This is a genomic window from Streptomyces sp. NPDC088387, assembly GCF_044753385.1.
Lineage (GTDB): Bacteria > Actinomycetota > Actinomycetes > Streptomycetales > Streptomycetaceae > Streptomyces.
This window is the reverse complement of sequence record NZ_JBIVNC010000001.1, coordinates 970,671-1,028,341: the sequence shown is the minus strand read 5'-3', so window position 1 is coordinate 1,028,341 and position 57,671 is coordinate 970,671. Positions and strand designations below refer to the sequence as shown.

38 protein-coding genes and 2 tRNA genes (2 of these 40 cut by a window edge) are annotated in these 57,671 nt (G+C 70.7%); 34 read left to right on the top strand and 6 right to left on the bottom strand.

The window, feature by feature from the left end; all coding sequences use genetic code 11:
• On the top strand, positions 1 to 6,013 hold the 3' portion of the coding sequence (locus tag ACIQAC_RS04610; RefSeq protein WP_402186888.1) for a hypothetical protein. Its footprint begins 959 nt before the window's first position; only the last 6,013 of its 6,972 coding nucleotides appear in the window; the start codon falls outside the window, past its left edge; its stop codon occupies positions 6,011 to 6,013.
• A gap of 3 nt (positions 6,014 to 6,016) precedes the next feature.
• Here ACIQAC_RS04610 and ACIQAC_RS04605 read toward each other — a convergent pair whose 3' ends face one another.
• Positions 6,017 to 7,165 carry an acyltransferase family protein gene (locus tag ACIQAC_RS04605; protein ID WP_402186886.1) on the bottom strand — a complete coding sequence of 383 codons (1,149 nt, stop codon included), beginning with the start codon at positions 7,163 to 7,165 and terminating at the stop codon, positions 6,017 to 6,019.
• Positions 7,166 to 7,582: 417 nt separating this feature from the next.
• On the opposite strand from ACIQAC_RS04605, the gene ACIQAC_RS04600 reads away from it, so the two are divergent.
• On the top strand, positions 7,583 to 7,777 hold the full coding sequence (locus ACIQAC_RS04600) for a hypothetical protein (RefSeq protein WP_307620587.1): 195 nt from the start codon (positions 7,583 to 7,585) through the stop codon (positions 7,775 to 7,777).
• A gap of 44 nt (positions 7,778 to 7,821) precedes the next feature.
• Positions 7,822 to 10,158 carry a protein kinase gene (locus ACIQAC_RS04595; RefSeq protein WP_402186885.1) on the top strand — a complete coding sequence of 779 codons (2,337 nt, stop codon included), beginning with the start codon at positions 7,822 to 7,824 and terminating at the stop codon, positions 10,156 to 10,158.
• 67 nt (positions 10,159 to 10,225) lie between these two features.
• On the opposite strand, the gene ACIQAC_RS04590 is transcribed toward ACIQAC_RS04595, so the two are convergent.
• Positions 10,226 to 10,299: transfer RNA gene (locus tag ACIQAC_RS04590), tRNA-Gly, on the bottom strand.
• A 164-nt stretch (positions 10,300 to 10,463) separates the two neighbouring features.
• Here ACIQAC_RS04590 and ACIQAC_RS04585 point away from each other — a divergent pair.
• The 5 genes from ACIQAC_RS04585 to clpX all read left to right on the top strand — a co-directional run bounded on the left by ACIQAC_RS04585 (position 10,464) and on the right by clpX (position 15,207).
• Positions 10,464 to 10,540, top strand: a tRNA-Pro gene (locus ACIQAC_RS04585).
• A gap of 170 nt (positions 10,541 to 10,710) precedes the next feature.
• Positions 10,711 to 12,117, top strand: coding sequence for a trigger factor (gene tig / locus ACIQAC_RS04580; protein WP_402186883.1), 1,407 nt, complete (start codon positions 10,711 to 10,713; stop codon positions 12,115 to 12,117).
• Between the two features lie 241 nt (positions 12,118 to 12,358).
• A complete protein-coding gene (locus tag ACIQAC_RS04575; protein ID WP_402186976.1) occupies positions 12,359 to 12,964 on the top strand; it encodes an ATP-dependent Clp protease proteolytic subunit in 606 nt (201 codons plus the stop codon).
• Positions 12,965 to 13,015: 51 nt separating this feature from the next.
• Positions 13,016 to 13,696 carry an ATP-dependent Clp protease proteolytic subunit gene (locus ACIQAC_RS04570; RefSeq protein WP_402186881.1) on the top strand — a complete coding sequence of 227 codons (681 nt, stop codon included), beginning with the start codon at positions 13,016 to 13,018 and terminating at the stop codon, positions 13,694 to 13,696.
• 224 nt (positions 13,697 to 13,920) lie between these two features.
• The gene (clpX, locus tag ACIQAC_RS04565) at positions 13,921 to 15,207 is read left to right on the top strand and encodes an ATP-dependent Clp protease ATP-binding subunit ClpX (RefSeq protein WP_402186879.1); all 1,287 of its coding nucleotides are present in this window, start codon (positions 13,921 to 13,923) and stop codon (positions 15,205 to 15,207) included.
• 91 nt (positions 15,208 to 15,298) lie between these two features.
• Here clpX and ACIQAC_RS04560 read toward each other — a convergent pair whose 3' ends face one another.
• Entirely contained in the window at positions 15,299 to 16,279 is a 981-nt protein-coding gene (locus ACIQAC_RS04560; protein WP_402186878.1) for a hypothetical protein, read from the bottom strand.
• 135 nt (positions 16,280 to 16,414) lie between these two features.
• On the opposite strand from ACIQAC_RS04560, the gene ACIQAC_RS04555 reads away from it, so the two are divergent.
• From ACIQAC_RS04555 to ACIQAC_RS04500, 12 genes are all read left to right on the top strand, one after another.
• Positions 16,415 to 19,066 carry a valine--tRNA ligase gene (locus tag ACIQAC_RS04555; protein WP_402186877.1) on the top strand — a complete coding sequence of 884 codons (2,652 nt, stop codon included), beginning with the start codon at positions 16,415 to 16,417 and terminating at the stop codon, positions 19,064 to 19,066.
• Positions 19,067 to 19,366: 300 nt separating this feature from the next.
• Positions 19,367 to 20,851 carry a bifunctional folylpolyglutamate synthase/dihydrofolate synthase gene (locus ACIQAC_RS04550; protein WP_402186876.1) on the top strand — a complete coding sequence of 495 codons (1,485 nt, stop codon included), beginning with the start codon at positions 19,367 to 19,369 and terminating at the stop codon, positions 20,849 to 20,851.
• A gap of 8 nt (positions 20,852 to 20,859) precedes the next feature.
• Complete coding sequence (locus ACIQAC_RS04545) at positions 20,860 to 21,225, top strand: DUF4233 domain-containing protein (protein WP_402186874.1); 366 nt, start codon at positions 20,860 to 20,862, stop codon at positions 21,223 to 21,225.
• A 66-nt stretch (positions 21,226 to 21,291) separates the two neighbouring features.
• Positions 21,292 to 21,705: a nucleoside-diphosphate kinase gene (ndk, locus tag ACIQAC_RS04540; protein ID WP_402186873.1), complete on the top strand. Its 414-nt coding sequence runs from the start codon at positions 21,292 to 21,294 to the stop codon at positions 21,703 to 21,705.
• A gap of 449 nt (positions 21,706 to 22,154) precedes the next feature.
• Positions 22,155 to 23,174, top strand: coding sequence for a rod shape-determining protein (locus ACIQAC_RS04535; RefSeq protein ID WP_004931372.1), 1,020 nt, complete (start codon positions 22,155 to 22,157; stop codon positions 23,172 to 23,174).
• A gap of 195 nt (positions 23,175 to 23,369) precedes the next feature.
• Positions 23,370 to 24,332: a rod shape-determining protein MreC gene (mreC, locus tag ACIQAC_RS04530; RefSeq protein WP_402186871.1), complete on the top strand. Its 963-nt coding sequence runs from the start codon at positions 23,370 to 23,372 to the stop codon at positions 24,330 to 24,332.
• 13 nt (positions 24,333 to 24,345) lie between these two features.
• The gene (gene mreD, locus ACIQAC_RS04525) at positions 24,346 to 25,029 is read left to right on the top strand and encodes a rod shape-determining protein MreD (RefSeq protein WP_402186870.1); all 684 of its coding nucleotides are present in this window, start codon (positions 24,346 to 24,348) and stop codon (positions 25,027 to 25,029) included.
• Between the two features lie 193 nt (positions 25,030 to 25,222).
• Positions 25,223 to 27,481 (top strand): penicillin-binding protein 2, encoded by a 2,259-nt coding sequence (gene mrdA / locus ACIQAC_RS04520; RefSeq protein WP_402186868.1) that lies wholly within the window; start codon positions 25,223 to 25,225, stop codon positions 27,479 to 27,481.
• Positions 27,478 to 28,677 (top strand): rod shape-determining protein RodA, encoded by a 1,200-nt coding sequence (gene rodA / locus ACIQAC_RS04515; protein ID WP_402186866.1) that lies wholly within the window; start codon positions 27,478 to 27,480, stop codon positions 28,675 to 28,677. Before mrdA ends, rodA begins: the two co-directional genes overlap by 4 nt.
• A gap of 140 nt (positions 28,678 to 28,817) precedes the next feature.
• Positions 28,818 to 30,323 carry a CHAD domain-containing protein gene (locus ACIQAC_RS04510; protein WP_402186865.1) on the top strand — a complete coding sequence of 502 codons (1,506 nt, stop codon included), beginning with the start codon at positions 28,818 to 28,820 and terminating at the stop codon, positions 30,321 to 30,323.
• Positions 30,324 to 30,450: 127 nt separating this feature from the next.
• Positions 30,451 to 32,391 carry a TIGR03960 family B12-binding radical SAM protein gene (locus ACIQAC_RS04505; protein WP_402186864.1) on the top strand — a complete coding sequence of 647 codons (1,941 nt, stop codon included), beginning with the start codon at positions 30,451 to 30,453 and terminating at the stop codon, positions 32,389 to 32,391.
• Positions 32,392 to 32,401: 10 nt separating this feature from the next.
• Entirely contained in the window at positions 32,402 to 32,800 is a 399-nt protein-coding gene (locus tag ACIQAC_RS04500; protein ID WP_402186862.1) for a S1 RNA-binding domain-containing protein, read from the top strand.
• Positions 32,801 to 32,831: 31 nt separating this feature from the next.
• On the opposite strand, the gene ACIQAC_RS04495 is transcribed toward ACIQAC_RS04500, so the two are convergent.
• Complete coding sequence (locus ACIQAC_RS04495; protein WP_402186861.1) at positions 32,832 to 33,587, bottom strand: TetR/AcrR family transcriptional regulator C-terminal domain-containing protein; 756 nt, start codon at positions 33,585 to 33,587, stop codon at positions 32,832 to 32,834.
• Between the two features lie 126 nt (positions 33,588 to 33,713).
• Here ACIQAC_RS04495 and ACIQAC_RS04490 point away from each other — a divergent pair, with 126 nt between their 5' ends.
• Entirely contained in the window at positions 33,714 to 34,721 is a 1,008-nt protein-coding gene (locus ACIQAC_RS04490) for an ATP-binding cassette domain-containing protein (RefSeq protein WP_402186859.1), read from the top strand.
• On the top strand, positions 34,714 to 35,460 hold the full coding sequence (locus tag ACIQAC_RS04485) for an ABC transporter permease (protein WP_402186857.1): 747 nt from the start codon (positions 34,714 to 34,716) through the stop codon (positions 35,458 to 35,460). The genes ACIQAC_RS04490 and ACIQAC_RS04485 overlap by 8 nt, the downstream gene beginning before the upstream one ends.
• 49 nt (positions 35,461 to 35,509) lie before the next feature.
• Here ACIQAC_RS04485 and ACIQAC_RS04480 read toward each other — a convergent pair whose 3' ends face one another.
• Positions 35,510 to 37,522, bottom strand: coding sequence for a sigma-70 family RNA polymerase sigma factor (locus tag ACIQAC_RS04480; protein ID WP_402186856.1), 2,013 nt, complete (start codon positions 37,520 to 37,522; stop codon positions 35,510 to 35,512).
• Between the two features lie 270 nt (positions 37,523 to 37,792).
• Between ACIQAC_RS04480 and ACIQAC_RS04475 the strand changes: the two genes are divergently transcribed.
• The 11 genes from ACIQAC_RS04475 (at position 37,793) to ACIQAC_RS04425 (ending at position 55,317) form a co-directional block, all read left to right on the top strand.
• The gene (locus tag ACIQAC_RS04475; protein ID WP_402186975.1) at positions 37,793 to 39,052 is read left to right on the top strand and encodes a hypothetical protein; all 1,260 of its coding nucleotides are present in this window, start codon (positions 37,793 to 37,795) and stop codon (positions 39,050 to 39,052) included.
• 48 nt (positions 39,053 to 39,100) lie between these two features.
• Entirely contained in the window at positions 39,101 to 39,883 is a 783-nt protein-coding gene (locus tag ACIQAC_RS04470; RefSeq protein ID WP_402186854.1) for a TIGR03936 family radical SAM-associated protein, read from the top strand.
• Between the two features lie 264 nt (positions 39,884 to 40,147).
• The gene (locus ACIQAC_RS04465) at positions 40,148 to 44,269 is read left to right on the top strand and encodes an Rne/Rng family ribonuclease (RefSeq protein WP_402186853.1); all 4,122 of its coding nucleotides are present in this window, start codon (positions 40,148 to 40,150) and stop codon (positions 44,267 to 44,269) included.
• 300 nt (positions 44,270 to 44,569) lie between these two features.
• A complete protein-coding gene (rplU, locus tag ACIQAC_RS04460; protein ID WP_149513635.1) occupies positions 44,570 to 44,890 on the top strand; it encodes a 50S ribosomal protein L21 in 321 nt (106 codons plus the stop codon).
• Positions 44,891 to 44,904: 14 nt separating this feature from the next.
• Entirely contained in the window at positions 44,905 to 45,159 is a 255-nt protein-coding gene (gene rpmA, locus ACIQAC_RS04455) for a 50S ribosomal protein L27 (protein ID WP_402186852.1), read from the top strand.
• 132 nt (positions 45,160 to 45,291) lie between these two features.
• On the top strand, positions 45,292 to 46,728 hold the full coding sequence (gene obgE, locus ACIQAC_RS04450) for a GTPase ObgE (protein WP_402186851.1): 1,437 nt from the start codon (positions 45,292 to 45,294) through the stop codon (positions 46,726 to 46,728).
• A 381-nt stretch (positions 46,729 to 47,109) separates the two neighbouring features.
• The gene (locus tag ACIQAC_RS04445; RefSeq protein WP_402186849.1) at positions 47,110 to 48,669 is read left to right on the top strand and encodes an alkaline phosphatase D family protein; all 1,560 of its coding nucleotides are present in this window, start codon (positions 47,110 to 47,112) and stop codon (positions 48,667 to 48,669) included.
• Between the two features lie 91 nt (positions 48,670 to 48,760).
• Positions 48,761 to 49,993, top strand: coding sequence for a hypothetical protein (locus tag ACIQAC_RS04440; RefSeq protein ID WP_402186848.1), 1,233 nt, complete (start codon positions 48,761 to 48,763; stop codon positions 49,991 to 49,993).
• Positions 49,994 to 50,216: 223 nt separating this feature from the next.
• Positions 50,217 to 51,716: a D-ribitol-5-phosphate cytidylyltransferase gene (locus tag ACIQAC_RS04435; RefSeq protein ID WP_402186846.1), complete on the top strand. Its 1,500-nt coding sequence runs from the start codon at positions 50,217 to 50,219 to the stop codon at positions 51,714 to 51,716.
• Between the two features lie 134 nt (positions 51,717 to 51,850).
• Positions 51,851 to 53,914, top strand: a complete 2,064-nt coding sequence (locus ACIQAC_RS04430) for a hypothetical protein (protein ID WP_402186844.1) — start codon at positions 51,851 to 51,853, stop codon at positions 53,912 to 53,914.
• Positions 53,915 to 54,111: 197 nt separating this feature from the next.
• Positions 54,112 to 55,317, top strand: coding sequence for a glycosyltransferase family 2 protein (locus ACIQAC_RS04425; protein ID WP_402186843.1), 1,206 nt, complete (start codon positions 54,112 to 54,114; stop codon positions 55,315 to 55,317).
• A gap of 82 nt (positions 55,318 to 55,399) precedes the next feature.
• On the opposite strand, the gene ACIQAC_RS04420 is transcribed toward ACIQAC_RS04425, so the two are convergent.
• Positions 55,400 to 56,803, bottom strand: coding sequence for a polysaccharide pyruvyl transferase family protein (locus tag ACIQAC_RS04420; protein WP_402186974.1), 1,404 nt, complete (start codon positions 56,801 to 56,803; stop codon positions 55,400 to 55,402).
• 278 nt (positions 56,804 to 57,081) lie between these two features.
• On the opposite strand from ACIQAC_RS04420, the gene proB reads away from it, so the two are divergent.
• Positions 57,082 to 57,671, top strand: the 5' portion of a protein-coding gene (proB, locus tag ACIQAC_RS04415; RefSeq protein WP_402186973.1) for a glutamate 5-kinase. Its footprint extends 517 nt past the window's final position; 590 of the gene's 1,107 nt are visible here — the first part of the coding sequence; it begins with the start codon at positions 57,082 to 57,084; its stop codon lies off the right edge, out of view.

Below are 57,671 nucleotides of genomic sequence, written 5' to 3'. Positions count from 1 at the left end.
CCTGACCGCGAAGAACCTCCCCGACCTGCTGAACACGGTGCTGCGGGGGCTGCCGTCCGATGTCGGCGACCACATCCGTACCGCGTTGTCGACGGGTGTGGGGCGGGTGCTGCGGCCGGACTGGGGCCACAAGTTCGCGATGTTCACCGGCCTGGGGCTCGCGGAGGGCATTCACCAGACAGTTTCGGAGGTGGCCTACAACCTGTTCACCACGAAGAAGTTCCAGACCACGTCCGGCACCTTCGTCTCCGGCATCGTCGGCGGCCGGCTCAGTGGCGGACTGGAAAGCTTCGGCCACTGGAACGGCGACCTCGTCAAAGGCCTGATGGCCGACACCAGCAAACTCTTCGCCAACCCCCTACCTCTTGAGGTCACCACACCCACACCCACACCCACGGTCATGGACCCCGGCACGGAGTCCGAGCTGGCCCACGCCGTGAACACGGAGCTTGTCCGGTTCGGCCGACCGGATCTGCGTATCGAGCGAGACGAAGTGCCTTGGCACTACGACCAGTTGCTGCCGCACCAGTCCCAAGCCCCGCTCAGGCAGCAGGCGTTCCATATCGCCGGGCGCGTGGCCGGTCTCGGCGACCGGCTGGTGATGCGCGGCGGCACGCTCCAGCCACCGCCCGGCACGGCGGAATCGGAGGCCGGCCCGTCCGAGCCCCGTCGGACGGTCGGCCCCTCCCGCTCGTCCGGCCCCCCGTCGAGTTCATCCGACCTTCCACGCACCACGGTGTCCGATCGCGTCCTCGCCGAACTCACCGGTCACGACCCCCTCGCGGACAACACCACCCCCGACACGCCCCCGGCAGAGCCGCCGCCCCCCACCGCCCCCTACGACCCCCCGACCGCGCCGATCCAGCGCGACCCCGCCGAACTCAGCACCTCCGTGCGGCAGTTCGGCGGGCAGCGCGGTATGCCGCTGGACCTGGTGCACATCGACCCCGTGCCGCAGCGGACCGTGGAGTGGCTGCACGAGCGCGTGATCGGCGTGGTGGAGGGGGCAGGGCGCCGGGACGACGCGTTCCGCGCCGAGGTGCGCAGGGTCCTGACGGGCCGCCTGCTGAGCGCGGAGTGGGCCCGGCTGCTCAGCGAGTCCGGGCTGCCCCTGCGGGTGCCGCACGGGAACGTGTCGTATCCGGTGTCGCTGCGGCTGGCCCTCTCCGATCCGGGCAGGGCCGACAGCGGGATGGAGCCCCTGTCCGACGGCGGCCCGCCGGTGGCGGTGCAGCGCTGGGCGTTCGGCATCGCGGAGACCAACGACACGGTCGGCGAGGGCGGACTGCGTCCGGGATCGGTGGCGTACTCGCACACCTTCGACGTCGACCGCGGCGCCCTGCGGCAACTGGCCCTCGGCCCGCAGCTCAATATGGTCCACAACCAGGCGAACAGCGTGGTCACCATGGGCCGGCTCGTCCAGCCGATCGTGGTGGTGCGCAGCGGCGAACGTACCTTCCCCTTCTCCTACACGATGGACTGGGAGGTGCGGCCCGGCGACCCGACCGCGGGACTCGCCACCGGGCGGCTGCCGACGGGTGGCTGGCAGGGTCTGGCCCGGCCCACGCCGGACAGGCTGGTGGCGTGGTTCCCGCAGCACCTGGCGGACGCCGAGGCGCCGACTCCCGTCGTGGACCCCGCCGACCCCACCACCCGGCCCACTCCGGTCGCCCGGCTGCTGGACGAGGTACCGCTCTACGGCCCGCTGGGCCTCGCCGACCACGACAAGATGTTCGCCGACGTCATGGCGTCGTTCCGCACCCCCCTGCGTGGGCTGTCCGCCGATTCGCTGCACGAGCTGCGGGAGTTCTTCTCCGAGGGCAACCTGCGTGCCAACCTGCCCCTGATGTGGGGCGGTTCACTGCCCTCGCCGACCCTGTACACGTCCTCCGGCGCCGAGATCGGCTACCTCAGGGTCGGTATGGACCTGCACGGCGGCGACGTGAGCACCGGACCGGTCTCCCAGGACGTCGCGGTGTCGAACTACGTCCTGCGATCCCTGCGCGTGCAGGGCACGTCGTCCGTGACCAACTCCCTCGGCGTCAATCTGCCCGTCCCCGGGCTCGCGTTCGGCTTCGGCGGCACCCCGGACGAGCGGACCGGTCTGCCCGGCCGGGGCGGCGCGCTCACCGTCCAGGCAGGCGCACAGCACACGTTCGTCCACACCCTGAGCGCGGGCGGCAGCGCCCGCATGATGCACTCGCTGCGTACCTCGAAACCGCTGCTCCAGGTCACACCGGAGACCACGCTCCGGGTCGCCCTGGTCCGCCCGTCCGGCCCCCCGGTGGCCCCCGCGGACCGGACACCCCTGGCCGGGGCGGGCCGGCGCTACCGGGTGACCATGAAGGTCCCCTCGGAGGACGTACTCGGCGAGACGCCGACACGGGCCCGCTATCTCCCGCCCCATCTGCTGGACCTCACCTCGCTGGGGATGTCCACCACGCCGTTGCAGGCGGAAGGCGCCCTTCCGCTGTTCGACCGGGCCGAGACCGAGCTGCGTGGCCGCGGCTTCCTGCCGTCCACGACCGAAGGCAGCCGGCTGTCGGACACCGCCGCGCGCACATCGATACGCAGCGCCCGGCTGGACAACATACGGAAACTGGACCAGGCCCGGCTGCGGCTGGGGCTGCGCTCGGAACTCGACGAGATGGTCGAGGGCGGGGCCAACGTCACCTTCGACCTGCCCACCACCACGGGTATGCGGCGGGCCACACTCACCCTGGTCGCCGAGCGCCACTACCCCGGCGGCGACGACGATCCGCACGAGGGCGTCGAGCACGAACGGTCCCTGCCCGACGTGCACACACTGAACATCTACGGCTCGGTCCACAGCGGCGAGGAACAGTTCAGCTCGACCCCCCTCGCCTGGAACGCCGGTGTGAACGGCGCGGTCACCAACCCCTTCGACAGCACGGACGGCAGCCGGCTCAACCGGGCAGGCGCCGAGTACACCTACAGCCGGGGCACCGCCAAGGTGCGGGGGTACGGGTCCGGCACCGGGCAGGAGTACTACGCGCAGAGCCCGACCGCCGAGGGTGTGCAGATCTTCGGTGTCCCGGTCACGTACCGGATGACCCTCGCCTTCAGCCACCGCACGTCCCCGGACCCGGCGCCCTGGACGGAGCGGGGCCGGATCCGGCTGGCCGTACCGACCCACCGCACGCTCACCGACAGGGCGGAGGCCACACGCCCCGCGCCCGTGGTGGTCCGCGACCACCAGCAGCTCGACGACACGCGGCTGGCCCTGCCGGGCGCCGGACACACCTTCCACGACGACGTGCTGCTGCTGCCGGAGACGGCGTGGCTGGACCGGGTCGAGGGCAGCAGTGAGCTCAAGAGGACGGTCCACAACATCCTCGAAGGGCTGGAGCGGGAGACCGCGGCCCTGGAGGAGGCCGCCGAACAGGCACCCCCGATGCCGGGCGGCCTGGACGTCCCCCGAACCCCTCTCGCTGAGGAACCCGCGCCCACCACTACCGCGCCCACCACTACCGCGCCCGTCACTCCCGCCCCCACCACCCCCTCCCGTACCGCCGCCTTCGGCACCGCGGTCACCGTCGCCGGATGGGCGGCCACGACGGCCGTGCGCTGGGTGGCCGAGTCGACCGGTGTGGCCGGCACCTGGCGGTTCGTGAAGCGGATCGCCGTGGGGGAGCCCGACGCCCAGGCCGACTCGGCGACGGAACAGGTGCACCGTATGGCCCTGTCGCCCCACCACCTGTCGGTCGAGGGCGTGCGCATCTTCCGCGACGGCTATGTGATCGAGGGCGGCGGCACGTCCGGCGCGCTGGCGGGCAGTGACGTGACCGTGGAGATACGCGGCTATGTGACCGACGTACAACTCCTGCCCCAGCCGCCGAAGATGGACATCGAACGCTGGCTCCAGGCCACGGACTTCTCGACGACCGACGAGACCACGACGGCCGGCCACCGGATCGCGGGGGTGCTGGCCGGCCAGGCCGGGGACACGGCCCGTTCCTTCGACCCGGCGGGCACGTACCGCTACACCAACACAACGGCGAGGAGCACCAGGGTCAACGACGACACCCGGGCGTTCCGGGCCACGGTCGACGAGGGCGGGACCGTCCACCGGCTGGTCGCGAAGGCCGTCTACGTCGTCACCGTACGCAAGGGCCTGAACAACATCCTGGCAGGCACCTTCCACCCCGGCCTCCACCTGGAACGCACCCGGGTCGTCGAGGTGCCCGACGGTCTGGAGTTCCTGCTCGTCGACAACGACCTGCGCAACCACCCCGACCTGCGGGAGATCGGCGACTTCCCCGAGCCCGTGCCGGCGACGCCGGCCGACCGGATGCTGCCGTCCTGGTACGTCGACAGCGGCGGTGTGCTGTCCTCGGGGACGGTCACCGAGGTCCGTCTGCGCAACGGGCGCAACGCCTTCCACAACACGGTCCGCGCGGCGGTCGAGACCCACGCCCCCGGATCGACGTTCCCCGGACACGCCACCTATCTGCGCAACGTGCTCACGCGGATCAACGAGCACACCTCCACCGTGGGCCTGCGCAGCCTGCCCGACGCCGGGCCGGGCGGCCACACCGCCTTCCACTTCGTCCACCGCTCCTGGCTCGGCCCCCGCCTCGTCGAGGTCACGCTCGGCGCCCGGCCGGTACCCGACGCCGACGAACTGCGCGGGCTGCGCGGCCGGAGCGCGGAGTCCAACTCCGCCGTGTACAACCTGTTCGCCCGTTCCCACGGCGACGGCGGCGCCCTCTCCGTGCCCGGCGCCACCCGGGTCGGCACCACCCGTACCACCGGACACGGCCTGGAGTTCGAACCGTTGGGGCAGGTACGCGGCAACCAGGGCCGCCCCCGGCTGGGCCTGTCCGGCAGCTGGTCCACCACCCGCGCCCAGACCTCCGCCCGCGAACTCCGGCACTGGAAGCGGACCTTCCAGAGCGTCGACTTCAAGGACGTGTCGTACGAGTTCACCGTGACCGTGACGTCCCGGCCGCTGAACGAGTCGCTGCTGGTGCGGCTCGTCGGAGCCGGCCTGCAAGGGCTGGTGTGGGCGGGAGAGGCGACACACCTGCTCGCCCTGGCCGGCCCGGCGCTCACCCATCTGCCGCGTCCGGTCGGCCGGACGGTGCGTACCGAGGCGGCCGTGGTGAGCCTGCGCTTCGAGGGCGCCGAGGCACCCCTCGAAGGGTCGGCACCCGACCCCGCCGGGCAGCCGGCGCCGGTCGAACCGACCGCACCGGCGGTCTACGACTTCGACCCGGCCGTACGTCCCGAGGCGCCGCGGGACGCGGTGGTGGTCCAGGTGGAACCCGACCCCGTACCCGCGACCACCCGCACCCTGCTCGACGGACCACCCTGGCTGCCCACCCGGCCGATCCAGCTCTACTCCTTCGGCGCGCTGCCCCAACTGGCCCAGGCACTGCGCGCGGTGGACCCCGGGTCGGCCGGGCGCCAACCGGAGACGACCCGCCCGAGGGACGGAGTCCTGCTGCGGCTCCGGGAACTCGTCGCCTCCGACCGGCCGACCCTCCTGAAGCCCGCGCAGCTCGCCGCGTTCCTGGGCCACGAGGGCGGCAGCGGCACCTCGGTGCGGGTCACCCTGCGCTCACCCCGGCCGGAGGCCACCAGCCGGGACGTCGCCCTCGACCGTATGGAGATCTCGACGGACGGGTTCATCAGCCAGAGCGACATGACGACGACCCTCTCGACGGCCTTCGGCGGCTCCGGGCTGGACGCCGACGCGGAGAACCGGGGCGGCCCCTCCGTCCCGGTGCTGGGCGGCACCACGTCGGTGGGTCAGGGCTCGCTCGTCACCAACCAGCGCCGGGAGGTGGTGCGTTTCGGCACCACCAGCGAGGGCGCCGACGGCACGGGGCTGATCGGCCACCGTGTCACCGCGATCGCCGTGATCGAGGTACGCGGTCCGAAGGGCGTCCGCTGGGTCGTGGGCGACCTCGTCTTCCGCACCACGGAGACGCCGCCGACGCCACCTGCACCCGCACCCGCACCCGCACCCGCCGCCCACACGCCCTAGAGGTCAGGCGTCGACCTTGGCGCGTTCGGTGGCCGTGGCCGACGGGTGTTCGCCGTTCTTCGCCCGCTCACGGGCGACTTGGGCGGTGTCCGGCCGGAACGCCCAGTTCATCTTCGGCTCCATGGCGAAACGGAACAGCCGCTGGACGGGCCGTGTGCACAACAGGGTGACCGCGGCCGCCGCCACCACTGTGACGAAGATCTCGCCGAGCGGTGTGTACAGCCAGTCGTGCTCGAACCAGCCCCGGTAGTCGCCGGCCTTGACCAGGAACCCGTGCAGCAGATAGCCGTACAGCGTGCCCGCGCCCAGTGCCGTGAACCAGAAGGTCCGGCCCGGCACCCACGCGAAGAAACAGGCGGTCAGCAGCAGGGAGCAGCCGAACAGGGCCAGCACCATGACGGGCCCGGTCCAGGAGGGCGCGCCCAGTTCCACGGCGGCGTCACGGTGGTAGAACCAGCCGGTGTTCATCCGCGGCACGGCCCACCAGCCGACGACGAGGGCCGCCGCGAACACCGGAACGGACAGGATCCGTACGGACTTCCGGCGCACCAGCCGGAAGTGCTCGGGCTTCATGCACAGGCCGAGGACGAAGTACGGCAGGAACTGCAACACGCGCTGGAGGTCCAGGTCGTCGCCGATCTCGGGGGAGAGGGAGGCGACCATGGCGATCACGAGCGCGACGGGCAGCGGCCACCGAATGAGCTTCCAGATGGGCGTGGTCATCCGCCACAGGAACAACGCGCAGAGGAACCAGGTGAGATACCAGGGGTCCAGCAGACTGATCTCCTGGCCGGGATCGTGGTCGACGACTCGCTTGAAGAGCGGATATGCGGTCTCGAACAGGATGTACGGCACCGCGACCCCGGTGACGAGTCGCTTGAGCCGGTCCGGCCGCATGTCGAAACTGCGGGAGAAGTAGCCGGAGATGATGATGAACGCCGGCATGTGGAAGGCGTACACGACCGTGTACACACCCTCCAGGATGCGGCTCTCGCCCTTCAGGGGTTCCCAGGCGTGTCCCATGGCGACCAGCACGATGGCCAGGTACTTGGCGTTGTCGAAGAACGCGTCGCGTTGTTTGCCCTGGGTGCCCGAGGGGGCGGTCTGTGTGCCGGACGGGGCGCTCGCGGGGGACGTGGCGGCGTGGAACATCTGAGGCACCCTAGCGTTGTGTACGGGATTCCGTAAAACCCTCGACGTCATTCGTTCTTTTGCACTTCGCCTGCCCGTCATTTCACCGCGTGTGCACCGCCGTCAACGTGACGGTGAGCACAGTCGAAATGTCCCTTCTAAACACCCTTGAATTACTGTGAACACAGTGTGTGGACACAGAAACGATTTGGTTCAATTCCCAGCTCGGGTGGGTGTGGGAATGGCAATCCGGGCCGGTGGCGGGCCAGTTCGGCCGCTCGCGCGTGCGAGCCGGCGCGGGGCGTGATCGCATGTCCTTGGCCAACGATGCGTCACGGTTCGCATAGTGGGGCCCGGTTGGTGGCACCATGGTTCTGGCGGGGGTGCGGTGGTCGCAGCCCGGCCGGGAGAGCGGACCGACCGAGGGTGTGATCAGTTGTGGCCATTTCGCTGTCAGTGGTGCTGCTGTTGGCGATCATCCTGGTGGTGTTGATCCGAGGCGGTTCGATCAAGGCGGGCCCGGCGATCGTGGCCGTCCTCTTTGGCTTCTTCCTGGCCTCGACGGGCATGGCCCCATCGATCAACAGGTTTATGAACTCGATAGCCGAGACGATCAACTCGATCAGCTTCTGACGTAACCGGTCCCTGCGGTTACGCTCGTCCGAGACCTGTGGACGATGCGAACGGGGGACGGCACGGGGATGGCGCTGCGCGACTCTGATCCGGCGGAGGTCGGGGGCTACCGGATCGAGGACCGGCTGGGCTCCGGTGGCATGGGCGTGGTCTATCTCGCACGCTCCGCCTCCGGGCGCCGCCTCGCCGTGAAGGTCGTACACGACCAGTACGCGGGCGACGACGAGTTCCGGGCGCGGTTCCGCCGTGAGCTGGCCGCCGCGCGCCGGGTCAGCGGCGCGTTCACCGCGCCGGTGGTCGACGCCGACGCCGACGCCTCCCGCCCCTGGATGGCCACCCTCTACATCCCCGGCGAGACGCTCGGCTCCCACGTCCGCCGCCACGGCCCGCTCGCCCTCCCCGAACTGCGCGAACTGGCCGCCGGCCTCGCCGAGGCGCTGCGCGACATCCACCGCGCGGGAGTGGTCCACCGCGACCTCAAGCCCGCCAACGTGATGCTCGCCGACGACGGCCCCCGCGTCATCGACTTCGGCATCTCCCGCGCGGCCGAGTCCGCCGCCGACGCCCTCACGCAAACCGGCCGCGTCCTCGGCACCCCGCCCTTCATGTCCCCGGAACAGTTCTCGGCCCCCCTGGAGGTGGGCCCGGCCTCGGACGTCTTCTCGCTGGGCGCGGTCGTCACCTTCGCGGCAACGGGAAGGGGCCCCTTCGACAGCCCCAGCCCCTACGAGACGGCGGTACGGGTCGTCCAGGGCACCCCCGACCTCCTCGGGGTGCCGCAGGAGCTGCTCCACTTCATCCGCGAGTGCCTGCAACAGGACGTGAAGTCCCGCCCCACGGCCGCGGACCTGGTAGCCCTCCTGGACAGCGACGAACTCCTCCGAGCCATCACCACACCCCCACGCGCACCGACCCCCGACCGCCCCGCGACGGACCCCCGCTCCACCCGCTCCTCGGACACGGAGTGGGCGGGCGCCGGCTGGCCCGCCCGCGAAACCCCGGAGGCCGAAGCCCCACCGGCGGTAGTCCTCTCCGGCCCGCTCTCCCCCACCCCGGACGAGCCGCCCCCCACCCCCCGCCGGGGCCGCCGTCGCCGAGTCCTCCTGTCTGCCGCGGCGGTCACCGCCGTACTGGCGGCGATCGCCACCACGACCTTCGTCCTGAACCGCGACGACGGAGACAGCACCGACCGCACCACCACCACCACCGCCGCCCGGAGCGACCTGCCCAGCGGCTGGCGCCCGTGGTCGGCCACGGTGAAGGCACCCTCCGGCTCCGACGGGCCCGGCAACGGCTTCGAGAGCTGCGTCCGCGCCGCATCGTCCGTGGTCTGCGCCGGCGACGGCCTCATGGCGGCCGGGTTCGCCCTCGCCGACGGCAACCGGGAGTGGAGCCTGCCCACGGACCCGACCCCGATCAAGGACTACGACTCCGCCGACGGCGCGATCATCGGTGTCCATGGCAGCCAGGTGTACGCCGTCGGGTCCGACGCGCGCGGTACGGCGGACATCAACACCCACCACTTCACAGTCCAGGCGCTGGCGGCCGACTCCGGCAAGGTGATCTGGCGGACCGAGACCGGCGCCGGCGGCTACGCCACCCCGCCGAACGCGTCGCAGGGCGGTGCCGCCGCCGTGGCCGAGGGCGTGATCGTCTTCCGCGGCGACCAGAGTGAGTCCTACGCGCTGCTCGACGCGGAGGACGGAAAGGTCCGCTGGACCCGTCCCGTACCGCAGGGCGGGGGCGGCTGCGAGATCCGGGGGAGGGCCGGACACGCGTATCTCAGCTGTACGACCGGCCGGCAGGCCGACGGAAGCGCCCGCACCAGCGTGTCCCAGCTCGACCCGGCCACGGGAAAACCACGCTGGACCACCGACGAGGTGGACGGGTTCCTGGAGGTCGTGGGCGAGTCGAACGGACAGTTGGTGGTGACCGATCGTGTGGACGGGACCCATGTGCTCCGCAGGATCGACACCCGCACCGGCGCGGTCAGGACCCTGAACCTGTCCCAGCCCCAGTCGGCCTCGACCAACGTCCATCTGGTGCGGGGAACCCTCTACTTCACCCTGCGCAGCGGAATGGTCCGAGCCTTTTCGCCGACGACCGGCCAACTGCGCTGGGAGCGGAACTCCACCATCGAACAGCAGGGCCCGCCGGCCGCCTCGGCCACGCACGTCTACGTGGCGTCCCCCGGCGGCCGCGTCGCCGCCCTCAACGCCCGCACCGGCGCCGTCGAGGCCGCGCTTCCCGGCCGAGACGACTCGACCGACGAATACGGACTCCTCTCGGCCTCCGGCCGCCCCCTCCTCCTCGTAGGCGACGCCCTCTACATCCCCTACGGCATCCGCTCCGTCTTCACGGTGGACGTCACCAAGCTGTGAATCCGGCCTCCGTACCCACGCACAGGGGCCGGTCACACCAGCACGGTGTGACCGGCCCCTGGCCGATTGGAGCGGGCGACGGGAATCGAACCCGCGTAGCTAGTTTGGAAGACTAGTGCTCTACCATTGAGCTACGCCCGCACACGCGCACCGCAGGTCCGAGGACCGCGGCACCGGAAGCATCGTAGCGGTTCGCGGCCCCTCACCGCACACCACATTCCCGCCCCCGGACCCCACCGGCACCGCGCGCGGTAAATGCGGCGATGCGACTGCCTGCGGCCATGTACCCTACGTGTCGCACCTGACGGGGTGTGGCGCAGCTTGGTAGCGCGTCCGCTTTGGGAGCGGAAGGCCGTGGGTTCAAATCCCGCCACCCCGACCACTTACCCGATCACCTGTCGTGATCGCCTTTTGGGGCGTTCCGCGGCTGCGGTTACTATGCAAGCTGCGCGCCCGTGTGTCTCGTTCACTGAAGTCCTCGGGGCGACGAATTTGCCGGACCTGTCTGGGCCCCGGCAGAAACCAAGCAGTCAGCCACAAGGAGACCGAACCGTGAAGAGCGCCGTTGAGAACCTGAACCCGACTCGGGTTCGGCTCACTGTCGAGGTGCCCTTCGAGGAGCTCAAGGACAGCCTCGACGCGGCGTACAAGAAGATCAACCAGCAGGTCACGGTGAAGGGTTTCCGCAAGGGCAAGATCCCCGCCCGGGTCATCGACCAGCGCTTCGGCCGCGGTGCCGTGCTGGAGGAGGCCGTCAACGACGCGCTGCCGAAGTTCTACACGGAGGCCGTCAACGAGGCCGAGCTCAACGTCCTGGGCCAGCCGGACGTCGACATCACCGAGCTGAAGGACGGCGAGACGCTGAACTTCACCGCGGAGGTCGACATCCGCCCGACCATCGAGATCCCGGACTACTCCGGCATCGAGGTCGAGGTCGACGCCGTCGCGGTCAGCGACGAGGACATCGCGGAGTCCGTGGAGCAGCTCCGCGAGCGCTTCGCGTCCACGTCCCCCGTCGAGCGCGCCGCCGAGGAGGGTGACGTCGTCACCCTGGACCTGGAGGCCAAGGTCGAGGGCGAGGTGCTGGAGGACGGCATCGCCAACGGCGTCTCCTACACCATCGGCTCCGGCGAGCTCCTCGAAGGCATCGACGACGCCGTGAAGGGCCTGGAGGCCGGTGGCGAGGCCACCTTCACCTCCGAGCTCAAGGGCGGCTCGGCGGCCGGCAAGGAGGCCGAGGTGACCGTCAAGGTCAGCCAGGTCGCCGCGCGTGAACTGCCCGAGCTGGACGACGAGTTCGCACAGCTCGCCTCCGAGTTCGACACGCTGGAGGAACTGCGTGCCGACAGCCGCAAGCGGCTGGAGAACATGAAGCAGTTCGACCAGGCCACGCAGGCCCAGGAGCGCGTCCTGGAGAAGCTCCTGGAGCTGGTCGAGGTCCCCGTCCCCGAGAAGCTCCTCGACGACGAGATCAACACCCGCAAGCACAACCTGGAGCACCACCAGCTCGGTCAGATGGGCCTCACCCTCGACAAGTACCTGGAGCTCCAGGGCAAGACCGCCGAGGAGTTCGAGACCGAGACCCGCGAGGCCGCGGTCAAGGGCATCAAGACCCAGTTCGTCCTCGACGAGCTGGTCAAGCAGGAGAAGCTCAACGTCAACCAGGACGAGCTGACCGAGCACCTGATGCGCCGTGCCGCCTCCTCCGGCATGTCCCCCGACCAGTTCGCCCAGGCCGTCGTCGAGCAGGGCCAGGTGCCGCTGCTCGTCGGTGAGGTCGCCCGCGGCAAGGCCCTGGCCGTGGTGGTCGAGGCCGCGTCCGTCAAGGACACCAACGGCGAGGTCGTCGACCTGGACGACGAGGAGGAGACCGCGGCGGAGCCGGCCACGGAGGCCGCCGCCGAGGTCACCGAGGGTGACAAGACGGACGAGCCCGCCGAGGCCAAGCCCGAGGCGTAAGCCGTACGAGAGGGCCCTGGGCGCGCGAAGCGCCCGGGGCCCTCTGTCGTACGGTCCGACATCGCCCCCGCCCACCCCGCGGAGTGAACCGCCCGCCCGGCGGAGCGACTACGCCCCCGGCGAACACCCCCCTTACCGGGATTCCTCAGCAGGGCTGCCGCGTTAGGGTCCATGACATACGGCGAACGTAAGACGGCCCAACACCGTCGCAAGACGAGCAGGTGGATACGTGACGAATCTGATGCCCTCCGCCGCCGGCGAGCCTTCCATCGGTGGTGGCCTCGGCGACCAGGTCTACAACCGACTGCTCGGCGAGCGAATCATCTTCCTCGGCCAGCAGGTCGACGATGACATCGCCAACAAGATCACCGCACAGCTGCTGCTCCTTGCCGCGGACCCGGACAAGGACATCTACCTCTACATCAACAGCCCGGGCGGCTCGATCACGGCCGGCATGGCGATCTACGACACCATGCAGTTCATCAAGAACGACGTGGTGACGATCGCGATGGGCCTCGCCGCCTCGATGGGCCAGTTCCTGCTGAGCGCGGGCACCCCCGGCAAGCGCTTCGCGCTGCCGAACGCCGAGATCCTGATCCACCAGCCCTCCGCGGGTCTGGCCGGCTCGGCCTCCGACATCAAGATCCACGCCGAGCGGCTGCTGCACACCAAGCGCCGTATGGCCGAGCTCACGTCCCAGCACACGGGCCAGTCGATCGAGCAGATCACTCGCGACTCGGACCGCGACCGCTGGTTCGACGCCCTTGAGGCCAAGGAGTACGGCCTCATCGACGACGTGATCCCCACGGCCGCCGGTATGCCGGGCGGCGGCGGTACGGGTGCCTGACGGCACCCTGCGAAGCCCCAGCCGACCGCGACAGCTCCTAGGAGACAGAAAGTGAACGATTTCCCCGGCAGCGGCCCGTACGGCCGTGCGCAGGCCGAGTACACCAGCCCGCGGGCAGAGTCCCGGTACGTTCTTCCGCAGTTCGAGGAGCGCACCTCCCAGGGCTTCAAGCGCTACGACCCGTACTCGAAGCTGTTCGAGGAGCGGGTGATCTTCCTCGGCGTGCAGATCGACGACGCGTCGGCCAACGACGTGATGTCGCAGCTGCTCTGCCTGGAGTCGATGGACCCCGACCGGGACATCTCGCTCTACATCAACAGCCCCGGCGGCTCCTTCACGGCGCTCACGGCGATCTACGACACGATGCAGTTCGTCAAGCCGGACGTCCAGACGGTCTGCATGGGCCAGGCGGCCTCCGCCGCGGCCGTGCTGCTCGCCGCCGGTACGCCGGGCAAGCGCATGGCCCTGCCGAACGCGCGCGTCCTGATCCACCAGCCGTACAGCGAGACGGGCCGCGGCCAGGTCTCCGACCTGGAGATCGCGGCGAACGAGATCCTGCGGATGCGGGCCCAGCTGGAGGACATGCTGGCCAAGCACTCCACCACGGACATCGACAAGATCCGTGAGGACATCGAGCGCGACAAGATCCTCACGGCCGAGGACGCGCTGTCGTACGGGCTGATCGACCAGATCATCTCGACCCGGAAGATGAACAACGCCTCCGTCCGCTAGCACGGCCGGACCACGGCCCGAGCGAACGTGAGGGCCCACCGAGTATCGTCTGCCGCCCCTTGGCATGGTTTGCCCCGGTGCACGACAAGGTGCACGTCAAAGTGAACCGCGCCAAGGGGGGCCCGAACGGGGGGCCCGGCAAGGTACCGTCGGACATAAGGCAGCACCAGGAGCGGTTGGACCCGCAAGGGTCCATGCGCTCCCAGGCGAAGGGGAAGCACACCGTGGCACGCATCGGTGACGGCGGCGATCTGCTCAAGTGCTCGTTCTGTGGCAAGAGCCAGAAGCAGGTCAAGAAGCTCATCGCAGGCCCCGGTGTGTACATCTGCGACGAGTGCATCGATCTCTGCAACGAGATCATCGAGGAAGAACTCGCGGAGACCAGCGAGGTGCGCTGGGAGGAACTCCCCAAGCCCCGCGAGATCTACGAGTTCCTCGAGGGGTACGTCGTGGGCCAGGAGCCGGCCAAGAAGGCGCTCTCGGTCGCGGTGTACAACCACTACAAGCGCGTCCAGGCCGGGGAGAACGGCGGCGCCCAAGGCCGCGACGACGCCATCGAGTTGGCGAAGTCCAACATCCTCCTGCTGGGCCCCACGGGCTCCGGCAAGACCCTCCTCGCCCAGACCCTCGCGCGCATGCTGAACGTGCCGTTCGCCATCGCCGACGCGACCGCGCTGACGGAGGCCGGCTATGTCGGCGAGGACGTCGAGAACATCCTGCTGAAGCTGATCCAGGCGGCCGACTACGACGTCAAGAAGGCCGAGACCGGGATCATCTACATCGATGAGATCGACAAGGTCGCGCGGAAGAGTGAAAACCCCTCCATCACCCGGGACGTGAGCGGTGAGGGTGTCCAGCAGGCCCTGCTGAAGATCCTCGAGGGCACCACGGCCTCGGTTCCGCCGCAGGGCGGCCGCAAGCACCCGCACCAGGAGTTCATCCAGATCGACACGACGAACGTGCTGTTCATCGTGGGCGGCGCCTTCGCGGGCCTGGAGAAGATCATCGAGTCCCGGGCCGGCGCGAAGGGCATCGGCTTCGGCGCGACGATCCGCTCCAAGCGCGAGATGCAGTCCAAGGACCAGTTCGAGGACATCATGCCCGAGGACCTGGTCAAGTTCGGGATGATCCCGGAGTTCATCGGCCGGCTCCCCGTCATCACCTCGGTCCACAACCTGGACCGCGAGGCCCTGCTCAAGATCCTCATCGAGCCGCGCAACGCGCTCGTGAAGCAGTACGAGCGGCTCTTCGAACTCGACGGTGTGGAGCTGGACTTCGAGCGCGAGGCCCTTGAGGCCATCGCCGACCAGGCCATCCTCCGCCAGACCGGCGCGCGCGGCCTGCGCGCCATCATGGAGGAAGTCCTCCAGGCCGTCATGTACGAGGTCCCGTCCCGCAAGGACGTCGCCCGCGTCGTCATCACAGCCGACGTGGTCCTCTCGAACGTCAACCCGACCCTGATTCCCCGCGATTCACGGGGCCGCGGTTCCGGCGAGGCCAAGTCGGCCTGAGCGCCGCGCACTTGCGGGCCACGTCCGCAGTCGAACCTACGAAGGGCCCCGGTCGAGTCGACCGGGGCCCTTCGGCATGGTGCTTACGGCGTCAGGCCTTGACGCGGATCTCCGGGCGGAGCTTCGTCGTGAGGTCCACGGCGACGTCCTTCGTCACACCCTTGGTGGTGTCACCGGGGGAGACCATCGCCAGCGTGCTGTGGTCGGCCCAGGCGCAGAACCAGTCCGTCTTCGCCTTGGCGCCGGTCGTCGCGTCCGCCGGCGTGGAGGCCGCCTGACACTTCATCACGGCCCCGTCGATGTCGACGTCCACGGCGTCGCCCTCGAGCTTCGCCGAGTCGTCCTTCGCCGACTCCTTCTTGAAGTCCGCGAAGAACTTGTCCAGAACGGCCTCGGGGTCGGAGATCTCCCCGTACGCGCCGAAGAACGTGAGGCCCTTGGCCGTGGCCATTTCCTGCGGGTCGGGCATGGTGCTGGGGTCGTTCGGGTCGTAACCGCTCAGGTCCGCGGTCGAGTAGACACCGACGACACTCGTGCCGTCCTTGACGCCGCTCTTCTCCAGGTCCTTCTGGACGTCCTCCTCGCTGCCCTCGGAGAGCTCCCCGGAGGCGCGCGTGTACTCGCCCAGCACCTTCGCCGGCGTCGTCAGCTTGTGGGCGCCGTCGTCCTCCAGGCCGGCCGCGCCGCCGCCTCCGCCGATGACGAAGTACGCGCCGACGCCGATGGCCGCGACGACCGCGACCGCGCCGATGATCAGGCCCGTCTTCTTCTTGCCGCCGGCCGGGGCCGGGGGCTGGGGCATGCCGTACTGCGGCTGGCCGTACTGGGGCTGGCCGTAGGGCGGCTGCTGGCCGTACGGGGGCTGCTGCGGCGGGACGCCCGGCTGCTGCGGTGCGCCACCGGGCTGCTGCGGGTAGCCGTAACCCGGCTGCTGCTGCGGGGGCGCCGGCTGCTGGGGGTAGCCGTAGCCGGGCTGCGGAGCCTGCGGCGGCTGGCCGTAAGGACCCGGCTGGCCGTACGGACCGGGCTGCTGGGGCTGCCCGCCGTACGGGCCCGGCTGGTTGTGGCTCATTCTGGATTCCCCCTCGGAAGCTTATGTGTTCCTGACATCCTGGCTCAGGCGTCCGGAACGCAGGGCATCGGGGTCCCAGGTGTTACAGAACAAACGCGTTTCGGGACACGCCCGCGACACCTCTAAACTGAGCGGGTGACCGAGAACGCTCAGCAGCAGCCACCAGCGCCCGACACCGAACTGCCGACCCAGTACGCGCCGGCCGATGTAGAGGGCCCGCTGTACGAGCGCTGGGTGGAGCGGGGTTACTTCGAGGCGGACGCGAAGAGCGACAAGCCGCCGTACACGATCGTCATCCCGCCGCCGAACGTCACGGGCTCGCTCCACCTCGGGCACGCCTTCGAGCACACCCTCATCGACGCGTTGACGCGCCGCAAGCGTATGCAGGGCTTCGAGACGCTGTGGCAGCCCGGCATGGACCACGCCGGCATCGCCACGCAGAACGTCGTCGAGCGCGAGCTGGGCAAGGAGGGCAAGTCCCGGCACGACCTGGGCCGCGAGGCGTTCGTCGAGCGCGTCTGGCAGTGGAAGGGCGAGTCCGGCGGCCAGATCTCCGGCCAGATGCGCCGCCTCGGCGACGGCGTCGCCTGGCAGCGCGAGCGCTTCACCATGGACGAGGGCCTCTCCCAGGCCGTCCAGACCATCTTCAAGCGGCTCTACGACGACGAGCTGATCTACCGCGCCGAGCGCATCATCAACTGGTGCCCCCGCTGTCTGACCGCGATCTCGGACATCGAGGTCGAGTACCAGGACGACGACGGCGAACTGGTCTCCATGAAGTACGGCGACGGAGACGAGACCATCGTCGTCGCCACCACCCGCGCCGAGACCATGCTCGGTGACACCGCCGTCGCCGTGCACCCCGACGACGAGCGGTACAAGCACCTCGTCGGCAAGCTCATCAAGCTGCCCCTGACCGACCGTTCCATCCCGGTCGTCGCCGACGAGCACGTCGACCCCGAGTTCGGCACGGGAGCCGTCAAGGTCACCCCGGCCCACGACCCGAACGACTTCGAGATCGGCCAGCGGCACGACCTGCCGGCCATCACGATCATGGACGAGCACGCGGCCATCACCGCCCACGGCCCCTTCCAGGGCCTGGACCGCCTGGAGGCCCGCTCGGCCATCGTCGCCGCGCTGCGTGCCGAGGGCCGGATCGTCGCCGAGAAGCGGCCCTACGTTCACTCCGTCGGCCACTGCTCGCGCTGCAAGACCACGATCGAACCGCGCCTGTCCATGCAGTGGTGGGTCAAGGTCGGCCCGCTCGCGAAGGCCGCCGGTGACGCGGTCCGCGACGGCCGGGTCAGGATCCACCCGCAGGAGATGGAGAAGCGGTACTTCGACTGGGTCGACAACCTCCACGACTGGTGCATCTCACGCCAGTTGTGGTGGGGCCACCGCATCCCCGTCTGGTACGGGCCGGACGGCGAGGTCGTCTGCGTCGGCCCCGACGAGGAGGCGCCGAGCGGCGAGGGCTGGCACCAGGACACCGACGTCCTCGACACCTGGTTCTCGTCGGGCCTGTGGCCGTTCTCGACCCTCGGCTGGCCCGAACAGACCGAGTCGCTCGCGAAGTTCTACCCGAACTCCGTCCTGGTCACCGGCTACGACATCCTCTTCTTCTGGGTCGCCCGGATGATGATGTTCGGGCTGTACGCGATGGACGGCACCCCGCCGTTCCACACCATCGCGCTGCACGGCATGGTCCGTGACCAGAACGGCAAGAAGATGTCGAAGTCCTTCGGCAACGCGGTCAACCCGCTGGACTGGATGGACAAGTACGGCTCCGACGCCCTGCGCTTCACGCTGGCCCGCGGCGCCAACCCGGGCGTCGACGTCCCGATCGGCGAGGACTGGGTCCAGGGGTCCCGCAACTTCGCCAACAAGATCTGGAACGCGACGCGCTTCGCGATGATGAACGGCGCCACGATCGAGGGCCCGCTGCCGGACCGGGAGCGGATGTCGGCGACGGACCGCTGGATCCTGTCCCGCCTGAACTCCGTCGTCGCCGAGGTCGACGCGTTCTACGAGGACTTCCAGTTCGCCAAGTTGTCGGACTCCCTCTTCCACTTCGCGTGGGACGAGGTCTTCGACTGGTACGTCGAGCTGTCCAAGACCACGTTCCAGGCGGGCGGCGAGCCGGCCGAGGTCTCCAAGCGGGTCCTCGGCGAGGTCCTCGACGTCACGCTGCGGCTGCTGCACCCGGTCGTCCCGTTCGTCACGGAGACGCTGTGGACGACGCTGACCGGCGGCGAGTCGGTCGTCATCGCCGAGTGGCCGTCGGCAGTGTCCGTTCCTGGGGCTGCCGCCCCGGGCGGGTTCCGGGACGCGGTCGCCGAGCGGGAGATCGAGACGCTCCAGTCCGTGATCACCGAGGTCCGGCGCTTCCGGGCCGACCAGGGGTTGCAGCCCGGCCAGCGGGTCCCGGCCCGGTTGTCCCTGGACGGCACCGCGCTCGCGCCGCACGAGACGGCGATCCGGCAGTTGCTGCGGCTCCAGCCGGAGGGGGACGACTTCTCGGCGACGGCGACGCTGCCGGTCGGGGGGGCGACGGTGGCGCTGGACCTCTCGGGCACGATCGACGTGGCCGCCGAGCGGAAGCGGCTCGCCAAGGATCTCGCCGCCGCGGAGAAGGAGAAGGCGCAGGCGCAGGCGAAGCTGGGGAACGAGGCGTTCTTGGCCAAGGCCCCGGACAACGTGGTCGAGAAGATCCGCGGCCGCCTGTCGAAGGCGGACGAGGACATCGACCGGATCGCCGCACAGCTGGACCGCCTGCCCGCGTCATAGCCGTCCGTACGTTCCCTGCGAGCGCCCGGGGCCTCTGGTTCCCGGGCGTTTGCGCTGAGCAGGGGGCGTGGCGGCAACCCGGCGCGACGGGGTTGCCGCCGCGCCCACCCGTGCCGCCCTGCGGCACGCCTGCCCGCGGCTGGGTGGGCAGCGGGGCTTCCGCTTTCAAGGGGCGCGGGGAACTGCCCGACCAGCCACGACGGACCTGCGGCCGAACGGCGTTTTGCGGGGCACGGCCCTCGGCAGACGCCCCGGTGGACCAGCCGACCCCGGCCAGGGGCGTCGCTCTAGACTGGCCACGTGAGTGACAGCGACCCCTTCGACGACATCGTCGCCGCCGAGACCGACCGCGACCCCGACCTCGCGGTGATCGAGGCCGGCAGCCGCACCCTGCGCACACAGGGCGGCCCGCCCCAGGCCGACGTGCCCGGGCGACCGGCAGACCCCGAGGTCGACAAGGCGCTCAGGGACGTCGAGGCGGACCTCGCCACCCGCTGGGGCGAGACCAAGCTGGAACCCTCCGTGGACCGCATCGCCGCGCTCATGGACGTCCTGGGCGAGCCCCAGCGCTCGTACCCCTCGATCCACATCACCGGAACCAACGGCAAGACGTCCACGGCCCGCATGATCGAGGCCCTGCTCGGCGCCTTCGAACTGCGCACCGGGCGGTACACCTCCCCCCACGTGCAGTCGATCACCGAGCGGATCAGCATGGACGGGGCGCCGGTCTCGGCCGAGCGGTTCGTCGAGACGTACCAGGACATCAAGCCGTACATCGAGATGGTCGACGCCTCACAGGAGTACCGGCTGTCGTTCTTCGAGGTGCTGACCGGCATGGCGTACGCCGCCTTCGCGGACGCGCCCGTCGACGTCGCCGTCGTCGAGGTCGGTATGGGCGGCAGCTGGGACGCCACCAACGTCATCGACGGGGACGTCGCCGTCGTCACCCCGATCGACCTCGACCACACCGACCGCCTCGGCAACACCCCCGGTGAGATCGCCGGGGAGAAGTCCGGGATCATCAAGCAGGGCGCGACCGTGATCATGGCCCAGCAGCCGGTGGACGCCGCGCAGGTGCTGCTGAAGAAGGCCGTCGAGGTCGACGCGACGGTCGCGCGCGAGGGCCTGGAGTTCGGGGTCGTGGCGCGCCAGGTGGCCGTAGGCGGGCAGCTGGTCACGCTGCGCGGGCTCGGCGGCGAGTACGAAGAGGTGTATCTGCCGCTGCACGGCGCCCACCAGGCGCACAACGCGGCGGTGGCGCTGGCCGCGGTCGAGGCGTTCTTCGGCGTCGGCTCGCAGCACTCGGAGCCGCTGTCCATCGACACCGTGCGCAAGGCGTTCGCGACGGTGGCGTCACCGGGCCGCCTGGAGGTCGTACGCCGTTCGCCGACCGTCGTCCTGGACGCCGCGCACAATCCGGCGGGGGCGCGTGCGGTGACCGCGGCGGTCGAGGAGGCGTTCCAGTTCACCCGGCTGATCGGGGTCGTGGGCGCGAGCGCCGACAAGAACGTACGGGGGCTGCTCGAAGCCTTCGAGCCGATCTTCGCGGAGATCGTCGTCACCCAGAACTCCAGCCATCGCGCGATGGACGCCGACGAGCTGGCCGGTATCGCCGTCGAGGTGTTCGGCGAGGACCGGGTGCAGGTCGAGCCGCGGCTGCCGGACGCGCTGGAGGCGGCGATCACGCTGGCCGAGGAGGACGGCGAGTTCGCCGGCGGCGGTGTGCTCGTCACCGGGTCCGTGATCACCGTGGGCGAGGCCCGGTTGCTGCTGGGGAAGGGCTGAGGCCAGAAATGCGTACGCTCTGTTCTTCGACGCTGATCGGTGAGTTCTTCGTCATCGGCTTCGCCGGTCTGGTCGCCATGAAGGACCCGGACCTGGCCACGTCGACGGTGTGGACGGTGTGCGGGATCGCGATGTTCCTGTCGCTGGTGCTGTGCGGTCTGGTCACCCGGCCCGGCGGTGTCGCCCTCGGCTGGGGGCTCCAGGCGCTGCTCGTCGCCTCCGGGTTTGTGGTCCCGACGATGTTCTTCATGGGCGCGATGTTCGCGGCCCTGTGGTGGGCCTCGGTGCACTACGGGCGGAAGATCGACGAGGCCAGGGCGCGGTTCGCGGCGCAGGGCGAACCGTCGCCGGGGCCTTCGGCGGGCGCTGCGTAACAGGCCCTCAGAAGGGCCCTGTAGCCTCGTGCCACCGCACACCTGTAGGTATGAAGGAGTCCTCCCGTGACCCAGCGCACCCTCGTCCTCCTCAAGCCCGACGCCGTCCGTCGTGGCCTGACCGGCGAGATCATCAGCCGCATCGAGCGCAAGGCCGGCTGGCAGATCACCGCGCTGGAGCTGCGCTCGCTGGACCAGGAGACGCTGGAGCAGCACTACGGCGAGCACAAGGGCAAGCCCTTCTACGAGCCGCTGGTGGAGTTCATGTCGTCGGGTCCGGTCGTCGCGCTGATCGTCGAGGGTGAGCGGGTCGTCGAGGGTGTGCGGGCGCTGGCCGGTCCGACCGACCCGATCGCGGCCGCGCCCGGTTCGATCCGCGGCGACTTCGGTGTGATCGTGCGCGAGAACCTGATCCACGCGTCCGACTCGGAGGAGTCCGCCGAGCGCGAGGTCAAGATCTTCTTCCCGGGCCGCGCGTAACCCCGTCCGGCACCGCGTCCGGCACCCGTCCGGCACCGCGTCCGGCACTGCGCCCCTCGGCGACACGCCGTCCGCCCCCGTTGAACGGAATCGGGCGCTGCCCCGCACGCGGGCCGCGCCCGGCTCCGTACGGTCCTGGCCGGAGCCGGTGTAAGTTTCGGTAATTTTCCTGACGGGGCGTCACCCGGAACCCGCGGGCGACCCGCCACGACCGCACCTTTTCGACCGCCCTTTGGCATATGCGCGGCGATCGGGGGAACGAATGCCCCTGATGGACCGTCTCCAGAAGCGAGGCGGCGCGCCATCTGCTGACAATGGCGAAGACCCTCGCGCGGTGTTCGTGCAGGCGCGTCTACGATGGAAGCCTTCACGTCACCGCACCCACCTCGCCTACCTGAAAAGCCCTCAAGCTCCGTGGGAAGGCCAGTCGAATCCTGATGGGGAACTCAATGTCGTTCATCGGCCGTGACATGGCTGTCGACCTCGGGACCGCCAACACGCTGGTGTACGTCAGGGGTCGCGGGATCGTACTCAATGAGCCGTCCGTCGTCGCGATCAACACCAACACCGGTGGAATTCTCGCGGTCGGCGCCGAAGCGAAGAAGATGATCGGGCGCACACCGGGCAACATCGTTGCCGTACGCCCGCTGAAGGACGGCGTCATCGCCGACTTCGAGATCACCGAGCGGATGCTCCGCTACTTCATCCTGAAGATCCACAAGCGGCGGTATCTGGCTCGGCCGCGGGTCGTCGTCTGTGTGCCCTCCGGCATCACGGGCGTCGAGCGCCGCGCCGTCATCGAGGCGTCGTCCCAGGCCGGCGCCCGCCAGGTGCACATCATCGAGGAGCCCATGGCGGCCGCCATCGGCTCCGGCCTGCCGGTCCACGAGGCCACGGGCAACATGGTGGTGGACATCGGCGGCGGCACGACGGAGGTCGCGGTCATCTCGCTCGGCGGCATCGTCACCGCGCAGTCCATCCGGGTCGCGGGCGACGAGCTGGACAACGCGATCATCCAGCACATCAAGAAGGAGTACTCGCTCCTGCTGGGTGAGCGCACGGCCGAACAGATCAAGATCACGATCGGTTCTGCGTACGACCTCGACGCCGACGAGCACACCGAAATCCGCGGCCGGGACCTGGTCTCCGGACTGCCCAAGACGGTCGTCATCTCCGCCGCCGAAGTGCGCAAGGCGATCGAGGAACCGGTCAACGCGATCGTCGACGCGGTGAAGACCACGCTCGACAAGTGTCCGCCGGAGTTGTCCGGCGACATCATGGACCGCGGAATCGTTCTCACCGGCGGCGGAGCCCTGCTGCGCGGACTCGACGAACGGCTGCGCCGGGAGACCGGTATGCCGATCCACATCGCCGAGGACCCGCTGGACAGCGTGGCGCTCGGTTCCGGAAAGTGCGTCGAGGAGTTCGAGGCCCTCCAGCAGGTTCTCGACGCCCAGCCGCGCAGATGAATAACTCTTCGATTCCGCCGTACGAGACGATCTCCTCTCGTACGGCGGATCGTTGATATTGAGGCATAAGCTCCTCCGTACATATCCGCATCCATCTGCACCCACTTGCACCCATCTGCATCCACTGCATCCGCTGCACAAAACCGCACTCACCCATACCCGTAATTCCTATGAGGAAGGGCACGGCCGCCGCACGTGAGGGACACACGAGAGAGCCGGCTGCTCCTGGTGCTGCTGATCGCCATCGCGTTCGCACTGATCACGGTGGACATCCGCGGCGGGGAGGATTCACCGGTCGACGGTGCCCGGCAGACCGCGGCGACTGTCTTCGGTCCGATCGAGAACGGAGTGTCGTACGCGGTCGACCCGGTGGGCAACGCGATCGCCGCGGTCCGCGACTCCGGTGAACGGCACGACCGGCTCGCCGAGCTGGAGCGGGAGAACGCCTCCCTGAAGGCTGAGCTCGGCAGCGACGACCGCGGCCGCAGCCGCCTCGCCCAGCTCGACAAGATGCTGAAGATCGCGGGCGAGGGCCAGTACGGCATCAAGGGTGCCGAGGTCATCGCGATAGGAGCGGCCCAGGGCTTCTCCTGGACCGTCACCATCGACATCGGCGCCAACGACGGCATCAAGCGCGACATGACCGTCCTGAACGGCGACGGCCTCGTCGGACGCGTCACCACCGTCGGCCCCAACACCGCGACCGTGCTGCTCGCCAACGACCCCGACTTCACCGTCGGCACCCGAATGGAGGGCAGCGACGAACTCGGCTTCGCCTCCGGCCAGGGCGACCGCCCGCTCCGCGTCGAACTGCTCAACGGCAAGGCGGAGATCAAGAAGGGCGACCGTCTGGTCACCTTCGGCTCCCAGGCCGACAAGCCGTTCGTGCCGGGTGTGCCCGTCGGTGTGGTCTCCCGCGTCGACCCGTCCGGCGGCGACCTGACCCGGACGCTGTACGTCACGCCGTTCGTCGGCTTCAGCAAGCTCGACATCGTCGGTGTGGTCGTCGAGGCACCGAAGAAGGATCCCCGGGACACCGTGCTTCCGAAGAAGCCGAGACCCACGCCCACCCCGACGGTCACGGTCACCGTGACACCGGGTGTCGAGAACGGCGAGGCGCCCGCCGACGGCCAGTTCCAGCAAGACCAAGACCAGTAGGGGAGCTGAACTCATGCGTTTCAACAGAATCCTGCTCTCCTCCACCCTGGTCGTCGTCGCCCTGGTGATCCAGGTGAGCGTCCTCGCCCGGCTGCACCTCCCGGGCGCCGTGCCCGACCTGGTACTCCTCACGGTCCTGGGCCTCGCCCTGGTCTACGGCCATGTCGGCGGCGCCCTCGTCGGCTTCGGCGCCGGCCTGCTCACCGACCTGGCCCCGCCCGCCGACCACGCGGCCGGCCGCTACGCGCTCGTGCTGGCCGTCATCGGCTACCTCGCCGGACTGGTCAAGCCGGAGAACGGCCGGCTGAAGTCCGCGACCGGCCCGATGGCCGTGGTCGTCGTCGCCGCGATCAGCACCACTCTGCTGTACGCGGGTGTCGGCGCCCTCGTCGGCGACACCGCCGCCCGTCATGTCGGCCTGCCCAGCCTGCTGTTCACGGCCGCGCTGTACGACCTGCTGCTCGCCCCGTTCGTCGTCCCCGGCATCATGGCGCTCGCCCGCCGCGCGGAGAACGACCCGCTGGCCGAGAGCTCCTCCGCCGCGAAGAAGAGCGCCGACATCTCCTCCGGCTGGCTCTCCTCCGGCACCGGCCTGCGCATCGGCAACCAGCGCGGCGGTCTCGGCGGACTGAAGGTGAAGGCGGCGCGGGCCAGGGTGGCGCGCGCCGGACGCATCAAGGGGGTCAAGCGGCTGTGACCGCAGGGGAGTTCACCCGAACGGGCGAGCCGGGGCGGAACCGCGTCTCGCGGACCGGTCGTTCAACACTCGTACGCACACACGCCTCAGTCGTACGTCCGTCCGCGTACGCGCACTGAGAGGGGGAGACAGCCGCAGTGACCAACGCCCACCCGTCGCCCGCCGCCACCCTTCCAAGGGATGGACTGCGCCCATGACGAACATTCCGGAGACCGGACGGACCCCAAGGGTCCAGATCCGTCTCGTCGTCATCCAGATCCTCGTCCTCTCCCTCCTCGGCACCCTCGGCGGCCGGCTGTGGTACCTCCAGATCCGCGAGGGCTCGGAGTACGCCAAGGAGGCCTCCGGCAACCACGTCCAGCAGGTCGTCCAGCCCGCCGTGCGCGGCTCCATCCTGGACGCGCGAGGCGTGCCCATCGCGGACAACGAGACACGGCTCGTGGTCTCCGCCTCCCGCACCGACCTCATGAAGATGCCGGACGACGGCGACGCCGTCCTCACCAAGCTCGCGGGCGTCCTGGGCATGGAGCCCCAGGAGGTCAAGGAGAAGGTCCGGCTCTGCGACGCGCAGACCCCCCAGCCCTGCTGGAACGGCTCGCCGTACCAGCCGATCCCCATCACCGACGAGGCCACCGCCCGCCAGGCCCTCCAGATCCGCGAGCGCGCCGAGGACTTCCCCGGCATCACCGCGGAGCCCCAGGCCGTCCGGCGGTACGCGGCGCCGGGCCAGGCCAACACCGCCCAGGTCCTCGGCTATCTCTCGCCGGTCACCGACCAGGAGATCCAGCAGGCGCAGGACACCGACTCGCCGTACCTGCGCTCCGACCAGGTCGGCCGCTCGGGCCTCGAGCGGGAGTACGACAAGGAGCTGCGCGGCAAGGCCGGCGTCACCCGCTACGAGGTGGACAATCTCGGCCGGGTCATCGGCGAGGCCGAGGCCGACCCCGCCCAGCCCGGTTCGAACCTGGTCACCAGCATCGACGCCCGGGTGCAGCGCGTCGCCGAGTTCGAGCTCAACGAGGCGATGAAGGCGGCCCGCAAGGAGTGGGACCGCAACACCCAGGAGAAGTACAAGGCCGACGCCGGTGCCGTGGTGGTGATGGAGGCCAAGACGGGCCGGGTCGTCGCCATGGCGTCCAACCCGACCTACGACCCCAACGCCTGGGTCGGCGGCATCTCCGCGAAGGACTACACCAGGCTCACCGGCAAGTCCTCCAACTACCCGCTGCTCAACCGGGCCATACAGGGTCAGGCGGCACCGGGCTCGATCTTCAAGGTGGTCTCCACGGCCGCCGCGGTCGAGGCGGGCTACGACTTCGACGGCCGGTACAACTGCTCCAGCTCGTACTCGGTCGGCGGCCAGGTCTTCAAGAACTTCGAGTCGGCGAACTACGGCCCGATCGACCTCGGCCGGGCCCTGGAGGTCTCCTGCGACACCGTCTTCTACTCCCTCGCGCACAACGAGTGGAAGAAGGACGGCGGCATCAACCCGAAGAAGGGCGAGCCGAAGGACTACTTCTACCAGGCCGCCCATCAGTTCGGTCTCGGCAAGGAGACCGGCATCGACCTGCCCAACGAGGTCACCGGCCGGGTCCCGGACCGCGAGTGGAAGCAGTCGTACTGGGACGCCAACAAGGACGCCTGGTGCAAGACCGGCAAGAAGGACGGCTCCTACGTCGAGAAGATCGCGTACGAGAACTGCCTCGAGGGCAACAAGATGCGCGCCGGTGACGAGATCAACTACTCCATCGGCCAGGGCGACACCCTGGTGACGCCGATCCAGATGGCCACCATCTACGGCGCCATCGCCAACGGCGGCACGCTGTACGACCCGACGGTCGGCAAGGCCGTCATCAGCGCCGACGGCAAGCAGGTCAGCGAGATCAAGCCCAAGGCGCACGGCAAGCTGCCGGTGAACCGACAGACGCTGGCGCAGATGGACGACGCCCTGGAGGGCGTGGCCACCCGGGGTACGGCGGCCTGGCGGTTCGAGGGCTGGCCGCAGGACAAGATCCCGATGCACGCCAAGACGGGTACGGCGGAGGTCTACGGCAAGCAGACCACGTCCTGGTTCGCCACCTACACCGACGACTACACGATCGTCATGACGATCTCCCAGGGTGGTACGGGCTCCGGCGCCTCCGGCCCGGCAGTCCGCAACATATACGACGCCCTGTACGGCGTCGCCGACGACGGCACGATCAGCAAGAAGAACGCGCTGCTGCCGACCCCGCAGAAGAACCTGCCGAAGGTCCGCACCGACGGCACGATCAACGCCCCGAAGATCTCCAAGGACCCGGCGAAGGACCAGCAGGCCTCGCAGAAGGGTGCCGAGGACCCGGAGGGCGGCGTGCAGCCGGCGGGCACCGTGCAGACGCCGGGCCAGGACAACCGCCAGACCCGGCGGCGACGACGTGCGCGGTCCAGGGGAAGCCGGAGGATGTGCTCATGACCGGCGCCAACAGCTTCCAGGTCTCGGGGTACGGCCCGCAGAAGGCCGGCTGGACCCGTGTGCTGGCCCGCGACGGAATGGCCCGCCGGCTCGACTGGCCGATACTGCTCGCGGCGGTCGCGCTGTCCCTGATCGGCGCCGTGCTGGTCTACTCGGCGACCCGCAACCGCACGGAGATCAACCAGGGCGACCAGTACTACTTCCTGGTCCGCCACCTGCTGAACACCGGCATCGGCATCGCCCTGATGATCGCCACGGTCTGGCTCGGCCACCGCACCCTGCGCACCGCGGTGCCCCTGCTGTACGGCGCGTCGGTCTTCCTGATCCTGCTGGTGCTCACCCCGCTCGGCACCACGGTCAACGGCGCCCACTCCTGGATCGCGATCGGCGCCGGCTTCTCGCTCCAGCCCTCGGAGTTCGTGAAGGTCACGATCATCCTGGGCATGGCGATGCTGCTGGCGGCACGGGTGGACGCGGGCGACAAGCCCTACCCGGACCACCGGACCGTGCTCCAGGCGCTGGGCCTCGCGGCCGTTCCGATGCTGATCGTGATGCTGATGCCCGACCTGGGCTCGGTCATGGTCATGGTCATCATCGTGCTGGGTGTGCTGCTGGCCTCCGGCGCCACCAACCGCTGGGTCTTCGGCCTGCTCGGTACGGGCACGCTGGGCGCGCTCGCGGTCTGGCAGCTCGGGATCCTCGACGAGTACCAGATCAACCGCTTCGCCGCCTTCGCCAACCCGGACCTCGACCCGGCGGGCGTCGGCTACAACACCAACCAGGCCCGGATCGCCATCGGTTCCGGCGGTCTGACGGGCTCGGGGCTCTTCCACGGCTCGCAGACCACCGGGCAGTTCGTGCCGGAGCAGCAGACCGACTTCGTCTTCACGGTCGCGGGCGAGGAGCTCGGCTTCGTGGGCGGTGGCCTGATCATCGTGCTGCTCGGGATCGTGCTGTGGCGGGCCTGCCGGATCGCCCGCGAGACGACCGAGCTGTACGGCACGATCGTCGCCGCCGGGATCGTCGCCTGGTTCGCCTTCCAGGCCTTCGAGAACATCGGGATGACCCTCGGGATCATGCCGGTCACGGGCCTGCCGCTGCCCTTCGTGTCGTACGGAGGTACGTCGATGTTCGCGGTCTGGGTGGCCGTGGGGCTGTTGCAGTCGATCAGAGTGCAGCGGCCGATGTCGGCCTGAGGCGGTCGCCGGGCGGGTGGGCGTCGGCAGGTGCCGGCGCCCGCCGTGAGCTGATTCACGCCACTCCCGCCTGGAGTTTCCCTGCGGTTCACGCCGGGTGCACTCTGCCATCACGGCTCGACTGCCATTAGATTCGGCGTATGGCGGACGCGAAGCGTGAAATAGAGCGCAAATACGAATCCGACGAGAGCGGCCTGCCGGACCTCACCGGCGTGGCCGGTGTGGCGGCGGTCATCGACAAGGGCGTCGTCGAACTGGACGCCGTCTACTACGACACCGCCGACGAGCGCCTCGCCGCGGACGCCATCACCCTGCGCCGCCGCACCGGCGGCGCGGACGCGGGCTGGCATCTGAAGTTCCCCGTCGCCCCCGGCGTGCGCGACGAGATCCAGGCGCCGCTCTCCGACACCCTGCCGCGCACCATCGCCGCCCTGGTCCGCTCCCGCGTCCGCGACGCCGAGCTGCGGCCCGTGATGCGGCTGCGGTCCGCCCGCGACCTGCGTGAACTGACCGACGGCCAGGGCCGGGTGCTCGCCGAGGTCAGCGTCGACGCGGTGCGCGCGGAGCGGCTCACCGGCGGCGGCAAGGACGCCCAGTGGACCGAGATCGAGGTCGAGCTGGCCGACGGAGCCGACGTCGTGCTGCTCGACAAGGTGGAGAAACGGTTGCGCAAGGCGGGCGTACGGCCGTCCGCGTCCTCGTCGAAGCTGGCCCGCGCACTCGCCGAGACCGCGCCCAAGAGCAAGCGGCGCACCCCGAAGGAGCCGGCGCCGCCCGTGACCGCCGGCGATCACGTCCTCGCGTATCTGCGCACCCAGCGCGACGCCGTCGTCGGTCTCGACCCGGCCGTCCGGCGCGACATCCACGACTCCGTGCACAGCATGCGGGTCGCCACCCGGCGGATGCGCAGCGCCTTCCGCTCCTACTCCAAGCTCCTGGACCGTGCCGTCACCGACCCCGTCGGCCTGGAGCTGAAGTGGCTCGCGGGCGAGCTGGGTGTGGACCGCGACCAGGAGGTGCTGACCGAGCACCTCACGGGGGCCATCGGCGCCCTGCCGCGCAACCTGCTCGTCGGACCCGTACGCACCCGGCTGCGCACCTGGTCGGGGGCCCGGCGCGGGGGATCGCGGCGCCGGCTGATCGCCGTACTGGACGGAAGACGCTATCTGGCGCTGCTCGCGGCGCTGGACACCCTGCTCGCCGAGCCGCCGCTGCTCAAGCCCGCGGCCGGCAGCCCGCAGAAGGCGGTCGCCAAGGCCGTACTGAAGGACTTCGGCAAGGTGGCCGTGCTGGTCGAGCAGGGGCTGGAGCTGCCGCCCGGTCCGGAGCGCGACTTCGCGCTGCACGAGGCGCGCAAGAAGGCCAAGCGGGCCCGGTACGCGGCCGAGGCGGCCGTCCCCGCGCTCGGCGACCCGGCGTCCGCGCTGGTGAAGTCGATGAAGTCCGTGCAGGGCCTGCTCGGCGAGCACCAGGACAGCGTGATGGTCCGCGAGGCCCTGCGGGACCTGGCGCTACAGGCGCACGCGGCGGGGGAGAACGCGTTCACGTACGGGGTGCTCTACGGGCGTGAGGAGCAGCGAGCGGCGGACGCCGAGCGGGACCTGCCGGGGCTGTGGGAGCCGATCCGCGGGGGCACGATCCTCTGAGGTGTCCTGGGGGAGGGCCGTGGGTCTCGGCGTACGGAGGGGTACTCGCGCCGCGTTAGGCTAGATGGTCTCCCGCCCCCCAGCCGCCGGCCGGGGGTACCCCCAGTCAGCTCACGAAAGTCGCGCGATGTCTGTCGAGTCGGTTTTCCCGCAGCTCGAAGCGCTGCTCCCGCATGTGCAGAAGCCGATCCAGTACGTCGGTGGAGAGCTCAACTCCACCGTCAAGGACTGGGACTCCTGCGACGTCCGCTGGGCCCTGATGTACCCCGACGCCTACGAGGTCGGCCTGCCGAACCAGGGCGTCATGATCCTCTACGAGGTGCTGAACGAGCAGGAGGGCGTCCTCGCCGAGCGCACCTACAGCGTGTGGCCGGACCTGGAGGCGCTGATGCGGGAGCACCGCGTCCCGCAGTTCACGGTCGACGGCCACCGCCCGGTGAAGGCGTTCGACGTGCTCGGCGTCAGCTTCTCCACCGAGCTGGGGTACACGAACCTGCTGACCGCGCTGGACCTCGCGGACGTGCCGCTGGAGGCCAGGGACCGGACGGTCGACGACCCGATCGTGCTGGCGGGCGGGCACGCGGCGTTCAACCCGGAGCCGATCGCCGACTTCATCGACGCGGCGGTCATCGGCGACGGCGAGCAGGCCGTCCTCGACATGACGAGGATCATCCGGCAGTGGAAGGCCGAGGGGCGGCCCGGTGGCCGCGAGGAGGTGCTGTTCCGGCTGGCGAAGACGGGCGGCGTCTACATCCCGCGCTTCTACGACGTGGAGTACCTGCCCGACGCGCGGATCGCCCGCGTGGTGCCGAACCGCTCCGGTGTCCCGTGGCGGATCTCCAAGCACACGGTGATGGACCTCGACGAGTGGCCCTACCCCAAGCAGCCGCTCGTCCCGCTCGCCGAGACCGTCCACGAGCGGATGTCGGTGGAGATCTTCCGCGGCTGTACCCGCGGCTGCCGCTTCTGCCAGGCCGGCATGATCACGCGCCCGGTGCGGGAGCGCTCGATCACCGGTATCGGCGAGATGGTCGACAAGGGCCTGAAGGCGACGGGCTTCGAGGAGGTCGGCCTGCTGTCCCTCTCCTCCGCGGACCACAGCGAGATCGGCGACATCGCCAAGGGCCTCGCGGACCGCTACGAGGAGGACAAGATCGGTCTGTCCCTCCCGTCGACGCGGGTCGACGCCTTCAACGTCGACCTGGCGAACGAACTGACCCGCAACGGCCGCCGCTCGGGTCTGACCTTCGCCCCCGAGGGCGGCAGCGAGCGGATGCGCAAGGTCATCAACAAGATGGTGTCCGAGGAGGACCTCATCCGCACCGTCGCCACCGCGTACGGCAACGGCTGGCGCCAGGTGAAGCTGTACTTCATGTGCGGCCTGCCGACGGAGACGGACGAGGACGTCCTCCAGATCGCCGACATGGCGATGAGCGTGATCCAGAAGGGCCGTGAGGTCTCCGGCGCCAACGACATCCGCTGCACGGTCTCGATCGGCGGTTTCGTCCCCAAGCCGCACACGCCGTTCCAGTGGGCGCCGCAGCTCTCCGCGGAGGAGACCGACGCCCGCCTGACCAAGCTGCGCGACAAGATCCGCGGCGACAAGAAGTACGGCCGCTCCATCGGCTTCCGCTACCACGACGGCAAGCCCGGCATCGTCGAGGGCCTCCTCTCGCGCGGCGACCGCCGGCTCGGTGCGGCGATCCGCGCGGTCTACGAGGACGGCGGCCGTTTCGACGGCTGGCGCGAGCACTTCTCCTACGACCGCTGGATGCGCTCCGCGGAGAAGGCGCTCACCCCGCAGGGCCTGGACGTCGACTGGTACACGACCCGCGAGCGCACCTACGAGGAGGTCCTGCCCTGGGACCACCTGGACTCCGGTCTGGACAAGGACTGGCTCTGGGAGGACTGGCAGGACGCCCTGGACGAGACGGAGGTCGAGGACTGCCGCTGGACGCCGTGCTTCGACTGCGGGGTGTGCCCCCAGATGGACACGTCCATCCAGATCGGTCCCACGGGCCGGAAGCTGCTGCCGCTGACGGTCAGCAAGCCGGCTCCCACCGGCTGACGAGCGGGGCATGGGGGAGGCGGGGTCCGACCGGGCGGTGGCGAGGTTTCTGGCGACGGTCCAGGTCGGTGACCGCTGCTCGGGGACGATCGTGGCCGTCACCCGGAGTCACGCGACGGTGACCCTGGACGGGTTCGCGGCCCGACCGCTCGGTGAGGTGGGAACGCTGGACGGCTCCTGGCGCCGGCGCTTCGCCGAGGTGCGTGGTTCGGTGACCAAGCTGGTCCCGTTCGGCGTCTTCGTCCAGGTTGCGGACGGGGTCGAGGGGTTGGTGCCGCCGGCCGAACTGAGCGAGACGCCGGTGAGCGCGCCGGAGGGTGTGGTGGGGATCGGGGACGAGGTCGCCGTCATGGTCACGGACCTTGACCGGGAGGGGCGCAGGCTGACGTTGTCCCGACGGCGGGTCTGAGCGTCTGTGGTCCGGAGGGGGTCCGGGTCCGCTAGGGATGCCCCCGGCGTTCGACCAGGGCGCCGATTCCGTCCAGTACGAGTGTCAGGCCGAAGTCGAACTCCGTGTCCGGGCCGTCCGCGGCCTGGAGTGCGCCCGACTCGAGCACCCGGGTGACGCCGGGGTGCCGCTCGGGTGAGGTGAGGGCGGTGAGGCGGCGGGAGTAGTCGCGCAGGAAGGCGTCCGGGCTCTGGCCGCGTGCGCGGATCGCCGCGTCGATGTCGGACATGACCGTGGCCTCGTTGCGGACGAAACCGCCGACGAGCATCAGGACGCCGAGCTTGGTGCCCTCGTCGAGGCCGGTGTCCTCCAGGGCCGTGAGCCCGTGTTCCATCCACTCCACCCAGCGCGGGCTGGCCGGCGGGCCGGAGATCTGGATGCGCAGCATCCACAGGTTGTCGTGGAAGACCGCCCGCTGTGCGCGCGCCCACACCTCCAGCCGCGTGCGCCAGGACTCGCCGGGCAGCGGCTCCGGCGGGGGTGGTGTCACCGCCTCCTGCATCAGGACGTACAGCTCGTCCTTCGCGCCCACATAGCGGTACAGGGACATCGTGGAGACGCCGAGGGCCTTCGCCACCCGGCCCATCGACACCGCCTCGACGCCCTCCGCGGCGGCGACCGCGACCGCCTCCGCGACGATCCGCTCCAGGCTGAGGCCGGGCTTCGGCCCCTTCGCGGGGCGTTCGCGCAGCCCCCAGGCCGTCGCGAGACTCGCCGGCAGACCCGATGTGTCGTCGACCTCGGCCATGGCACCTCCTGGTTCCGGCCCCCTCCCGAGCGCCGTCGGCTTGACGCACATCCTAGTTCTGCGTAACCCTTACACAGTAGTGCGTATGGCATACGCAGTGAGCTTACGGCGTTCCAGGGGGCAGTCATGGTGCAGGGTTCAGCGGCGTACGCGCCGGCCACATCGGCGGGAGCGGTGGCCGTACGCGCCGCCGCCCTGCGCAAGTCCTACGGCGGGCACGAGGTGCTGTGCGGCCTCGACCTCGCCGTACCGCGCGGCAGCGTCTACGCGCTGCTCGGGCCCAACGGCGCCGGCAAGACCACCGCCGTCCGCATCCTCGCCACGCTCACCGCCGCCGACTCCGGCAGCGCCGAGGTCGCCGGCCACGACGTGCGCACCGCACGCGCGCGGGTACGCCGCGCCATCAGCCTCACCGGCCAGTTCGCGGCCGTCGACGAGATGCAGACCGGCGCCGAGAACCTGCGCATGATGGCGCGCCTGGCCCGCAACTCCCGCGCCGCCGCCCGCACCCGCGCCACGCACCTGCTCGACGGCTTTGGCCTCACCGACGCGGGCGACCGCCTGGTGAAGACGTACTCCGGCGGAATGCGCCGCCGCCTCGACCTCGCCGCGTCCCTGGTCGGCGACCCCGAGGTGATCTTCCTCGACGAGCCGACGACCGGCCTCGACCCACGCAGCCGCCAGGAACTGTGGGACGTCGTACGGGAGTTGTCCGCCCAGGGCACCACCGTCCTCCTCACCACCCAGTACCTCGAAGAGGCCGACCAGCTCGCCGACCGCATCGGCGTCCTCGACACCGGCACCCTCGTCGCCGAGGGCACCGCCGCCGAGCTCAAGCAGCGCGTCGCAGGACACCGGCTCGACCTCGTACTCACCAACTCGGCGGCCTGTCTGCGCCTCGCGCCGCACGCCACGTACATCGACGCGGCGACCCGCACGATCGGTGTCCCCACGGACGGCACCGCGGCCCATGTCCGGTCCCTGCTCGATGAGTTGGACCCCGCACGCACCGACATCGAGCGGTTCGGCCTGCACACCGCGACCCTCGACGACGTCTTCCTGACGCTCACCGGACGAGGCGCGCACACCCCTGACGGCGTCCCGACCCCCGCCCAGGAGGCCGGCCATGTCTGACGCCCTGATCATGAGCGGCCGCGCCCTGCGGATGAGCCGCCGCAACATCGACGCCCTCATCACCTCGATGGCCCTGCCCGTGATGCTGCTGCTGATCTTCGTCTACTTCTTCGGCGGCGCCATCAACACCGGCACGCAGTACGTCACTTACGTCGTGCCCGGCGTCCTGCTCCTGTGCGCCGGGTTCGGCTCCGCCAACACCGCCGTCGCCGTCACCGACGACCTCAAGGGCGGCATCATCGACCGCTTCCGCTCCCTGGACATCGGCGGCGCCCCGATCCTCGCCGGGCACGTGGTGGCCTCCGCGGTCCGCAACATGGTCGCGACCGCCCTGGTCTTCGGCCTCGCCTTCGCGATCGGCTTCCGCCCCTCGGCCACCGTCGCCGGCTGGTTTGCCGCGCTCGGGGTGCTGCTGGCGTTCATCCTCGCCCTGTCCTGGCTGTCGGCGGCCGTCGGACTGCTCGCCAAGTCGCCCGAGGCGGCGGGCGGTTTCACGTTCTTCGTCAGCTTCCTGCCGTACCCGAGCAGCGCCTTCGTCCCCACCGACACCATGCCGGGCTGGCTCCAGGGCTTCGCCGCCCAGCAGCCGGTCACCAAGGTCATCGAGTCGCTGCGCGGACTGCTCCTCGGTCAACCGGTCGGGTCGACGCCGTGGGTCGCGCTGCTGTGGTGCGCGGGGATCCTCGTGGTGTCGGTGGTGCTGGCGGACCGTCTGTTCCGCCGCCGCACAGCCGGCTGACCACCTGTTCCGTCGTCGGGCGGCCGCTGACCGGGCTTGCCCGGACCGCTCAGCGCGGATGCGCCGTGAAGACGTCGTGCAGTACGTCCATGTAGGCGCCGTGTCCGCTCGCGCTGGCCCAGTCCGTCGCCGACTCGGCGGCCGTGCCCTCGCCCCACTCGTTGTAGGAGACGAGGAGTTGGAAGGGGGCGCCGGAGGTGGCGACCGTGGTGGCCTCGCGGCGGAACCGGTCGAGGTCGCGCGGCTCCACCGGCGCGTCGGCGTCGTACTTCCAGAAGCCCGGCGACAGGACCGCCGAGTAGCCCTTCTGCACGTCGAGGCTCGCGGCGTACTGGTGCCAGCCCTGCGGCTGGTTCGCGCAGTCCAGGTAGCCGCCGAACACCTTCAGGACGACGTAGTAGCCGGCCGTGCGGTTGGCCTCGGTCCAGCGGTCGACCATGTCGCAGCCGTCGCCGCCCGCCGCGTACACGAAGATCACCGGCTTTCCGTCGATGTGCAGCCAGGTCTTCTGGTCGGCGTAGGTGCGGAGGTGGGCGAGATCGTCGCGGATCCGTTCCGCGGACGGGTTCGCGTACGCCTCGTCCTCGTAGTACGCGCTCCAGGAGAAGCCCAGTTCGGCGCCCTCGGACATCAGCAGCGGCATCCGCCGGTCCTCCTCGGTGCCGGGGCCCCACCAGGAGGCGATGCCGGCCTGGAGCCCGCCGTACTGCATGTCCTTGATCTGGCGTTCGACGGTGGCCGGGTCGTCCTGGTCGTAGTCCGGTGCCGAGGCGGTGTACTTGCTGCCGCCGTCCGTGACCGGGTTCTGCTCGTACCAGGGGTAGTAGAAGGCGGCCCGGACCGGGAGTTCGGTGTCGGCGGCCGTCGACTTCGGGGGATCGGCCGGCTTCGGAGCCGCCTTCTCCGTCTGCCCGGCGGGCGGCTTCGACGTGGCGGACTTCGAGGGGGACGGCGAGGCGGACGCCGTCGGTGACGCGGAGCGGCCGACCGAGGGGGCCACGGCGGCCGCTCCGGCCGGGTCGTCCGGTCCGACCAGGGTGCTCGCGGCGAAGACGATGCCTGCGACGCCCGCGGCGGCCAGGGACACCAGACTGGCGAGTTTGCCGAACGAGACGACTGCCTTGGCGGCGTGGGCGGCGTGGGCTGTGTGAGCGGCGTGGGTGGTGTGCGCGAGATCGGTCGCCGCGGACGCGTCGGGGGACACGGACTGGGACGCCAGGGCCACTCCGCCGCCGTCGGCGCCGGCCCGCAGCATCGCCGCCGTCAGGGCGAGCAGGGTCGGCGGGACCGCGACCAGCGCCAGGTCCGCGAGCAGCCGCTCGGCCGGCACCACCTCGTCGAACACCCCGTAACAGACCGCGCATTCACGCACGTGCCGGGCGATCCGCTTGCGCCACAGCCCGTGCGGACGGCCGTCCCAGCCGCGCAGCACCTCGTCGAGCTCCGCGCAGCGCGGCACCGCCTCCAGCGCGCGGACCACCGCCCGCGCGGTCTCCAGCCGCGCCTTCATTCGCTGCACACGCACGCCCGCCTGTGCGGGCGGTATCTCCAGGGCGGCGACCAGTTCGGCCCTGCTGAGCTGCCCGGACACCTCCATCCACCACACCGCGAGCAGTTCGCGGTCCTCCGGGTCCAGCCAGCGGGTCGCCTCGGCGGTCTCGCGCCGCTGGTCCGAGAGTTGCAGCACGGTGATGGTGAGGTCCGCGAAGTCCGCCCCCGGGTCCGCGAGGCCGGCCGTCTCCTCCAAGCACTCGCCGCCGGACGGCGGTGCCTCGCGCCGGATCCGCCAGTACCGGCGGACCTGCCGCATCGCGATGGCCACCAGCCACGACCGGAACGCCTCCGGATCGCGCAGCTGCTGGACGTCACGGACCATCTGGAGCATGACGTCCTGGACGACGTCGTCGGTGTCGGAGGGGGCGTTCAGGGAACGCCCGACGATGTTGTAGACGAGGGGCAGGTACTCGGCCACGAGCGTGTCGAGCGCCCGCTGGTCACCTGCCTGCGCGGCCCGCACGACCGCGGCTTCCGTGCCGTGTCCGCCGGATGAGAAGTCGCTCATGTCAAGGGGAGGGTCGGAGGATGCCGCCGCCATAACAGAAAGCGACCGGAAGGAATCCGGGCCATGGTCGCATCCCTGGGGAGAGGTGGGGGAGCGGGGGCTCGGACTGTCCCGGGGTGGGGCGGGGGAGCCGGGGGCTCGGACCGTCCCGGGGCGGGGGGAGCGGGGGTCTGGGCCGTCCCGGGGTGGGGTGGGGCCGGGCACTTCTTCGTGACCGGATCCTGATGTCCGCACGGCATCCGTATGACCGGTTCGCGCGTCTACGCCGGTATGGATCTGGAGAAGCCGCACGCTCAGCCGCCCGAGGTGCCCGCGGCTCGGCCGCCGGTGCCCGACCGGGAGCCCGAGGGCTGCCTCGCCGTGGCGATCCGCGTACCGGTGCGGATCGTCGTGCTGGTGCTGGTCGTGCCCGTACGCATGGTCTGGGACGCGCTCGTCGTCTCCGGGCGCTTTCTGTACGACGTCGTCCTGCGCCCCGTCGGACGGGCCCTGTTCGTCTGGCCCTGGGTCGCGCTGTGGCGGTACGCCCTCGTGCCCGTCGGCCGCGGGCTGGCCTGGCTCGGAAACGTCCTCGTCGTACTGCCCCTCACCCTGCTGTACCGGCACGTCCTCACACCGGTCGGGCACGGCATCGCCTGGACCGCCCGCGGCGTCTGGGCCGGGCTGACCTGGCTGGCTCGCGGCATCCGGGCCGGCGTCGCCTGGACCGGGCGGGGCACCTGGGCGGCGCTGTCCTGGCTCGGGCGCGGGATCTGGGCCGGGATCTCCTGGGTCGGACGGGGCATCGGGGCCGGGCTCGGCTGGGTGTACGCGTGGCTGCTGACCCCTGTGGGCCACGGGATCCGCTGGGTGCTCAAGGGCATCGCCGTGGTGCTCGCGGCGATCGCGGCCGGACTGTGGACCGGCCTGACCTGGCTGGTCCGGTACCTCGTTGTGGTGCCCGCGGTTTGGCTCTACATCTGGGTCCTCACTCCCGTCGGACACGCGGTCGCCTGGTGTGCCAAGGGGATCGCGTGGCTGGTGTCCGCGCTGTTCAAGGGCATCGGCCTGGTGCTGTACTGGACCGCGCGCGTGCTGGTCGTGCTGCCCGCCCTCGCTGTCTGGCGCTGGGTCCTCGTGCCCGTCGGCCACTTCCTGGCCGTACTCGGGCGGGAGACCGGCGACGCGCTCGGGCACGCCTGGCGGATCGCCGGACACCTCTCCCGCGCGGTGGGGCGTTTCCTCGGCACCCTCTTCCGGTGGATCTTCGTGGAGCCGGTGCGCTGGGCCTACCAGGCCGTGCTGACACCGGTCGGGCACGCCGTACGGGACAACGTGCTGCGGCCCGCCGCAGAGGCCGCGCGCAGCGCCGGACGGACCGCGCGGCAGGCGATCGCCACCGCCCGGGACACCGCACGGCAGGCGCGCGCCGACTTCCGTCGGATGGTCTTCGGCGAGCCCCGCGAGCCGGAAGCGGTCGCCCGGCGGGAACCGCCGGCCGCTGAGACACGTACTCTTGGTAGCAGTACGACCGCACTCACGAAGGACTGAGCGACACTGGGGAAGCGACAGCCCGAAGGCCCGCCGCCCGCACCCGCGGTGCAGCGCATCCGACTGCGCTACACCAAGCGCGGCCGCCTGAGGTTCACCAGCCACCGCGACTTCCAGCGCGCCTTCGAGCGCGCCCTGCGGCGCGCCGAGGTACCGATGGCGTACTCGGCGGGTTTCACTCCGCACCCCAAGGTGTCGTACGCCAATGCCGCACCCACCGGCACGGGCAGTGAGGCGGAATACCTGGAGATCGCGCTCACCGCGGCGCGTGATCCGCAGAAACTGCGCGCTCTCCTCGACGAGTCGCTGCCCACCGGGCTCGACATCGTCGACGCCGTCGAGGCCCGTACGTCGGGGCTCGCCGACCGGCTCACCGCCTCCGTGTGGGAGCTGCGGCTGGACGGCGTCGACCCCGCGGACGCCACCCGCGCGGTGGCCGCTTTCAACGCGGCCGGGACCGTCGAGGTACAGCGCCGGACCAAGAACGGCATGCGCACGTTCGACGCCCGTCCGGCCGTGGTGAGCCTGACGAGCGGTGAAGGCCCTGAAACGCAGGGTGCACCGTCCGATAGGCCGACCGACCGGCGCTGTGCGATACTGCGGCTGGTTGTTCGGCACGTGACGCCTGCCGTACGACCCGACGACGTCCTGTCCGGTCTCCGCGCCGTGGCCGACCTGGCGCCGCCGGTCCCCGCAGCGGTGACCAGGCTGGCGCAGGGGCTGTTCGATGAAGAGACCGGCACGGTGACCGACCCGCTCGCGCCCGACCGCGAGGCAGACACGGCCCACACAGCGGCCGTCCCCTCTGCCGCCGCGACGGCGCCGGCGTAGGGAAGGTCCCGCGTAGGACATACGTCGAAAGCGCCGCCCTCGTACTCGGGAGCCACCTGGGTCGGGCAGCGCACCGACCAGAAGACTTTCGCCAGGCCGTACGCGACAAGGCATACGGAACCGGTGAGACAGGACACGGAGAGCTCCCGTGCGGCGCCCGCGCCCCGGACGGCGGCACACGCGCATCGCGCGAGCCGCGGACGTCACCGGCATTCCCGCCGGACCAGGCGCGGCGCCCGGGAGCCTGACGGGAGAAACGCCCGCATGCTCGAACCGACCGAACCCGACGAGTCCCGGAGGGACTCCGAACAGAACACCCCGAGCGACACCCTGCCGCCGCGACGCCGGCGCAGGGCCGCATCCCGACCGGCGGGCCCGCCCGCCGCCGAGACCCCGGCGACCGCCACGGACGCCACCGCCTCGGCCATACCGGCAGAGCAGTCCGTGCAGTCCGCACCGGCTGCCGACCTCACCGCGCAGGACGTGGTCGAGGATCCCGCCGTCACCACCACGGTGACCGTCGCGGTCACCGAACCCGACACCGACGAGCCCGACGCCGCCGAGGCCGTGGCCGAGGAGCCCGCGCCCGCCGGCCGTACCCGCCGCCGCGCGGTGCGCCGGGCCTCGGCACCCACCGGATCACCCGTGGCCGCCGAGGCAGCCGAGACCGTGCTGCCCGCCGGCGCGCCCGTCGCGGAGACCGCCGAGCCGGTCACCGCACCCGAACCCACCTCCACACCCGCGTCCGGGTCCACGGAGAGCGCCGCTGTCGAGGAGCCCGCTCCTCCGCGTGCCCGCCGCCGTGCCACGCGCCGTGTGTCCGCACCCGCCGGTGCGCCCGAGCGGGCCGAGACGCCCGCCGCCGAGGCCGCGCAGGCCGCCGAGGTGCCCGCTGCTGAGACCACGCAGGGCGGCGAGGCCCCCGCGGCCGTCGCGACCCCGCAGATCGCCGAGGCCCAAGTGAACGCCCGTAACGAATCCGCCGCCGAGAGCGGCACCGCCGCCCAGAACGGCGCCGCCGCCGACAGCGGGACGGACGAAGCCGCCCCGAAGCGCACCCGCCGCCGCGCCACCCGCCGGGTGTCGACGCCCGCCGCGGAGACCCCCGCCACCGAGACCGGGACAGTCGTCCCCGAGCCGGTGGCCGCCGAGGCGCCCGCCGTCGAGACGCCGGCCGCCCCCGCCCCGGTCGCCGACGAACCGCAGCAGGACGACGACGAGGCCGCCGGCCCGCGTCGGTCGCGCCGCCGTGTCGTCCGTAAGGCCGCGACCGGTTTCGCCGCGCCCGCGCAGCCGCCCGCCCGTGCGAAGGCGGCCGACCGAGACGACGACGGCGAGTCCTCGCGCAGGCCGTCCCGGCCCGCCGTCGCCGTGTTCCAGGCGCCGGTGTTCACCGAGCCCAGGTTCCAGACGCCCGAGCGGGCCGCCGCCCAGGCCGCGGCCGAGGCCGCGGAGGAGGAGCCGGCCGAGCCGGAGGAGTTCCCCGAGGAGCAGCCCGCCTCGCGTCGCCGTCGCAGGCGCCGCGGTGCCGCCTTCGAGGACGAGACCCAGACCCGCACCGAGGCCCGTGCCGAGGCTCCCCGCGCGGAGGTCCGTGCCGAGGCGCCCGTCGCCGAGGAGGAGCCGGCCGACGACGTCGAGGACAGCGGCGAGCAGTCCCCCGACGACTCGGACGACTCCGAGGAGAACGAGGACACCGGTTCGCGCCGGCGCCGCCGCCGCGGTGGCCGCCGCCGCCGTCGGGGCGAGTCCGCCGACGGCGAGTCCGGTGACGCCGACGAGCTCACCGGCGAGCAGGTGGCCCAGGACGCCGAGGACACCGCCGAGCAGATCGGCGAGGACGCCGAGGACGCCGAGGACGACGACCGCTCCGAGGAGTCCGGTGGCTCGTCCTCCAGCAGCCGTCGTCGCCGGCGTCGGCGCAGGCGGGCCGGTGACGGTTCCGGCGAGCCCGACCAGTCCGAGGACGACCCGGAGCGCACGGTCGTCAAGGTCCGTGAGCCGCGCAAGCAGAGCGAGCCGTCCGACGAGGTGCAGTCCATCAAGGGCTCGACCCGTCTGGAGGCCAAGAAGCAGCGCCGCCGCGAGGGCCGCGAGCAGGGCCGCAGGCGGGTGCCGATCATCACCGAGGCCGAGTTCCTGGCCCGCCGCGAGGCCGTCGAGCGCGTGATGGTCGTCCGGCAGAGCGGCGAGCGCACCCAGATCGGCGTCCTCGAGGACAACGTGCTCGTCGAGCACTACGTCAACAAGGAGCAGTCGACCTCGTACGTCGGCAACGTCTACCTGGGCAAGGTCCAGAACGTGCTGCCGTCGATGGAGGCCGCCTTCATCGACATCGGCAAGGGCCGCAACGCCGTGCTCTATGCCGGTGAGGTCAACTTCGAGGCACTCGGCATGGCCCACGGGCCGCGCCGTATCGAGTCCGCGCTGAAGTCCGGGCAGTCCGTGCTCGTGCAGGTCACCAAGGATCCGATCGGCCACAAGGGCGCCCGGCTGACCAGCCAGGTCTCCCTGCCCGGCCGCTACCTGGTCTACGTCCCCGAGGGGTCGATGACCGGCATCAGCCGCAAGCTGCCCGACACCGAGCGGGCGCGCCTGAAGACCATCCTCAAGAAGATCGTCCCCGAGGACGCGGGCGTCATCGTGCGCACCGCCGCCGAGGGCGCGAGCGAGGACGAACTGCGCCGTGACGTCGAGCGGTTGCAGTCGCAGTGGGAGGACATCCAGAAGAAGGCGAAGAGCGGCAACGCCCCGACCCTGCTGTACGGCGAGCCGGACATGACCGTCCGGGTGGTCCGCGACATCTTCAACGAGGACTTCTCCAAGGTCATCGTCAGCGGTGACGAGGCCTGGCAGACCGTGCACGGCTATGTCTCGCACGTCGCGCCCGACCTCGCCGACCGGCTCACGAAGTGGACCTCCGAGGTCGACGTCTTCGCCACGTACCGGATCGACGAGCAGCTCGCGAAGGCGCTGGACCGCAAGGTGTGGCTGCCGAGCGGTGGTTCGCTGGTGATCGACAAGACCGAGGCCATGGTCGTGATCGATGTCAACACCGGCAAGTTCACCGGCCAGGGCGGCAACCTCGAAGAGACCGTGACCAGGAACAACCTGGAGGCGGCCGAGGAGATCGTGCGTCAGCTGCGGCTGCGCGACCTGGGCGGCATCGTCGTCATCGACTTCATCGACATGGTGCTGGAGTCCAACCGGGACCTGGTGCTGCGACGCCTCCTGGAGTGCCTGGGCCGCGACCGTACGAAGCACCAGGTCGCCGAGGTGACCTCGCTGGGCCTGGTCCAGATGACCCGCAAGCGGGTCGGCCAGGGTCTGCTGGAGTCGTTCTCCGAGACCTGCGTCCACTGCAACGGACGCGGTGTCATCGTCCACATGGAGCAGCCGACCTCCGTCGGGGGCGGCGGCAAGCGCAAGAAGCGCGGGCGGGGCGGCTCCGACGCGTCGGAGCACACGCACGAGAGCGCCGCCGTCGAGCACGAGACGGAGTCGGAGGCCGAGGTCGCGGCCGAGGTCGCCGAGCCGGTCGCGCTCACCGCACCCGAGTTCGCGCCGGACGAGGAGCTGTACAGCAGCGTCGCAGAGGCGGAGGCCGCGGCTTCCACCCGCGGGCGTTCGCGTCGCCGGGCCGGCCGCAGGGCGTCCGCTCCGGCGGGCGCGCCGAAGGCCGAGGCGCCGACGGCCCAACAGGTGACCGCCGAGGCGGAGGCCGAGCGTCCGGTGCAGCCGGAGCCCGCCGCCGAGGCGCACGCCGAGCCGGTCGCCGCCGAGGACCCGGTGGTCGAGGCCACCGCTTCCGCGCCGGCCGCTCCGGCGGTCGACGAGGCCGCGCCCAAGGGCCGTACCCGCCGCCGGGCCACCCGCAGGGTGTCCGCGCCGGCCGGGGCGCCCGAGAGCGCCGAGTCCGCGGTCGTCACGGTGACCGAGCCGGCACCGCAGCCGCAGGCCGCGCCCGAGCCGGTCGCCGCGTCCGCCGAGGCACCCGCGGAGGCCCCGGCCGAGGCCGCCGCCCCGGCCCGTCCGCGCCGCCGTGCGGTGCGCAAGGCCACCGCGCCCACCGCGTCCGAGGACACGGCCGTGGTGGTCGTCCCGTCGGGCACGGCCACGGAGGCTCCCGCCGCGGAGCCCGCGGTCGACGAGGCCGAGCCGGCCGGCAAGCCGGCCCGTAAGACGGCCAAGAAGGCCACCGCGAAGAAGGCCGCCACCAAGAAGACGGCGGTCAAGAAGACCGCGGCGAAGAAGACGGCCGCGAAGAAGACGACGGCCAAGAAGGCCGCGGCGACCAAGACGGCCGCCAAGTCGACGTCGAAGAAGACCGCGGCGGCGGAGCAGCAGACGCTGTCCTCCGTCTCGGCCTCCACCGACGAGGGCTGACCGACCGACGAGGGCCGACCGATGACGGCCCGCCGGCGACGGCTGACCGGCGACGGCCGACCGTCACGTCCCGGGTTCCGGGGCGCGTACCGAAGGGTGCGTGCTCCGGGCCCGGGGCCCGGTTTGACCCCCCGGTCCAGGGCCCCGTACCCTGGACCGTCGGCGTGTCCAGTGACACGCCACATCCTCGTAAACCTTTTCCTTCCGAGAACCTCGGTGATCGGGAGAGGCTGTCCGTGTCGGTTGTCCGGGCGGCTGGACTGCGAGGGTGCCGTTCCCGAGCGAGAGAGTGAGATCCGCGTGTACGCCATCGTGCGCAGCGGTGGTCGCCAGCACAAGGTTGCTGTCGGCGACATCGTTGAGGTTGACAAGATTTCCACTGCCAAGGTTGGCGACACGGTCGAGCTCTCGACCCTGCTCGTTGTCGACGGCGACGCCGTGACCAGCGACCCGTGGGTGCTGGACGGCATCAAGGTCCAGGCCGAGGTCGTGGACCACCACAAGGGTGTCAAGATCGACATCCTGCGCTACAAGAACAAGACCGGTTACCGGCGTCGTCAGGGCCACCGCCAGCAGTACACGGCGATCAAGGTCACTGAGATCCCCGCGGCTGCGAAGTAAGGGACTGAGGAGAGATGGCACACAAGAAGGGCGCATCGTCCACCCGGAACGGTCGCGACTCCAATGCCCAGCGGCTCGGCGTGAAGCGCTTCGGCGGTCAGGTCGTGAACGCCGGTGAGATCCTGGTCCGCCAGCGCGGCACGCACTTCCACCCGGGCTCGGGTGTCGGTCGCGGCGGCGACGACACGCTGTTCGCCCTCCAGGCCGGTGCCGTGCAGTTCGGCACCCACCGCGGGCGCAACGTCGTGAACATCGTTCCGGTCGCCTGAACCAGGCCGTAGACCGAACTTCTCGCGAGGCGGACCTCACTTCCCGGACGGGAAGGCGGGTCCGCCTTTCGCGTGTTGACATAGGTATTACCCGGCACGGGTAGTACTCGTACTTTCTGGAGGCACCGAACCATGACCACCTTCGTGGACCGCGTCGAGCTGCATGTCGCCGCGGGTAACGGAGGTCACGGCTGTGCCTCCGTTCACCGGGAAAAGTTCAAGCCGCTGGGCGGCCCGGACGGCGGGAACGGCGGGCGGGGCGGTGACGTCATCCTGACCGTCGACCAGTCCGTCACCACGCTGCTCGACTACCACCACTCCCCGCACCGCAAGGCCACCAACGGCAAGCCCGGCGAGGGCGGCAACCGCTCCGGCAAGGAGGGCCAGGACCTGGTCCTGCCCGTGCCGGACGGCACCGTGGTGCTCGACAAGGCCGGCAACGTCCTCGCCGACCTGGTGGGCCACGGCACCTCGTTCGTCGCCGCCCAGGGCGGCCGCGGCGGGCTCGGCAACGCGGCGCTGGCCTCGGCCCGCCGCAAGGCCCCCGGCTTCGCGCTGCTCGGCGAGCCCGGTGATCTGCACGACGTGGTGCTGGAGCTGAAGACCGTCGCCGACGTGGCGCTGGTCGGCTACCCGAGCGCCGGCAAGTCCTCGCTGATCTCCGTGCTCAGCGCGGCCAAGCCGAAGATCGCCGACTACCCCTTCACCACCCTGGTCCCGAACCTGGGTGTGGTCACGGCCGGCTCCACCGTCTTCACCATCGCGGACGTGCCGGGCCTGATCCCGGGCGCCAGCCAGGGCAAGGGCCTGGGCCTGGAGTTCCTGCGGCACGTCGAGCGGTGCAGTGTGCTGGTGCACGTGCTGGACACCGCGACGCTGGAGTCCGAGCGTGACCCCGTCACCGACCTCGACATCATCGAGGAGGAGCTGCGCCAGTACGGCGGGCTCGACAACCGGCCGCGGATGGTCGTCCTGAACAAGGTCGACGTGCCCGACGGCAAGGACCTCGCCGAGATGGTCCGCCCGGACCTTGAGGCGCGCGGCTACCGCGTCTTCGAGGTGTCGGCGGTGGCCCACATCGGGCTGAAGGAACTGTCGTACGCCCTCGGTGACCTGATCTCCACCGCGCGTGCCGCCAAGCCGAAGGAGGAGGCGACGCGGATCGTCATCCGGCCCAAGGCCGTGGACGACAGCGGCTTCACGGTGACCCTGGAGGAGGACGGCCTGTTCCGCGTCCGCGGGGAGAAGCCCGAACGCTGGGTGCGCCAGACCGACTTCAACAACGACGAGGCCGTCGGCTACCTCGCCGACCGGCTCAACCGCCTCGGTGTCGAGGAGAAGCTGATGAAGGCCGGCGCGCGCGCCGGGGACGGCGTGGCCATCGGCCCCGAGGACAACGCGGTCGTCTTCGACTGGGAGCCGACCGTCATGGCCGGTGCCGAGATGCTGGGCCGCCGCGGTGAGGACCACCGGCTTGAGGCCCCGCGGCCGGCGGCGCAGCGGCGCCGGGACCTTCAGGCGGAGCGGGACGAGGCGCAGAAGGAGTTCGACGGCTTCGAGCCGTTCTAGACGGCTCCGGGTCGTCCCGGGGGACGGCACAAGCAGGGAGCAGGGCCCGGCGGCCCTGCTCCCTTCCTTTTTGGCCAGGGCCCAGGACTCGGCCATTGTCGGCGTGGGTACCTCCGCAACCGGTGCCGGTAGTGCGAAGCTTTGTTCCGTTTGACCTCACAGAACAGCACCTCACCGCACAGCACCGCACCACCCCACGGTTCCCCGGCTGAACACCCGTCAGACCTGCCCCGGCAAGGGCCCGTTCCCCTGCCGTGGTGGGTCTTCCCGCTGTCTGCCTAGTTGTCATGCACGTGCAGCCCGGCGTTCAGCCGGCGGACCGTCCCGCCGTGGGAGCTTCCGAAGTGTCCAAGAGGCCTCTGGGGCAAGGGAGTTCCGCCGATGACCGACGCGACCGGACCGGTGTCACCCGAACGTCGCCGCTTTCTGACCGCGGGCGCCGCCGTAGTGGGCGCCGCCGCCTCCACCCAGCTGTGGCTGCCGGCCACGGCGAGAGCCGCCGAACCTCCACTGCCCGCCGATGTCTTCAGCCTGGGTGTCGCCTCCGGCGACCCGCTGTCCGACGGCGTGGTGCTGTGGACCCGGCTGGCCCCGGACCCGCTCCACGGCGGCGGGATGCCCGACCGCGCGGTGTCCGTGCAGTGGGAGATCGCCGAGGACGAGCGCTTCCGCAAGGGGGTACGGCGGGGAGTCGCCCAGGCGCGGCCCGAGTACGGGCACAGCGTTCACGTGGATGTACGGGGGTTGCACGCCGACCGTGCCTACTGGTACCGCTTCAAGGTGAGCGGCCAGCTCTCGCCCACCGGCCGCACCCGCACCGCGCCGCCGCGCACCAGCTCCGGCGGCACCCTGCGCGTCGCGCTCGCGTCCTGCCAGAACTGGCAGAACGGCTACTTCACCCCGTACGCCGACATGCTCGACCAGGATCCCGACGTGGTGCTCTTCGTCGGGGACTACATCTACGAGTCGACGCCCTCGGCGACGGCGGTGCGCCGGCACGAGGGGACCGGTGAGCCGTACAGCCTCACCCAGTACCGCAACCGGTACGCGCAGTACCGCTCCGACCCGGACCTCAGGGCGATGCACGCCAACGCCCCCTTTGTGGTCACCTTCGACGACCACGAGGTCGACAACGACTTCGCCGGTGAGATCCCGCAGGACCCGGACAGGCAGCCGCACGACGCGTTCGTGGCCCGGCTCACCGCGGCCTACCAGGCGTTCTACGAGCACATGCCGGTCCGGGCGACCGCCGTGCCGAACGGTCCGCACATCCGGATGTACCGCCGCCTGGAGTTCGGCCGCCTCGCCCGGCTGAACGTGCTGGACACCCGCCAGTACCGCAGCGACCAGGCCACCACCCAGGACGGCGCGAAGAACCCCGCGCTCACCATGCTCGGCGCGCAGCAGAAGCGCTGGCTCCTCGACGGCCTGCACGGCTCGCCCGCCCGCTGGAACCTGGTCGCCTCGCAGATCATGATGGCCGAGACCGATCTGCTGATCGGCGCGGGCAAGCAGTGGTTCTACGACGCCTGGGACGGCTACCAGGCCGAACGCAACCGGTTCATGCGGGAGTTCAAGAGCGTGCGCAACCCGGTCGTGCTCACCGGCGACCGCCATCTGACGATGATCAGCGACCTCAAGGAGGACTACGAGAACCCCGCCTCCGCCGTCGTCGGCGCCGAGTTCGTCGGGACCTCCATCTCCTCCAACGGCGACCAGGACCAGGCCGCCTTCCACCGGGAGTGGGACCCGCGGATGCCGGACAACCCACACTGGAAGCTGCTCGACGCCCACCGCGGCTACCACCTGTTCGACATCCGCCGCGACCGCATCGACGCCCAGGTCCGGGTCGTCGACACCGTGCTGAGGCCGACGGCCGCGCCGAGCACCCTGGCCCGGCTGCGTGTCGACGCCGGGCGGCCCGGAGTGCGCGTGGTCTGAGCGCCCGTACGGCCGTGACGCCCTGGGACACATCGTGGTCCCAGGGTGCTCTCAGCCCCGTCTCAGGCAGCCCGTTTACCGTCCGTTCACCATGGAGACGGATCGCCAGAGACTCGACCAGCCCATCGCCGCCCTGCCCGCCGGCACCCGGCTGCTGCACATCGGCCCGCACAAGACCGGCACCACCGCCGTCCAGGGCGCCCTGTTCGCCGCCAGGGACCGGCTGCCGTCCCACAACGTCGCCTTCCCGGCGCACACCCGGCACCCGATGGAGGCCGCCCTCGCCGCCTGCGCCCGGCCCGCGATGATCGGCGACACCGCGCCCACCGACCGGCACTGGACCCGGCTGCTCGACCAGGTGCGGGCGACCGGCGGGCGTACGTCGGTGGTCAGCAGCGAGTTCTTCGCCGACGCCTCCGACGACGCCACCGCGGCGCGGATCGTGCGGCAGCTGGGCGGGGCGAGCGGGGACAGCGGTGCGGGCGGTGCTGGCGGTGCCGGCGGTGCTGGCGCCGAGCGTGTGCACGTCCTGGTCACCCTGCGCCCCCTGGCCCGCATCCTGCCCTCGCAGTGGCAGCAGTACGTGCAGAACGGCCTGCGCATGGGCTACGAGGACTGGCTGGAGCACCTGCTGCGCAAGCCGCCGTACGACAGGCCCAATCCCAGTTTCTGGCGGCGGCACCGGCACGACCGGCTGGTGGAGCGGTGGGCGCGGGCCGTCGGACCGGAGCGCACGACCGTCGTTGTGGTCGACGACCGGGACCGGGACGGTCTGCTGCGCACCTTCGAGGCGCTGCTCGCCCTGCCCCCCGGGCTGCTGCGGCCGGTGCCGGACACGGCGAACCGCTCCCTCACCCTCGCCGAGACCGAAATGCTGCGGAATCTTAATGTCCACTTCCGGGCCGGCGGGCTTCCCGAAGAGCTGTATTCGCAGCTGATCCGGCACGGCGCGGTCATGCAGATGAAGAACGCCTTCCGGCCGTCCGCCGACGACCCGGGTATCCGCACCCCGCGCTGGGCGGTCGAGGAGGCGGGGCGGACCGGCGCCGAGATGGCCGGGCGGATCGCCGCGCTGGGGGTGCGGATCCTCGGCGACCCGGCGGTCCTGTCCGCCGTGCCCGAGGTGGCCGAACCGGCGCCCGGCGCGCCCAGGATCGCGCCCGAAGCCGCTGCTCAGGCCCTGTACGGGGTACTCGCGGCGGCTTCCGCCGCGCCCGTGCGGCACACGAGCCCCGCAAAGGCGCGGCCCGTCCACCAGGTCACCTCGAAGGAGCTGGTGGGGGTGCTGGCGCGGCGGGCTCTCCGGCGGCTGCGGCGGCACTGAGCCCACAGCCCGTCACGGCCCGTAATCGCCGGGGCCTGTGGAGTTACTCACAGCAATTCCCGGAACCGGCGCTCGTGGCGCATAACAGGTACTCCCGTCACCAGCGGAGGAAGATGAATGACAGGTTGCGGGCACATATGCGTTGGAGGTCGCTCACCTTGCATCGCGGTAACCACAAGTGGGACCATTTCCAGGTTCCCAGTCGCCCCGAGGTAGGTCACCTGTGTCACAGCACAATGCCAAGCCCCGTACCACCGCAGTGATCCTGGCCGGTGGCACCGGTCAGCGTGTGGGGCTCTCGATCCCCAAGCAGCTGCTGAAGATCGCCGGCAAGGCAGTCATCGAGCACACCCTGACCACCTTCGAGAAGGCCGACTCGATCGACGACATCATCGTGCTGATGGCGCCGGGTTACGTCCCCGACGTCGAGAAGATCGTCGCCAAGGCCGGCTTCCAGAAGGTCACCCGGATCATCGAGGGCGGCACGACCCGGAACGAGACGACCGAGCGCGCCATCACGGCCCTCGGCGAGGGCCTGGCCGAGGGGGAGGACCTCAACGTCCTGTTCCACGACGCCGTACGCCCGCTGCTCTCCCGGCGCGTCATCGACGACTGCGTGAGCGCCCTGGAGCGCTACCAGGCCGTCGACGTGGCCATCCCGTCCGCGGACACCATCATCGTGACACGCACCCACGGTGAGGACGGCGAGTTCATCACCGAGATCCCGGACCGCTCCCGGCTGCGCCGCGGCCAGACCCCGCAGGCGTTCAAGCTGTCCACGATCAAGCGGGCCTACGAAGTCGCCGCCGGCGACCCGAACTTCCAGGCCACCGACGACTGCACGGTGGTCCTGCGCTACCTGCCGGACGTGCCGATCCACGTCGTCGCGGGTGACGAGTACAACATGAAGGTCACCCAGCCCGTCGACGTCTTCATCGCCGACAAGCTGTTCCAGCTCGCCTCCACGGCCGCGCCCGAGCAGAACGGCGAGGAGGCCTACCGCCAGCTGCTCAGCGGCAAGACCGTCGTCGTCTTCGGCGGCTCCTACGGCATCGGCAAGGACATCGGCGAGCTCGCCGAGTCCTACGGCGCCAAGGTCTACGCCCTCGGCCGCTCCACCACCGGCACCCACGTCGAGAACCCGGAGGAGGTCGACGACGCCCTGTCCAAGGCGTACGCCGAGACCGGGCGGATCGACTACGTCGTCAACACCGCGGGTGTGCTGCGCATCGGCAAGCTCGCCGAGACCGACAACGCCACCATCGAGGAGGCGCTGAAGGTCAACTACCTGGCACCGGTGCAGATCGCCCGTTCGGCGTACAAGTACCTCGCCGAGACCAAGGGCCAGCTGCTGCTCTACACCTCCAGCAGCTACACCCGCGGCCGCGCCGAGTACAGCCTCTACTCCTCGACCAAGGCCGCCATGGTCAACCTCACCCAGGCCCTGTCCGACGAGTGGGCCGGCGACGGCATCCGCGTCAACTGCGTCAACCCCGAGCGCACCGCGACCCCGATGCGCACCAAGGCCTTCGGCGACGAGCCCGCGGGCTCGCTGCTCTCCTCCGAGGCCGTCGCGCGCACCTCGCTCGACGTGCTGCTCTCCGAGCTGACCGGCCATGTCATCGACGTCCGCCAGCAGGACCCGACGGCGGACGCCAGCAGGTCCGACGGCTTCGAGCAGGTGCTGGCCGGAGTGCTGGACCGCCAGGACGGCGTGGCATAATCGGCGCCTTAAAGCCTTCCTTTATTCAGGCCTCTCTGGGTGCCCGTTCGCCGAGCATTCACAGAGGCCTGAATCCGTAAATCCCGAAATTGCGGGCTTCATTCCAGGCACCCCCCTCCCAGAGCAGGTTTTCCGTGATAACCACCGCTATTCGCGTCGCCCGGGTGGGCAGCGCGGCCGAGCTGGCCGCGGCGGCGCTCATGATGCTGGGCTTCCCGGCGCTCATGCTGGCCGCGCTCGTCCCGAGCGTCCCCGCCTTCGCGGCCGCGGCGGCCGTGACATACCTGGCGGACCACTATCTGCACCGCAAGGGCAGCTATCTGGTCAACCGCCTGAGCAAGGTGCGCGCGGGACTGTCGATCCGCTTCCTGATCCGCGAGCTGCTGCTGATCCTGCTGCTGGCCCGGCTGTCCCTCTCGAACGACCTGGTCTTCTACGGTGCCGTCGCCTGCTTCATCGCCTTCTACGGCCTCCAGGCCCCGCACGGCGCGCTGGTCACCCTGATCCGCAACCGCCGCCGGATGCCGGTCGCCACCCGCAACGTCGACCTCGCCTCCCGGATCCGTATCCCGGACGCCCCGCCGCGCCCGCTGCTGGACCGCTCGGCCGAGAAGATGCTCCACCTCGACCTGGCGGCGGTCGTCGGCATACTCGTCTCCGCGGAGCTGGATTCCGCCGTGGCCGGCTTCGTCGGGATCGGCATCACCCTCGGCCTGGGCTGCGTCTACGTCCTCGCCCTCGCGCCGTACGTGCGCGGGCGGAAGATCCCGCCCCGCGCGGAGGTCGTCCTCGCCGCCATGGACGACTGGCTGGGCGCCTACCGGCCGGAGACGGTGCTCTACTTCTCCGGCTCCAAGGACTCGGCGTACCAGCTCAACATGTGGCTGGAGACCATGGAGCAGCTGGACTCCCGGCCGCTGATCATCCTGCGGGAGCGCGCGATCCTCGACCGGATGGCGCCCACCACGGTCCCGGTCGTCTGTGTGCCGGGCGGTGTGCACCTGATGAACATGGACCTCTCCACGGTCCGCGTCGCGCTGTACGCGGCGAACGTCGGCAAGAACATCCACCTGCTGCGCGTCCCCACCATGAAGCACGTCTTCATCGGCCACGGCGACAGCGACAAGCTGGCGAGTGTCAACCCGTTCAGCAAGGTGTACGACGAGGTGTGGACCGCCGGCCGCGCGGGCCGCGACCGCTACGCCATCGCCGACGTCGGTGTCCGCGACGACGACATCGTGGAGGTCGGCCGCCCGCAGCTGGCGCCGATCCGCCCCTGGCAGGAGGTGCCGGCGAGTGCCCTCGGCGCGGCCGCCGAGGGACACTGCCCGACGGTGCTCTACGCGCCGACCTGGGAGGGCTGGGACGACAACCCCGGCAACACCTCCCTCCTGCTGGCCGGCGAGAACGTCGTCCGCACCCTGGTCACCGCCGACCCGCCGGTCCGTGTCCTCTACAAGCCGCACCCCTTCACCGGCACCCGCAGCGCCGCCGCCAAGGCCGCCCACCAGCGGATCACGGCCCTGGTCGAGAAGTCCGCCGTGGCGCGTGCCGCCGACCCCCGCTTCACGGTCGACGCGGGGGCGCAGAGCGCCGCCGGGGCCGACCTGGCGCGGATCGAGGCCCGGCTGGCCGAGCTGGGCGGCGCCGCCGCCGAGAAGCGCGACGAGGCCGAGGCCACCCGTGACGGTGTCGTCGACGTGACGGGCTTCCAGGAGATCGCCCGGCTGCGCGGCGAGTGGAACGACGCCTACTGGCAGGCCTTCCCCGCGTGGGAGCACCGGGTCATCGAGGGCGCCGAGCCGCGTCTGTACGACTGCTTCAACGTCTCCGACGCGATGGTCTCCGACATCTCGTCCGTGGTCTCCGACTTCATCGCGAGCGGCAAGCCGTACGCGGTGACGGACTCGGCGGACCTCGGAGAGGAGGAGTTCAAGCGGCAGAACACCGCCGTGCGCGCGGCCGTGATCCTCTCCAACAGCGCCGCCGAACTGGGCGTCCTGCTGGCCGCGGTCCGCGAGCCGGTCGCCGACCCGCTGGCCGACGAGCGGCGTGAGCTGAAGCGGTATCTGCTCGGCCCGGACGAGCCGACGTCGATCGACCAGTTCAACACCGCGGTGAAGAACCTGGCGTCGAAGGCGGACACCCGCAACCGGGGCCAGGAGCCGCGCGCGGCGACGAGCGAACTGGCGGGCTGACGCGGGACGTTGTACCGGGGAGGGCCCCGAGGTGCCGGACGGCATCCCGGGGCCCTCTGCCGTGTCCGCGGTCGGCACCGGCACGTGAACCGGATCACTTCACCACGTCTCCGGATGAACCCTTTGTGTCCCTCCATCGTCTTCTGAGTAGCGAATGAGGAGATACGGAGGAAATCTTCCGTGACCGTAGGGGGAACGTGACCGTGCCGCAGCCTGATGTCAGCGTGATCATCGGGGCGTACGAAGCGATGCCGTACCTGGTCGAGTGCCTGAAGTCCGTCGAGGCACAGACCATCGGACCGGGACGGATGGAAGTCATAGCCGTGGACGACGGCTCGACGGACGGCACGGGGGAGTACCTGGAGGAGTTCGCCGCGCGGGTGGCCATCCCCGTGACGGTGATCAGGCAGCAGAACTCGGGCGGCCCCAGCGGCCCGCGCAACGTCGGCCTGGGCAGGGCCACGGGCCGTTTTGTGTTCTTCCTGGACGCCGACGACCGGCTGGGCCCGGAGGCGCTGGAGCGCATGGTCGCGGCGGCCGACCGCAACGGCACGGACGTGGTGCTCGGCCGGGTCGAGGGTGTCAACCGCAGCGCGCCCAAGTCGATGTGGGGCAAGTCCCTCGACCGTACGGACGTGTACTCGTCCAACATCAAGTTCACGCTGAGCGCGCAGAAGCTGTTCCGGCGTGAGCTGCTGAGCCGGCACGGCATGCGGTTCGACGAGTCCCTGTGGACCGGCGAGGACGCGCTGTTCACGATGGAGGCGTATCTGAGGGCGGACGGCGTCTCCGTCGTCGCCGACTACACCTGCTACTACCTGGTGGGCCGCACCGACGGCAAGCACGTGACGAAGAGCGGTGGGTACGAGCTGCGCTTCGACTCGGCCCGCGCGCTGATGGGCCTCATCACGGCCCTGGTCCCGGCGGGCCACCGGCGTGACGTCCTGATGCTCCGGCCCTTCCTGATCACCCTGCTGCCGCAGTTCGGCCCGGTGTTCCTGAAGGACTCGGAGAAGGTCCGCCGCCACAAGCTGGAGCTGGCCAAACCGCTGATGGACGCGCACTGGACGCCGGAGGTGGCCCGCCGCGTCAAGGTCAACGAACGTCTGCGGCTGCACCTGGTGGCCGAACAGCGCCTCGACCTCCTGGTGGAGATCATCGAGTTCGTCCGGGCGAAGAAGCAGGCCGCGGCCCTGCTGGAGCGCCGCCGGAGCCGGGTCTACCTCGCCTACCCCCACTTCCGCGAACGCACGGCCGGGATACCGGACTGGGTGTACCTCGCGGAGACGCGGGAGGCGCAGGTGTTTCCGGGCTACCGGGAGAGCCGGTCGCTGACACGCCGGGTGTGGCGGCGGGCGCGGCGGATGATGACACCGACGGGCGGCGGGGCGGCGGCCGCCTGAGAAGTGGCGGTGCCCTGTCTTCTGCCGGGACCGGCGGAAGACAGGGCACCACTCGCCTCGTACAGCGTGCGCCGCTCTACGGCTACTTGCTCTGCTGCTTCGTTTGCAGCGCCCTGCGCAGGGGTCTGCCCACCACCCGGCGGGCCCGGCGGTAGACCGACGGCGTGGCGGCCGACGCCTTGGCCGCGGACTCGGCACGTGCACCGGTCCTGGCCAGCTCGCGCTTCAACTGCGCGTTGTCCGCGGACAGTTCCGTGATCCGGCTCTGGAGCCAGCCGAACCGGTCGCTCAGCGAGGCGATGTCCGCGTCGATCCACGGCCGGATGCCGGCGGGGAACGACAGCGACCGCATCCGCTCCTCGAACGCCGCGCCACCGTCGCCGTGCGTGAACGTGTTGTCCAGGCCGTTGGCGGTCAGGAAGGACGTGAACCGCTCGAACCGCTCCTGGTGGCCGCCGGTCAGCTCGCTGAAGTCGGCCTCCTCGTACAGCTCCGCCGGATCGAGGTCGGCGGGCACCTTGTCGATCGTGCGGTGCGGGATGCCGAAGTAGCGGCACAGCTCCAGCGTCCGCGAGTCCGAGCACAGCACCGTCGCCGGGGTGCCCGCGATCAGTGCGGCGATGTTGCCGTGGATGCGCGAGCCGAAGGAGTAGTCGAAGCCGCGCAGGTCGTCGATCCAGGTGATGGGGTCGACGTAGACGCGGACCTTGCCCTCCCGGTACATCGGGTGGTCGGGGTGGGTCGGCATCGCCGTCACCCGGGCGTTCGGGCTGGAGAGGTCGCGCCAGTGCAACTGGCGGGCGTCGCTGAGGTTCTGGCCGACGAAGCGCAGGTTCGGGTAGCGCTCGTGGGCGCGCCGGATGACCTTGCCGAGCCCCTGCGACCGTACGGCGCTGTGCGAGCCGTTGACCGAGATCCGGGAGTCGGCGGTCAGCCGGGGCAGCCGCTTCTCCACGGTGAGGTCCTTGCCGTGCATGAACAGCGACGGGCAGCCGATCACCTCGACGTCCCGGAAGCCCATCTCCTTCAGATACCGCTCGGTGAACTCCCCGCGCACCCCGATGGACGCGCTGCGGTCGAGCACCGCGGAGACGAACGCCCGTACGGTCGGCTCCATGGCCTTCAGCCGTGCCGTCTCGTACTTGAGGTTGGACTGCGCGCCGACGCCCAGCACCACCACCGGGATCGTGAGCTTGCCGATGAGCCGGGTCAGCCGCTCCAGCGCCTCCTCGAAGGAGGGCCGGAAGGCGTTGGCGAGCGGGACGACGAAGGCGTCGTACTCCTCGTTGATCCGTCCCGCCGCCGCCACACTGACGCGTCCGCCGTTGGAGAACACCTCGGTCCGCGGAGTTTCGAGGATCTTGTGGGAGGCGTCGCTGAAGATCAGGTTGCCCGCGTTGGTGGCGATGACGTCCCGGTGCAGGGCCTCCTCGACGGGGACGACGTCGTACGGGCTCTTGCCCGACCGGAGAAGAATGCGCTTCACGCGCTGCGCGGGGGGATCTGTGTGTGGCACGTCGTTCAACCTAAGTTTGCCTGCACGTTGAATTCCAGACGAAACGTGTGCAACCTTTTTGCCGTAAGCGGACCGTGAGGGATGCGTCACGTTCCGTGTCCCTCCGTGCGTACGGCCCGGTGTCCGCCGCCGCGTCCGCCCAGTGGACCGCCGCGCAACTCCCGGTCCCCTTCGCGTAGATTGCCGGGCGGGGCAGTCGGGGGCTATGCGAGGGGACGAATCGCAAGGTGGCAGGGGCAAGGCAGGCCGTGGGCGCGGCCCGCAGGATCGTGGTGAAGGTGGGGTCCTCCTCGCTGACCACCGCCGCGGGCGGGCTGGACGCCGACCGGGTCGACGCCCTCGTGGACGTACTGGCCAAGGTCCGCGGCGGCGGCGAGCGCGAGATCGTGCTGGTGTCCTCCGGCGCCATCGCCGCCGGACTCGCCCCGCTGGGGCTGCGCCGGCGCCCCCGCGACCTCGCCCGCCAGCAGGCCGCCGCCAGCGTCGGCCAGGGGCTGCTGGTCGCCCGCTACACCGCCTCCTTCGCGCGCTACGGCGTCCGGGTCGGCCAGGTGCTGCTCACCTCCGACGACATGAGCCGCCGCGCCCACCACCGCAACGCCTCGCGCACCCTCGACAAACTGCTCGCGATGGGCGCCTTCCCGATCGTCAACGAGAACGACACCGTCGCCACGGACGAGATCCGCTTCGGCGACAACGACCGTCTCGCCGCCCTCGTCGCCCACCTCGTCCACGCCGACCTGCTGGTGCTGCTGTCCGACGTCGACGGGGTCTACGACGGCGATCCGAGCCGGGCCGGCACGTCCCGGATCGCGGAGGTCCGCGGACCGGCCGACCT

Excerpts from the sequence above, each read along its gene's own strand:
- ACIQAC_RS04605 (WP_402186886.1), bottom strand. The coding sequence starts at position 7,165 with ATGTTCCACGCCGCCACGTCCCCCGCGAGCGCCCCGTCCGGCACACAG.
- ACIQAC_RS04595 (WP_402186885.1), top strand. The coding sequence starts at position 7,822 with ATGCGAACGGGGGACGGCACGGGGATGGCGCTGCGCGACTCTGATCCG.
- ACIQAC_RS04575 (WP_402186976.1), top strand. The coding sequence starts at position 12,359 with ATGCCCTCCGCCGCCGGCGAGCCTTCCATCGGTGGTGGCCTCGGCGAC.
- ACIQAC_RS04560 (WP_402186878.1), bottom strand. The coding sequence starts at position 16,279 with ATGAGCCACAACCAGCCGGGCCCGTACGGCGGGCAGCCCCAGCAGCCC.
- ACIQAC_RS04545 (WP_402186874.1), top strand. The coding sequence starts at position 20,860 with ATGCGTACGCTCTGTTCTTCGACGCTGATCGGTGAGTTCTTCGTCATC.
- ACIQAC_RS04535 (WP_004931372.1), top strand. The coding sequence starts at position 22,155 with ATGTCGTTCATCGGCCGTGACATGGCTGTCGACCTCGGGACCGCCAAC.
- mreD (WP_402186870.1), top strand. The coding sequence starts at position 24,346 with ATGCGTTTCAACAGAATCCTGCTCTCCTCCACCCTGGTCGTCGTCGCC.
- mrdA (WP_402186868.1), top strand. The coding sequence starts at position 25,223 with ATGACGAACATTCCGGAGACCGGACGGACCCCAAGGGTCCAGATCCGT.
- rodA (WP_402186866.1), top strand. The coding sequence starts at position 27,478 with ATGACCGGCGCCAACAGCTTCCAGGTCTCGGGGTACGGCCCGCAGAAG.
- ACIQAC_RS04510 (WP_402186865.1), top strand. The coding sequence starts at position 28,818 with ATGGCGGACGCGAAGCGTGAAATAGAGCGCAAATACGAATCCGACGAG.
- ACIQAC_RS04505 (WP_402186864.1), top strand. The coding sequence starts at position 30,451 with ATGTCTGTCGAGTCGGTTTTCCCGCAGCTCGAAGCGCTGCTCCCGCAT.
- ACIQAC_RS04500 (WP_402186862.1), top strand. The coding sequence starts at position 32,402 with ATGGGGGAGGCGGGGTCCGACCGGGCGGTGGCGAGGTTTCTGGCGACG.
- ACIQAC_RS04495 (WP_402186861.1), bottom strand. The coding sequence starts at position 33,587 with ATGGCCGAGGTCGACGACACATCGGGTCTGCCGGCGAGTCTCGCGACG.
- ACIQAC_RS04490 (WP_402186859.1), top strand. The coding sequence starts at position 33,714 with ATGGTGCAGGGTTCAGCGGCGTACGCGCCGGCCACATCGGCGGGAGCG.
- ACIQAC_RS04485 (WP_402186857.1), top strand. The coding sequence starts at position 34,714 with ATGTCTGACGCCCTGATCATGAGCGGCCGCGCCCTGCGGATGAGCCGC.
- ACIQAC_RS04480 (WP_402186856.1), bottom strand. The coding sequence starts at position 37,522 with ATGAGCGACTTCTCATCCGGCGGACACGGCACGGAAGCCGCGGTCGTG.
- ACIQAC_RS04475 (WP_402186975.1), top strand. The coding sequence starts at position 37,793 with ATGGATCTGGAGAAGCCGCACGCTCAGCCGCCCGAGGTGCCCGCGGCT.
- ACIQAC_RS04465 (WP_402186853.1), top strand. The coding sequence starts at position 40,148 with ATGCTCGAACCGACCGAACCCGACGAGTCCCGGAGGGACTCCGAACAG.
- rpmA (WP_402186852.1), top strand. The coding sequence starts at position 44,905 with ATGGCACACAAGAAGGGCGCATCGTCCACCCGGAACGGTCGCGACTCC.
- obgE (WP_402186851.1), top strand. The coding sequence starts at position 45,292 with ATGACCACCTTCGTGGACCGCGTCGAGCTGCATGTCGCCGCGGGTAAC.
- ACIQAC_RS04445 (WP_402186849.1), top strand. The coding sequence starts at position 47,110 with ATGACCGACGCGACCGGACCGGTGTCACCCGAACGTCGCCGCTTTCTG.
- ACIQAC_RS04440 (WP_402186848.1), top strand. The coding sequence starts at position 48,761 with ATGGAGACGGATCGCCAGAGACTCGACCAGCCCATCGCCGCCCTGCCC.